This window comes from Ruegeria sp. AG1, assembly GCF_056541705.1.
Genome location: NZ_JBQFYU010000001.1, coordinates 57,672 through 114,544, shown reverse-complemented (window position 1 = coordinate 114,544; position 56,873 = coordinate 57,672). Strand labels below are relative to the sequence as shown.

Below are 56,873 nucleotides of genomic sequence, written 5' to 3'. Positions count from 1 at the left end.
GTTAGGCGTTCCTGCTTCCTCTCGCGTGGACAGGTTTTCGCTGTAGTCGTGGCGCCAGGGCGAGACGAAACTCACCGTCCCTCCGCCCGGCCAACTTGGACAACGACGCTTTACTACGTTCTGGTTCACGACCAGCACACCCGACGCCCCTGGTCCGCCCGGAAACTTGTGCGGCGATACCACAATCGCATCCTTGCGCGCATCCACAGGCCCCATGTCCATCGGCAGGTAAGGCCCGCCCCCGGCATAGTCCCAAACGGCCAAAGCCCCATACGACTTGAGCAAACGCGTCACCGGATCGGGATCGGTGATGATCCCCGTCACATTGGACGCAGCCGAAAATGACCCGATCAACAGATCCGCATCTGCATGCGTGTCCAGTGCCTCCTGCAGCGCGCGCAGATCAACGCCCCCTTCCGCCGCTTCCGGAATCTCAACCACCAGAGCCTTGCTCTCACGCCATGGCAAGATGTTCGAGTGATGCTCATAAGGACCGATTAGGACAACCGGTTGATCAGCTTCTGCCACCCCGAGCAGACTGACCAACCGGTTGAGCCCCGCCGTGGCACCGGACCCGGTAAAGATCACCGCGTCTTCTCCCCTCGCGCCAACAAGGCGGGCTATCTCGTCACGCGCTTCGCGACGCAGACGGGTCATGTAAGACCCGCAGAAGGAGGCCTCGGTGTGGCTGTTGGCATAAAATGGCAACACGTGATTGGCCACAAAGTCTTCGACCTGTCGCAACGCGCGACCCGAAGCAACGTAGTCCGCATAGACAAGCGGCACGTCCCCCTGCAGACCCGGGATCAGAACATTCTCTCCGATCAGCCCGTCGCGCAGGTGGGAATTGTGAGTGGTGGAACAAAGATCCGCACGAAATTTGGACAGGGTCATAGCATTGGCTCCTTACTGTAAGTCCAATGTGATCCATCCGAAGTGTGGAAACATTATCGTTCTTTGCGTAGAAATCATAAATTTTGTGTCATATGATTAGACATGAGCCAAAATTTAGATCAAATAGACACTCACATCCTGAGAGAGCTTCAAAAAGACGCCACCCTTTCGCAGCGCGAGCTGGCCGATCGGGTCGGGCTGTCCCAGAACGCGTGTTGGCGCAGGTTGAAAGCGCTGAACGAAAACGGGGTTCTGATCGGGTCAACTGCGCGCATCGCGCGCGAGACTTTGGGGTTGAACCTCGTGGTCTTCGTCATGCTGCGCACCCGACATCATTCAGCCGAGTGGCTGCAGGCGTTTCGCCGCCATGTTCTGACCATTCCCGAGGTTGTGGATTTCCATCGGATCGGCGGTGACTATGACTATCAACTGAAAGTCGTGACCCAGGATATGGCCTCATATGACAAAGTCTACCAACGCCTGATCGAGAAGGTCGAGCTGGACAGCGTGACCTCTTATTTTGCGATGGAAGCGATCGCCGAAGGGCGACCACTCCCGATATGAACTCAGGCCAAACCAAGCATCGCTTTCATGCCGCCGATAAAAGTTGCGTCGTCCAAAGCCTTGCGATTGTCGAGGTATTCAACAGCATCTTCCCCGGCACGATAGCGCAAAGTGTCAGTGTCGTCCGTCACCGCGGCCAAAATGACGTCAGCGACAACACTCGGCGGTGACGTTCGCGATGTCATTTCTTCCGAGCCCCACGTGCTGAACAAGGCCTGCACGACAGGTTGATACTCGGCCATGCTCTCGTCATTGACGAAATCAAACGAGCGGCCACCAAAATCGGTGGCAATCAGACCAGGCTCGACAATCTTGACCTTGATACCAGCCGCAGCAAGTTCGAAGTGCAGCGACTCTGACAAGCCTTCAACCGCGAATTTTGTGCCATGATAGAGCGCTCCAAGAGGGAAGGTAATTTGCCCGCCAATGGAAGAGATATTGACGATGCAGCCGGAACCATTTGCGCGCATATGCGGCAGAACAGCTTTCGTCACAGCCAACAGACCAATCACATTGGTATCGAATTGCCGCCGGATACGCTCCATCGGGAAAGCTTCGAGCGGGCCGTACGCGCCGTATCCCGCGTTGTTCAAAAGAACGTCAATCTGACCAAAGCGTTTAATCCCATCGGCAACTGCGGCTGCAATTGAACCCTCGTCGGTGACGTCAAGACGTGTGACCAGAACATTCTCGAATTGCGTAAGCTCAGCTTCCTTGCTGGGGTTGCGCATGGTGGCAATGACATTCCATCCCTGCCTATGAAACAGTTCGGCCGTAACTCTGCCAATACCAGATGAAGCGCCAGTTATTAGGATAGTCTGTGCCATGGTCATTCTCCGCAATTGTTAGCCTGACCACTAGATAGGTTAGAAAACTGCGATAAGCCTGCCGAATTCTCCTCAATATCTGCCTAATTCTCTGGCCGTCAGGATTCTGGCTAGCACTGACCTCTTGCGCAAAATATGCTGAATGAGGCCGTGGGGATACCATGACACAACATGATTTAGTTGAAAAAATCTGCGAAGCTGTGGGCGGACAGGCAGAAGATGCTGCTTTCTACCCCACTGCACTGGACGGTTTTGGCCTGCTTCATGATGTCAAAACGAAATCAATCGAAGCACAGGTGTATGAACCGGTTGTCTGCCTAGTTCTACAGGGGAAGAAAGAAACACGTATCGGCGATCGCCTTGTTCACTTCGGTGCAGGCGACTCTCTGATCGTCAGCCATTCCCTTCCGGTTTTGGCCGCCGTCACCGAAGCAAATCGGGAAAAGCCCTATGTCGGCCTCGTATTCTCGTTGGACTTGTCCATCTTACGCGGTCTCTACGACGCTGTCGGCTCAGAACCTACTGAAATCGAAACAGTCCAAAGCCTTGCCGCATCAAAAGCCTCGCCCGATCTGATTGACGCTATGACTCGCCTGTTTCACGCCAGTCAAAACCCTACGGATGCAAAAATTCTCGCACCGATGATCAGCCGTGAAATCCACTACCGACTCCTACAGGCAGATCACGGTGGCATGCTGCGGCAAATGCTATGGCGCGACAGTGCCGCCAGCCGTATCGCGCGCGCAATAGACATCATTCGCGCGGATTTTCGAACAGCCCTGCCCGTCTGCGATCTGGCACAAAGCGCTGGGATGAGCGTTTCTGCCTTTCACGCCCATTTCAAAACGGTAACAGCCACCTCACCACTGCAGTACCAAAAAAACCTCAGGCTGCTGGAAGCCCGCAGGCTATTGTCGCACGGTTCGCTCAGTGTGTCGCAGGCGGCTTTTGAGGTTGGCTATGAAAGCCCGACACAGTTTAGTCGGGAATACTCGCGCAAATTCGGAGTGCCACCTCGTCAGGACATCGGGTCAAAATGCATTGCTTAGAAACAAAAAAGGCCGCGCTGAAAGCACGGCCTTTGTAATCTCGAGTGGCAGCGAAGATTAGTTCTTCGCGTAGAATTCGACGACCAGGTTCGGTTCCATCATGACCGGGTAAGGCACATCGCTCAGGCCCGGTGCGCGTACGAAGGTCGCGGACATTTTCGAGTGGTCGGCGTCGATGTAGTCAGGAACATCACGCTCGGCCAGAGCAACAGCTTCCAGAACAACAGCAAGTTGCTTGGACTTGTCACGCACTTCGATCACGTCACCTTCTTTGACACGGTAGGACGGGATGTTGACCCGCTTGCCGTTCACTTTGACGTGGCCGTGGTTCACGAACTGACGTGCAGCAAAAACAGTCGGCACGAACTTGGCGCGGTAAACTACGGCGTCCAGACGGCGCTCCAGCAGACCGATCAGGTTTTCACCGGTGTCGCCTTTTACACGCTCAGCTTCGGCGTAGATGCGACGGAACTGCTTCTCGGTCAGGTCGCCATAGTAGCCTTTCAGCTTCTGCTTGGCGCGCAGCTGCAGACCGAAGTCCGACAGTTTGCCCTTGCGGCGCTGGCCGTGCTGGCCGGGGCCATATTCACGACGGTTGACCGGGGATTTCGGACGACCCCAGATGTTTTCGCCCATCCGGCGGTCGATTTTGTACTTGGCAGACGTGCGTTTGGTCACGGCTGATCTCCTTTAAAGTGGCATTTCAGCTTGATCCGAAAACCGGTTCCCACTTTTCGGGCCGAAATAGCGTCTCCGCTCGGACCGGGCAGTTCCAGTTCAGACCAGGCGTGGTGCCGGTATATAAAGGGCGTTGTCCTCTTGAGGTTTCCCCCATGACAGGCATCCCCTTGCGGGGGCCACCAACACCAATGAAGCCGCGCTTATATCTGCAGAACTGTCAGAGTCAACACGTCCCGACGGCCCTGCTCAAATTTCTTGAAGGGTTTTTAGGCCAGCGGGTTCAACGCCAGCCAGGTAACCAAACCTATGAAAAGTAACCCGGCGCGGATTTTCCTGGAAAGGCCACCACCTTTGCGGTTGGCTGCGGTACACTCTGCAGGTCGGCACCGGCATGTGTTACTTCGCTGATCCAGAAATCCTGATCCCGAGGCGGACAGCCAGTGTTGAACACCAGGGTCGGCCATTGTTCGTCATCTGCTACGATCAAATCTGCCGCAAAGCGTCGCGCCCCATTGGTCAATGTGACCGTACCGCAATACTCGCCCGAGATATCTTGCGGGGCTGAGAACGCGTCGCGGGTGCGCACAGCGGTCGCACCCATATGTCCCAGTTGCTCAAGATTTTGCTCTGCCACTTCGCCCAACACCAGCGCCTGACCACGCCAGGACCATGCGGACCCGACCGCCAAAAAGGCCAAAGGCGCTGCCTCAAGCCCATCAAGCTCGGTTTGATTCCATGAAATGGCTACACGACCGTTATATCCGGCTCTCATATACCTGCTCGCACTTATCAACACCCCACCCAGTACTCAACCCGCTTTATCAGGGGAGATTCCGGCGGAAAAGAGACAGAATTTGAGCAATCACATGAATGTTGCCGAATAGAATCAACTATCCGTGATCGAACCTGTGCTATCCAAACTTCCCGAAGCGCGTATTGGGGCGATAAGTATCTGAGATCAATGCAAATACTTAAAATTCTGAAACCGCAGGCGGCCGCAGCCGTCCTGCAGTTTCAGCATGAGACTTCCCGTTCACACTTCAACTTCGACCTTGCCGATCGGGTTTGAACAGCATGCCAGAATGTAGCCTGCTGCGATGTCATCCTCGGAGATACCGCCGTTGTGAACCATGTGCACCTCACCCGAGGTCTTTTTGACCTTGCAGGTGCCGCAAACGCCAAACGTACAGCCCGAGGCAATGCTCAACCCGACGGCACGTGCGGCGGCCAGAACCGTATCTGTCTCGGCGACTTTAGCAGTGACACCCGAGGTCGCAAACACGATCTCGGCGGCGTTGTCATCGTCAGGAACGATATCATCCAGATCGGGCTGATCCGCTTCGGTCTCAACCGGAGCTCCAAAGCTTTCCTGATGATAGTTGTCCATGTCAAAGCCAAGACCCGACAGAGCGTCCCGAACAGCTTGCATGAACGGCTCCGGACCGCAGCAATAGACCTCACGATCCAGATAGTCTGGGGCCATGAGGCCCAGCATCAGCTGGTTGAACTGACCCTGGTAGCCGGTCCAGGGGCTGTAACGATCCGCTTCCTCTACGACGAACTTCAGATCCAGACCCGGCGTCCGACTTGCCATCTGCTCCAACCGTTGGCGGAAGATGATCTCGGACGGGCGCTTGGCGCAATTGATGAAGACTACATCCAGATCGCGGCCTTCGTCCCACATGCAAGTTGTCATCGACATCATAGGCGTGATGCCCGACCCCGCCGAGACGAACAGATACTTGGCGGCGACGCTTTCAGCATTGGTGAACGGACCCGCCGGGCCAATTGCCCGCATCCGCATACCCGGCTTCAGATTGTCCAGCATCCAACGAGTACCGATGCTGTCCGGCTGCGCCTTGGCCGTGATCGTAATGGATCGCGGACGTGATGGGGATGACGAGATCGTATAGGTCCGATGCACAACGCCTCCCGGCTGCCCCGGTGCCGGAATCTCGAGCGTCAGGAACTGACCCGGATGGTAGGCAAACAAAGCCCCGGACGGGGCGCGGAACGTAAAGCTGGCGGTGTTTGGCGTCTCGGGCACGACCGAGACGCATTCCAGCCTCTCATCATCCTGCCAGATCGAGGCAACAGCGTTCAGGTCTTTCATCTCCGTCACTCCGCCGCCATCGTGTTGGGCGCAAAGTGACGCGCCAAAGCGCTGCAATACCAATCAGTGAATTGCAGAACACCGGATTCCTGGACCCCCGAATACGGCCCCGGCACATAGGCCGGACTGTTGATGCCCATCTGGTTGTCTTCCACCACGCGGCGATCTTCATCATTGGTGGCCATCCAGACCTCAGTCAGGCGCTTGACGTCATAATCGACCCCTTCGATCGCATCCTTGGTGACCAGCCACTTCGTGGTGACTTCGGTCTCGGTCGGGCTGACCGGAGTGACGCGGAAGACAATCGAGTGATCGGCCAGGAAGTGGTTCCATGTGCTGGGATAGTGGAACTTCAGCAACGTCCCCGCATCGGCAAAGGGCGCGCGGCCCAGAAAGCGGCGCACCGCAGATTTGCCGTCCAGAGTGTAGCTTTCCGCCCCTTCCTTAAGCGGCATCCGCGCCAGACGGTATTGCCCGTCATCATGCAGATAGAACTGCGACGGCATCCCTGCAGCCTCGCAACGGTCGAAGTGAGCTTGCATGAAGGCCGGGGTTTCACCCCCTTCAATACCGGTTACCGAGGGATCATCAGGGAAGGTCCGGCACAGCGAAGGGTGGTTGCCGCCGCAGTGATAGCACTCGCGGTTGTTTTCCCAAACAAGCTTCCAGTTGCCCTTTTCGATGATCGTGCTTTCAAAGGCGACCTTGGCGTTGTTCAAATCATGCGGCTCCAGATAGGGCCGTGCTTTATTGGCGAAGGTGTCGAAATCGGGGGCTACATCTGCAAGACAGATATAGACCAGCCCGGCCAGTTCCCGGCAGTGGACGGTTTTCAGCCCGTGTTGTTTGGGGTCGAAATCAGGCCCCATATCACGCGCCCACAGCAATGAGCCGTCAAGCTCATAGGTCCACTGGTGATAGGGGCAGACCAGTTTGGGCGAGTTCCCCTTGGCCGCTTTGCAGATGATCGACCCGCGATGGCGGCAGGTGTTGTGGAAGGCCCGGATCTGATTGTCCGCACCGCGCACGATGATCACGCGGTATGCGCCCACAGTGTAGGTTACATAGTCGCCTGTTTTCACCAGTTCACATGCCGGAATGGCAAATAGCCAGTCGCGGTAGTGGATGGCCTCAAGATCGGCCTGAAATACATCTGGATCTGTATAGAATGCCTGTTCAAGGGCATAGGCCGGGTTTCGACGCGCCAACAGGCTTTGAACGTTGCTCACTTCTGGCTCTCCTGCCGCGCCCCGCGGCTTAGCTTGGGCAGATGACATCAGAGGCCAGTCCGGAGCCGTGCGAGGATCACGTCCGAAACTTGTGCCCCCACCGCCACCCGCGGTTTGACATATATGCAAGGCTGGTTTCCGGACTTGAAAGGGGCTTACGCCCGGTTTCGACACCTTCCCGGGATCCTCGTCCCAGTGGTTACCTGTCGAACCTGACCTTCCTTACCGTTGCGGGGGCAGCGCCGGAATTGCACCGGCTTCCCAATTCTCTGCCGCCTGAGAACCAAACAGCAGCACCTCACACGCGCAACCTACTCGGGGATGGATTCGTGGCTGAAAGCCTTGCGACATTTCCAAAAACAAAACAGACATGGCCAGCAAAAACTGGCACCTGAGACAGAGAAGCATTTTCATCCCGGAATCAGACGCATGCCACGCCGCGCATTGCTGACGACCCTACCTTTTGATCCAGATCAGCGCAGACAACTTGATTCATGTTGCAATCTCGGAATGATACAAGTGGGCCTTTCCTTTGCTAAGGCTCTCACGCCGAAGGATTTCTGATCAAACATGGCCCTTCGGCGCGCATCGCAAAAAAGGGGAGGAGTCACATGGAAAGCTCCGTTTCTGATGAGGTGATGGCAAGGCTTCCGTTCTGGGTGACCCCTCCGGGAGAGACCGACGGCTTTCTAATCGTTGTCGGATTGTTTCTGGTCATGGTGCTGCTTGGGTTCGGCGCGCTGTATTTTACGGTGCAGGCCATTCCCGACCGAATGGCGGCAGGCGCGCACAAGGTTCAGATGCAGTTGGTCGGCGTTCTTGGATTGATTTCGCTATTCACTTTGAACAATGCTTTCTGGGTCGCAGCCATTTTGATCGCGGCCGTGCCTTTGCACGAAATACTTCCCCTAAATCCGGAAACGGACACCGCGGAGAGCTCCGATGCTTGAGCTGATATTCTCTGCGCTAATTACTGTCGTTCCGGACTACCTGTATCGTCGCTACAGGCAGGGCAAGCGATGGGGCCACGAAATCACCCTGTTCAATATATGGTATGAATTGCGGTGGGGCTTGACGGCCTGCGCGATTCTGGCGGTCACGCTGATCACGGTGATCTTCTATTTTCACCCCTCAACGCGGAATGTTTCTGCCGCATTTCGCACAATAACTATTCTTTCCGATCGCGCAGGGCGGGTTGCCGAAGTCTACGTTGCCAATAACGACAGAGTGAAAGCTGGCGAGGCTATTTTCCGACTGGATACCACCCGGCAGGAGGCTGCAGCACAAACAGCGCAGCGTCGAATCGCAGAGATTGAGGCCGCTTTGGGCCTAGCCGCAACAGACATTGCCAGCGCGACAGCGCGGGTTCAGGCCGCCGAGGCCGATCTTGCACAGGCCACGCGGGATTTGGAACGCCGGCTGGAGCTTGCGGAGCGAAACAACACCGTCGTCAGCGAACAAGAATTGGAACGTCTGGAAACGGCCATGTCGGCTGCCGAAAGTCAGCGCGCAGCCACACTTGCCGCTCTGGACGGGGCCAAACTGCGCCAGACCACGCTTTTGCCCGCGCAACTTGAAACCGCACGCGCCGCCTTGACAGAGGCAGAGACCGAGATCTCAAAGTCGACCGTGTTTGCCGAAGTCGATGGAACAGTCCTGCAATTCCTGCTCAAGCCCGGCGACGTCGTGAACCCCATTCTGCGGCCCGCCGGAATTCTGGTCCCCGACGTGACGGGTCAAGGGCGTTTCATCGCGGCCTTCGGTCAGATTTCAGCAAGCGTTCTGAAACCCGGCATGTTGGTCGAGATCACCTGCGCCTCCAAACCTCTTACGATTATTCCGATGATCGTTGATGACGTTCAGGGCGCGATTGCTGCAGGGCAATTCCGACCGGGTGATACCTTGCTTGATCAGCAGGATCGCGCCCGTCCCGGTACGGTGACCGCCTTCCTTGCACCGATTTTTCCAAAACATCTTGATGGCATTCCACCCGGAAGCTCCTGCGTTGGTGTGGCCTACACCAGCCGCGCGAAAGAGATTGATGCCGGTGAAATCAGGGGCTTTTCGGCCCTTGTGGCCCGGATCGTGGATGGCATGGGAATAGCAAACGCCATCGTTCTGCGCGCGCAGGCTATTCTGCTGCCAGTCAAAACGCTGGTTTTCAATTAACACCAGCCAGAGAGGGCAAATTCAGCCATGACATGCGAGGCCAGCTACATTTGTAGTTTTCTGTCCGTATTCTTCTGGGACCTGATTTATCTGTCACCGATCCTAGTGTTTTTGTTGGTCGTGATCTGCGTACTGGGGATATTAATGGGTCGGATCGAAGGCTGGCCCGCCGGACCTAGCCTCTACCATGCCTTCATTAATGCCACCACGGTCGGCTATGGCGACATCAGACCACATAAACCCGCTGGCAGGTTTCTCTCGGTCATCAACGCGCTCACTGGCTTGATCCTAATGGGGATCATTGTCGGTATTGGCGTCCATGCCGTCGAGGCTGCAATGTCGATAACACTGTCTGGCGCCCGCGGCGTTCCAGCGTTCACCTGACTCATCTGGCGACGTTTTGAGCTCAGGGTGACAAACAGCATTCACTCGTGCTGCGATGTGTCCCAAAGATGCGCATGCATGAAGGGGTCGATCGCAATCGCCTTGCCCCCCAGCTTTTCAACCGATCCTGCAGTGAGCTCAAGCACCATCCATGCCTCTGGGATCGTCAGAAGGTTCGGATATGGCGTCTCTTTGTCGGTCGGAACAAACCCGAATAAGGGGTAGAATGTCGGTACGCCCAACACAAAGACAGCGTCTGTTCCAATAGATCTCAAGTGGTTGATGCTGGTCTCCATCATCTCTCTGCCAACACCTAGGCCTTGATGTTCGGGTAAGACACCGCAGGGCGCCAGAAGATAGCAATTAACGTCCGGGTGGTCCTCGAAGACAAACGGGGTGAACATGACATTGCCCGCGATCTGCCCGTCACGCCTCAAACTGATTGAAATCGTTTCCGGATGCTCAAGGAGATCTTCGGCGAGTTGAGCGATTTCTTCACCTTCTGCTTCGCCAAAAGCCAGCCTATGCACATTCAAGATGGCATCGGTTTCTGAACGGTTCATGATCCATCCCTATCCTGAGCTAAACAGCTTGCGCCGCGTCATACGGCGCGAGATTACCCAAACGACGCCCCAGAGGTCGCATTGGGCGAGCTTCGGCAAGACGAACCGCTCAGGTCAATATGTTTCTTCGTACAATCGGCAGCGTGCGTCTGTGTCCAGATGTTCAGTTGTCGCGATCTCGGATTGCTTGTGAGCTTGGTACACCTCGGCAAAGCCTGCGGGGAACCAGCCGGTCACAACCGGGTTGGAAACGAACCGGTCGAGCGCATCTTCCAAAGTCTGAGGCAAGCGCACCAGCCCCCTTTGGTTCAGTTCTGCGACGTCCAACAGCGAAAGATCCTCTTCGGTTGGAACGGGAGCGGGTAGCCCCTCTTCGATCCCCTGCGTCCCGGCCATGACAACCGCCGCAAGCGCTAGATGAGGCGAAGCTGCCGCATCCGCCGCACGGTATTCGATGTTGAACTGCCCCGCGATCGAGGCCGGGTCTTTTGCAGTTACAGGACAAATCCGCAAGGAAGCCTCGCGATCGCGGAAACCCAGATTGTTGAAAGCAGCGGACCAACGATGCGGTGTCAGGCGCTCATACGAGATCACCGAAGGCGCAGTCAGGGCCAGGATTGCATCCAGATATTTCAAAACCCCAGCAGCGAAGGCACTCGTCAGGTCCGACATGCCGCAGGGCCCGTCTTCTGTGTAGGTCAGCGGCGCGCCACTATCGTCCACAAAGCTCATGTGGATATGGACCCCATTCCCAACGCTCGCGACATCGCGAATAGGGGTATAGGTGGCCCGCTCGCCATAGGCCTGTGCAGTCGCATAAGTCAGTTCGCGTACCATGATGGCCGCGTCCGCCGCGCGAACACCCAGCTCGGGACCGATGACGACCTCATATTGGTTTGGCCCATATTCCTTCATGATCGAATCCGGCTTGAGACCGACCTGAGAAATCGCGTTGATCAAGGTCTCGCACAGATCCCGCTGCAGGCCAAAGCCCCGGTGACCATAGGCTTCGTTGGTCTGGCTTGGCGGATCTTTCAGCTGGAACTCATGCTCGAATGCAGCCAGCAAATTTGCGCCTGAGACCTTGTGCAGCCGCTCCAGCGCCGCCCTCAACAAACTGCGCGTGCAGAAGTCCCAAGGGTCTCCGTCCAGAGTGACGATATCGCCCATAAGAAAATGCAGACCAGAGTCTTCGCCGAACTCGACCTTTGCCTCGGCCGTTGCGTCCGGGATCAGAAGAAGATCACCCAGCGCGCCAAACGGGCTTTCGGCAATTCCGTCAAAGCAGTTGATCTGAACATTCGTCGGTGTCCACCCGACCCCACGCTGCAACCGCTTGTTCAGTTGATCCGCCGGAAAGGCCTTGCCCCGTAATTTACCGGCAAGGTCAGAGGTGGCGACAAACATCAAGGGGGTTTTGGGCATCATGGGTTGGGGTCCTGATTGTGGGATCGCATGGCATCCCAGGCTTCGATGCGGGATTTCGTCTGGTCCCAGTTGTCTTCGGCGATACGCGTCACCAGCGCCTCGGTGACGGCAAGGGCCGCTGTGTACGTATCCCAGAGCGTGCCGCTTTCGATCGGAACTGGCAAGATTTCCGCCGCATGGCGGGATATGGGAGACAACCATTTGTCTGTCATGAGGACAACACGAACTCCTCGGTCCTGCACGGCTGTCGCGGCCAATCGCGCCAGCGCAGGTTGGTAGCGGCGAAAATCGACCAGAAACAGGATATCCGCAGGCTTCATCCGCAGCAGGTATTCCGGCCAGACCTCATTGTTGGCCGGAAGATGATACACGCCGCTGCGGGTTTGCCGTAGGTGAAAAGACAGATGCTGTGCGATGGTGTCACTGATCCGACCGCCCAATATATAGACATCGCTTTTTGGCTGGCTCAGTACCGAGCATATGCGCTGAAACTGCGCCTCGGTAATACCTTCTGCCGACAGCGCCATCTGGGACGAGGCTCGCGCGATGAAATCACGCAAGAACCCTCCATCAACACTTCGGCCCTCGCCGTGCAGATCGGTGGGCGAACGTTGGCCCTCTTTCAATTCCGACAAGAGAGCACGTTGGAATTCCTGATAGCCCCCCAGTCCGATCTTGGTGACGAACCGAGAGATCGACGGTGCCGAGACCTCGGCCCGCCGGGCGAGTTCCTGAATCGTGACCAAACCCGCATAGGGGTAGTCGCTGAGCAAGGCAGCGGCCAGCTTGCGCTCGCTCGCGGTCATGTTCTCCGCCTTCGCTTCAATTCTCTGCCTAACAAGCAAGCGGCACCTCCTGATCTGAATGGATCGCATGGAATAAAAATTTCAGTCAATCTATTTTTCATTGACTCTGAAAAAACTTGTTCTCTAACGTGGGCCACATGAACACATCAGCCGCAACCCAAGAACTGCTGGTCGCCGGGGATCCCGCCCCAGTGGAATGGGTCAATCGTGACAGTGATGCGAAGATCGCGCTGCTCTGCGAACACGCCGGGCGCGCGATCCCGCAAAAGCTGGGCGATCTGGGTGTCTCGGAAGAGGTGCAGGCCAGCCATCGCGGTTGGGACATCGGGGCCGAGGCCGTGGCCCGGCAATTGGCTGACTGGCTACGGGCACCTTTGATCTTGCAGCGCTATTCCCGCCTTGTGATTGATTGCAACCGCCCGATCGAGGCCCCGGATTCAATCCCTCCAAACAGCTTTGGAGAGCAGATCCCAGCCAATCTGAACTTGACCGCTGCGGATCGCGCAGCACGTCAGCGTGAGATCATGGCCCCTCTGAACGCAGCCATTGAACATATGCTGGACCGAGCACCGCGCGTGCTTGCGGTGTCGATCCACTCCTTCGCCGCACAGGTCGATGGTGAGGCGCGGCCTTGGCACGCTGGATTTCTAACCCGCGTTGACCCGAAAACGGGACAAGCCGCGATCGACCATATCTCGGCCCTACGTCCCGATCTGCACATGGCTTTGAACCAGCCCTATCAAATCGACAGTGAAAGCGACTGGTTTATACCTCGTTTCGCCGAACCTCGCGGACTGGCGCATTCGCTGGTCGAAATCCGCAATGACCTGATCCGCGATGCAAAAGGCGTCGAGGATTGGGCGCAGCTTCTCGCCGAAGCCTTTACCCGGATATTGGAGACCAAGACGTGAGTTTGACCCGCAATGTTCCACTTATCCCATCGCAATCTGCCCTGTTGTTCATTGACGTGCAGAACTATTCGGCACATCGCGACGGCGCCGAATTCAAGGACCTGCCCGAAGCTGAATTCAATGAGAAATACGGCTGGTTTTTCGATCAGCTGTACACCCGCGTGATCCCGAACATGCAAGCCATACAAGCCGCCTGCCGCACTGCCGGCGTCGAGGTCATGTACACCAATATCGAAAGCCTGACGCTCGACGGGCGGGACCGGTCACTGGACTACAAGATAACGGGTTTTCATGTTCCCAAGGGCAGCTGGGACGGAAAGGTCATTGACCAGATCGCGCCCCAAGGCGATGAGATCGTGCTGCCGAAGACGTCCTCTTCGGTGTTTGTGTCCACGCATGTTGACTACATCCTGCGCAACCTTGGCGTTCGCCAAATTGTTTTGTCCGGTCTTTTGACGGATCAATGCGTCGAAAGCGCCATCCGTGACGCGTGTGATCTGGGCTACCTTGTCACTCAGGTCGAAGATGCCTGCCTGACTCATACGCAGGACCGGCACGACAATTCTCTGCGCGCGATCAAAGGCTATTGTCGACAGGTCACCACAAAAGAACTGGTCGAGGAATTGGCCGGTGCTTGATCTGAACGGCATCACCAAGACCTTTGGCGGGGTCCACGCCGTCGAGGATGTGACCATGTCCGTCGCACCGGGCGAGGTGCGCGGTCTGATCGGCCCCAATGGCGCAGGCAAGACGACGCTGGTCAACCTGATCTCTGGGCTGTTAACCCACTCGGCGGGCAACATGTCGCTGGATGGCGAGCCGCTGGACAATCTACGCGCCCACGAACGCGCGGCGCGCGGTGTGGCGCGGACGTTTCAGAACCTGCGGGTCTTTCCAAGCCTCAGCGTCGCGCAAAACATCGACGTCGCCCGCTATTCCGGCCGCGGCGCCGAAATCGTCGACGCCGCGATCCCCGAGTTCGGTCTGTCGGACAAGCTCAACCAAAACGCCGGGTCGTTGGCATATGGGCAGCTTCGGCGGTTGGAGATCGTTCGCGCGCTGGCCCTGAACCCGCGTGTCCTGATGCTCGACGAACCCGCCGCTGGGATGAACGAACAGGAAACAGACGCTCTGGGTCGGTCGCTGACATGGGTGCGGACACATTCGGACTGCGCGATTTTGGTGATTGATCACGATCTTAAATTCATAATGTCGCTCTGCGACACGATCACCGTTTTGAACATGGGCGCCATCATTGCCGAAGGCGCACCCGAAGAAATAACCAAGAACCAAGAGGTTATCGACGCTTATCTTGGCGAAACCGATGAACGTGCCGCGTGACGCAGGCGGCTTTCAACAGGAGAATTAGTATGAAGAAGTTGACCCTTACGACTCTGACCGCCATGAGCCTCGCCCTACCCGCGGTCGCCGAAGATACGATAAAGATCGGACTGGGCGTACCGATGACTGGTGATCTGGCCATCTATTCCGAATACCTGGGCGCGCGCTGTATGGCCGATATGATCAATGCCGACGGTGGAGCTGGCGGCAAGAAGATCGAAGTTCTGGTTCAGGATTCCGCAGGTGATACGCAGGCGGCGATCTCACTGGCGCAGAAGTTTCTAGACGAAGGGGTTGTGATGCTGGGCACCACGCCGTTCTCGGACACGATGATCCCGGTGGCTCAGATCGCCCAACCTTACGGCGTTTCCATCTTCCAGCCGCAATCCACGCAGGTCGAGATGCATGCGGGCATCGTGGACAATTTCTTTACCGGCGTCTCGCCTGATCCGTTCACGGCAACGGCAGCTGCCAACCATGCGCTCAGCGAAGGGGTCAAGAACGTGGTTCTACTGACCTCAGACGAAGGCGGGTCGTGGTCCGCGCGTACCCCGCTGTGGTTCGGTCAAGTGATCGAAGAGGGCGGCGGCAAGGTGCTGGCCAAGATGAATTTCAGCTTTGGCACATCGGACTGGTCACCTCAGATCGCTGACATGAAAGCACTGGGGGAAGAGATCGACGCCGTTTATATTTCGTCGATCATGCCCGATATCGGTGTGCTGGTCCGACAGCTGCGCAGCGCTGGTATCGACGCCTGGGTGGTCGGCTCGGACGGGTTTGACGATCCATCCCTGGACGCCGTCGCGGCTGATGATCCTGCAATGCTCGACAAGGTGTTCTTTGCCACGCTGGCTCCCAGCCATGACGAAAGCGCCGTTGTCAAGTTCATGGCGGACTGCAAGGAGTTGGGTCACGATGTACCCGGCCTATTCCCAGCCACCGGTGCCGACACAGTCAAGGCCGTTGCCTGGGCGGTCGAAACCTCGGGCAGCAGCGACCCGGCTGAAATTGCGGAGACGATCCGTACAGCCGACTCGATCCCAGTGCTGACAGTCGACAGCATTTCGTTCAAAGACACGAAAACCTACGCCCAGCGCACGATCCCTGTGATTGGCTATAAAGATGGCAAGCGGGTTCTGATCTCGAACGAAATTCCCGAAAACACACCGAAAGACTGGAACTGAGCCAAAAGACGGGGGCGGTTCCAGCCCCCGTTTCCAAACCCATGCTGAATGTTGAAAACCTAATAGTTTCTCACGGTCCGATCGAGGCCGTGCACGGCATCTCTTTCGCCGTGGACAAGGGCCGCTGTGTGTCCTTGCTGGGCCCCAATGGCGCGGGCAAGACCTCTACCATCTCAGCGCTGATGGGTGTGGTCAAGTCCTCGGGCCGGATCACCTTTGACGGGGCCGATATCTCTGCGTTGCCTGTGGAAGCCCGCGTGCAGGCGGGTATGTCCGTGGCGCCCGAAGGGCGGCGGATCTTCTCGAACCTGAGCGTAGAGGAAAATCTGGTGCTCGGCGGAGCAACGCGTTCTGACCGCACTGCCAAGGAAGCCGATATCGCCCGTTGGCTTGAGACCTTTCCGATCCTTGGCGAACGCAGAGACCAACCCGCCGGCACCTTGTCGGGCGGCGAGCAGCAGATGCTGGCCATTTCCCGCGCCTTGATGACACGCCCCAAGATCCTGCTGCTGGACGAACCCAGCCTGGGTCTGGCCCCCAAGATCGTAAGCCAGATTTTCCAGATGATCGAACAGCTGAAGGCGCAGGGAATGACGATCCTGTTGGTCGAACAGAACGCAACGCAGGCGCTGCGCCTGTCGGACTACGCTTACCTTTTGAACAACGGTCGGGTCGTGGCCGAGGGCACCAAGGAAACACTGGGCCAAAGCAGCGCGCTTATGGCGGAACTGACGGGGATCGCCTGACATGGAATACGTGGCCCAGCAGATGATGAACGCGCTCGCCTTTGGTGCGGAATATGCGCTGATTGCACTCGGACTGGCGATTGTCTTTTCGATCATGGGGCTGGTGAACTTTGCCCATGGTGAGGTGATCGCGGTTGGTGGCTATACGATGGTGGCCTTTGCAGCACTGGCACTGAACAACCCATTCATCGTGATAGGCGGAGCGATCGCCGCTGCCATCCTGATGTCCCTTCTGCTTGAACGCGTGGCGTTCCGACCCGTGCGATACGCAGATCCAACAACGGGCCTGCTGACCGCCTTTGGTGTCTCAATCATTTTGCAGAACGTGTTCTTGCTTGCGGTCTCACCACGCCCGGTGGCTGTGACGTCTCTGTATTTCCTCGACTGGCCCGTGCAGCTTTTGGGTGTTCAGGTATCTTCCCTTCAAGTGTTTGAGGCGGTGACGACGGTGCTGGTGATCGTCGGACTGATTCTGTTTCTCAAACGCACAACACTGGGTCTGGCCATGCGCGCCGCCTCCTTGGATTTTGAGATGGTCCGGATGGTCGGCGTCAAATCCAACAGGGTGTTCGCGGTGGCCTTCATGGTTTCGGGCCTGCTGGCCGGGCTAGCTTGTATCTTCATCATGGCGCGGCGTGGATCGGTTGATCCGCATCTGGGGTTCAACCCGGTCCTTAAGGCCTTCGTAGCCTGCGTCGTCGGAGGGTTCGGCAGCCTACCCGGAGCCGTGCTGGGAGGCTTTCTTCTTGGCGCCATCGAGGTCGCCATGCTGGTCCTGTTACCGCAGGAATATGGCGGCATGAAAGACGCCTTTGTCTTTGGAATAATTGCCCTAGTATTAGTATGGAGGCCGGATGGCATCCTGTCGCCCCCGACTGAAAAGGGGGACAAGATATGATTCTGAACCCCAGTCAGAAACGCGGGCTGGTGGGCGCTGCGATCCTGGCCGCCGTATTGATCGCGATTGGGCTGATCGTGACCTATTTCGGCTCTCGCTATCAGCTTCGGCTGGTCTACAGCGCCTACGTGAACCTATTGGTCGTTCTGGCCATGCAGGTGTTCATGGGCAATGCGCGCCTGACCAACCTCAGCCATAGCGCCTTCATGGGGATCGGCGCCTATGTCGCCGCGATCTGCGTTACGCCAGTGACGGTCAAATCCATCTCTCTTCCGGATGCGCCTTGGGGGTTGAATGCCTTCTCGCTGGACCCGGTCAGTTCGGCGCTGCTTGCCATTGTGATCACCGCCTTTCTGGCCCTGATCGTCGGACTGTTTGTCGTGCGCCTGACAGGGTCTGGAGTGACCATCTTTTCCCTTGCCGTCCTGGTCATCGTGCACTCGGTATTCCTGTACCGCACCGACATTTTCAAAGGAAACCAGGCGTTTTTCGGCATTCCGCAGGTGTTTTCATTGACGTCTATCGTGATCTTGTCCGTTTTCGTTGTCTTCATCGTGCGCCTGTTTCGCGAAAGCCGTTGGGGCATCCAACTACGCGCCTGCGCCGATGATGAGGTCGGAGCGGCCGCAATGGGTGTAAACATTCGCCGGTTACGCCTGATTGCCTGGGTCTTGTCAGCCGTCCTGCTTGCGGTCGCCGGGATTGCTTACGCCTATTTCCTTGGCACGATCAGCGCACGGCCCTTCTATTTCAACCACGTCTTTCTGACACTCGCCATGCTGATCCTTGGGGGAATGAGAACGGTCACAGGTGCGGTTCTGGGCACGCTTCTGATCTCGTTCGGGTTGGAATGCGTGCGCTGGCTGGAAACCGGCCCGGTCCTGCTAGGAATCGACCTGCCCGAAGTGCTGGGCCTGTCGGGCATTGCGCTGGGAACGGTCATCGTGCTGACTATGGCCCTGCGCCCCGGAGGGATCATGGGTGATCAAGAAATCGAAGACCTGGTTCTGAAAAAACAGGAGTAAGTCATGGGTTGCAACCACACTATTCACAAACACAACCACCATTTCGGTTGGGACAACTCCATCGAACCCGTCCTGAGCGTCGACCCCGGCGAGACCGTTGAGGTCGAAACCATCGACAGTTCGGGCGGGCAGTTGAACGCTTCCTCGACCCTGGCCGATCTGGGCAAGCTGTCTTTCGACGCGGTCAATCCGGTCACAGGGCCGATCCACATCAACGGGGCCGAGCTCGGCGATACCGTTGCCGTGACCTTTCTGGATTTCAAACCCTCGGGCTGGGGTTGGACCGCCAACATCCCCGGTTTTGGCCTGCTGACCGATCAGTTTCCCGACGCGGCGCTTCATATCTGGAACTATGACGCCAATGCGATGACCCCTGCTCTATTCGGCCCGGGCGGGAAGGTACCGCTCAAGCCGTTCGTCGGCACAATCGGCCTGGCGCTGGCCGAGCCGGGCTTGCACTCCGTCGTCCCTCCGCGCCGTGTGGGCGGCAATCTGGACATCCGCGACAATTGCGTGGGGACAACGCTTTACCTTCCCGTCGAGGTGGCGGGCGGGATGCTGTCTCTGGGGGACACCCACGCGGCACAAGGCGATGGCGAGATTTGCGGCACCGCCATCGAAAGCCCTATGGACGTGGCCATCAAAATCGACCTTCTCAAAGGCGAAAACCTGCCCTACCCCCGGTTTGAAACCAACGGCCCCGTCACCCGCCATTTCGATACCTCCGGCTACAAGGCGACGACAGGCATCGGTGAGGATCTCATGCAGGCCGCCCGCGATGCAGTGGCGGGTATGGTCGACTGGATCTCGGCCACGACGGGGATGTCAGCGCTTGATGCTTACATGCTCTGCTCGGTCTGCGGCGATCTGCGCATCAGTGAGATCGTGGATATCCCGAACTGGACGGTCTCATTCTACTTTCCGAAGACCGTTCTGAACTGAAGAATGCTGCAACTCCTGAGTGTCGGAGCTATGCGGTCGATGTCGGAAGCCGTCAGCCGTTCAAAATACGTCCGCTCGTCAGCGATCTTTTCAGTAGGTGTTCTTCGGCCTCGATTGTTTCGCTATCGTGACGACTGCGTCAAGCGTCTGACGAGCGGTTCACTTGCCCATTTTGTAGTGCGCCATAAACATGGCGATGCAATCGTCCATTACGCCCTTGGTGGTCGGGTTCTCGCCCAGGAAAAACTCTGGCCAGAAAAAGAAGTTTTTGACGAGTGCCAAGAGCTGGTTAGTCGCGAAGACCGGATCGGCTTTTCGGATTACACCCGCGTCCATGGCTTCGCCGATCAACTGCGTCATCGGGTAGTCGAGCGTTTCTGTCTCCGTGAAGAATTTCCGAGAACGATCGAGGTCGCGGATCAGCTCTGAAAGGACCATGCGGTTTAGACCAATTGCTGTCTCTTCCGTTATGACCGCAATGTACCGCCACAGAGCGTCTTTCAGCTGCTCAACGAAGTCACGACTTGGGTCATAGGCAACCGGCTGCATACTCCTGTTCTGCTCCAACATGATTTCTGAGATTGCTTCGAAGAGGGCCTCTTTGCTTTCGAAGTGGTTGTAGAGCGTGCGACTCGAAACATTTGCTTTTTGGGCGATTGAGGTCGTCCTGGCCCCCAGAAATCCTTGTTCCCGAAACTCATCGATTGCTGCATCGATGATATCTTTTCTTTTCTTTTCAGTACGTTTCACGGATTTCGCCTCAAAAAGTAAAAAAGTGTGTTTACAAACTTCACCTCCTCAACATAAGTAAACAAAGCGATTTACTTTAGCAAGGTGCAATCCTGCTTGACCTCGAAAGGACCCAAACCATGACCCCCCAAACTTTCATCGCTGGCAAAAACGCAGTGACCTTTAAATCTTTTGGCGTGGATTTGGCCGGTGATCTCTACCTGCCCGAAGGTTTTGATGAGACCAAGACCTACAAGGCCATCGTGGGAGCCAGCCCGTTCCCGCAGGTCAAGGATCAAATACCTGCGACCTACGGCCCTGAAATGGCGGCACGTGGCTTCATCTATCTTGGCTTCGACTATCTGGGGATGGGCGATAGCCCCGCACTGCCCGGCGAATTCAAACAATCGCGCTACAATTTCCGCCTGATCGAAAACACCTGGGACGCGGTTTCGTACCTGGGTACGCTACCCTTCGTCGAAGAAATCTATGGCCTGGGCGTCTGTCAGGGCGGTCAGACCATCGCATCGGCAGCGGTGACAGACCACCGTATCAAGAAAATCGCCATGGTGTCGGGCATGATGGCCTCGGACGCGTTCCAGTGGACCGATCGCGATATGGCCAATCAGATGATCGACGCAGCAAATGCCTCGATGCAGAAGCAATATGAAACCGGCGAACCAGACTACGTTGCACCGTTCGGCTTGAACGACGAAATGTCTCGTGAAGAGTTCACGGAAGCGGCGGCCTACCCGGACATGGCTGGCGAAACCTATGACTATTACGGCCGTGATGGTGCTAAGGGGCCGGTTGCAGTTCCCAACTATACCAACATGCACATTGCTGATCAGCCCATGCAGTCTTTGTTCTCAATTTGTGAAGCCTATGCGGACAAAATCGTGCAGCCGTCGCTGACCATCTACGGCACAAATGCCTCCACAGCGATCTGCTCGACCGCATTTGTCGAAAAACTGACCAATGACCACAAAGAGTTGGCATTCGATGAATTCAGCCACGTAGACTTTTACTACAAGCCCGAGGCTGTGAATGCGTCGACAGATGCAGTGGCAGAGTTCTTCAACAATTAACGCGATGGAGTGCTTCGTTTGATTTGGTCCACCGTTCTGTTTGAGAAACGGTGGACCGCGAATGTCGAACAAGAGACACAAGCAAGAGGAAATAGTTCAGAAGCTGCCGCAAGTTGACGTGCTAGTCCGTCAGGGAATGATGCCTACAGATGCGATCCGGGCAGCTAGCCAATCTTCTATTGTTGTACAAAACTCGCGGGATTTCGGTGTGTACTTCCCAACTCGCACATAAAGGTCTCGGCGATCAAAGACCCGGCGCCATTTCTTCGCTAGAAACCCAAGAGTTTCGGATTGTGGGCGCAAATGACCTTGCGTATGGGCGACAATACTAACGAGATGGGTTCTTATTGCCTTGTGGTTCACAACGGGTTTCGCGCCCTCACCTCAGCCACATTTCGAATGACCGCAGCTTCTGCACGTCATGCAACCTTCGATCATCACCATGTCAAACTGCCCACAGGACGGGCACGCCTTACCACGTGGTACATCCATGTTGACCACCTGCGCCTGAGGGTCCGACTTCAGCCCCATCCCCTCTCCCTCCAGAAACCCTATGTTGACCATGTGCTGCTCGATCACCCCGCCAATCGCTGCCAGGATCGAGGGGATATACTTGCCCTTCACCCAGGCTCCACCGCGCGGATCGAACACGGCCTTGAGCTCTTCGACCACGAAGGACACATCCCCACCCCGCCGGAAAACGGCCGAGATCATGCGGGTCAGCGCCAGCGTCCAGGCGTAATGCTCCATGTTCTTCGAGTTGATGAACACCTCGAACGGACGGCGGCGGCCCCCGATGACAATATCGTTGATCGTCAGATAGATCGCATGCTCACTGTCGGGCCATTTCAGCTTGTAGGTCGACCCCTCTAGTGACTGCGGGCGGTCCAGCGGCTCGGACATGTAAACGACGTCACCGCCATCGACCTCATGCGGTGCAGCCGCGCTTTCACCCGGCGCCGTGTCCGCACTTTCCGATACGGTCAGAACCGAGCCGGTCACATCATTGGGGCGATAGGTCGTGCAGCCTTTGCAGCCCTGATCCCACGCCTGCATATAGACATCCTTGAAGGCATCAAAACTGATGTCTTCAGGGCAGTTGATCGTTTTCGAAATCGAACTGTCGATCCATTTCTGCGCCGCGGCCTGCATCTTGACGTGATCAGACGGAGACAGCGTCTGCGCATTCACGAAAAACTCCGGCAGGTCCTTTTCGCCAAACTTGTCGCGCCACATCTGCACGGCATAGTCCACCACCTCTTCTTCGGTGCGCGAGCCATCCTTTTGCAACACCTTGCGCGTGTAGGCATAGGCAAAGACCGGTTCGATCCCCGACGACACGTTCCCAGCATAGAGAGAGATCGTGCCCGTTGGAGCGATCGAGGTCAGCAAAGCGTTACGGATCCCATGCGCGCGGATTTCATCGCGCACATCGTCATCCATCTGCTGCATCGTGCCGCTGGTCAGGAACTTCTCGGCATCGAACAAGGGGAACGCCCCCTTCTCCTTCGCCAATTGCACCGAGGCCAGATACGCGGCGCGGGCGATCGCGTGCAACCAGCGCTCGGTTTGACGCGCCGCCTCGTCAGAGCCATAGCGCAGGCCCAACATCAAAAGCGCATCTGCCAGACCTGTCACACCCAGCCCGATTCGGCGCTTGGCCTGCGCCTCGGCCTCCTGTTCTGGCAGAGGGAATTTCGACGCGTCCACCACATTGTCCATCATGCGCACAGCAGTAGCGACCAGTTCTTTCAGAGCGTCCTCGTCCAGATGTGCCGCATCTTCGAAAGGCTCGGCCACCAACCGGGCAAGATTTATCGAGCCTAACAGGCACGCGCCGTAAGGAGGCAGAGGTTGCTCGCCACAAGGGTTGGTCGCGGCAATCGTTTCGACATAGCTTAGGTTGTTGGCCGCGTTGATGCGGTCGATGAAGATCACGCCCGGCTCGGCATAGTCATAGGTCGCCTGCATGATCTTGTTCCACAGGTCCCGCGCCTGAACGGTGTGATAGACTTTGCCACCGAACACCAGCTCCCACGGGCCATCGGCTTTGACGGCCTCCATGAACGGGTCAGTCACCAGCACCGACATGTTGAACATGCGTAGACGGGCCGGATCGGATTTGGCCGTGATGAACTGTTCAATATCGGGATGATCGCAGCGCATCGTCGCCATCATCGCCCCCCGGCGCGAGCCCGCGGACATGATCGTGCGGCACATTGCGTCCCAGACATCCATGAACGACAACGGCCCCGATGCATCCGCTGCCACCCCTTTCACATCCGCCCCACGCGGACGGATGGTTGAGAAATCATAGCCGATTCCCCCACCCTGCTGCATGGTCAGAGCGGCCTCTTTCAGCATATCGAAGATGCCGCCCATGCTGTCGGGCACGGTACCCATGACGAAGCAGTTGAACAGTGTCACCTGCCGCGCTGTGCCCGCGCCTGCAGTGATACGACCAGCGGGCAGGTATTTGAAATCCTCCAGCGCGGCGTAGAACTTTTCTTCCCAATGGGCGGGGTCCTTCTCGACCCGCGCCAGATCACGCGCGATACGTCGCCAGCTGTCCTCGACTGTCTGGTCGATGGGCGTGCCATCCGCCTGTTTAAAGCGGTATTTCATATCCCAGATCTGCTCAGCGATGGGGGCGGCAAAGCGGCTCATTGGTGATTCCTATTCAGCTGCGAGGCATACAAGATAGACCAAATCGGTCACTTAGCGCTACTATGACTTGATGCAATAGGCCGTTAACCCTACCTTCTTAACCAATTCCTTTGGGGCGACTCTGTGGGTAAACTGTGGATAAATTCGTAAACCTCGTCAAACTTTCGGTCGGGTCAGAGAGCGTCGACACGCTGGTGGCGTGGCAGGACAGCCGCAAGCCGCTTTACGCGGATGGCTGCCCGCGCCACGTGACGCGCATGTGGCCAAAGCGCGAGGCCGAGATCCTGAACGGAGGTTCGATCTATTGGGTGATCAAAGGCGTGATCCAATGCCGCCAGCGCATCCTCCGCCTTGATGAGGTACGCGGTGAGGACGGCATCCGCCGCTGCGCCATTGTTCTCGACCCGGAGGTGCATCGCACCCAGAACGCGTTGAAACGCCCCTTTCAAGGCTGGCGTTACTTGAAACCCGAAGACACCCCTGCCGATCTGCCAAAATCGCGTGAGCAGGACGACGCCCTGCCAGACGATCTGAACCGCGCTTTGGCAGAAATCGGCATATTGTAGTCAGCGCAGGCGATTCAAAAGCTCGGACAAAACCGCTTTGTCGCCCGCCTCGTAGCTCGCCACACGGCTGCGCCACAGGGTCGCTTGCGATTGCAGGATGAGACCGTCCGAGAGGATCTTCAGGTGATTGGCCCGCAGTGTTTCACCGGTCGAGGTGATATCGGCAACCGCCTCGGCGGTTTCGTTCATCACGGTGCCTTCAGTCGCGCCCTGGCTGTCAACCAGAGCATAGTCGGCCACCCCAGCATCGGTCAGAAACTCACGAACCAAACGGTGGTACTTGGTCGCAATCCGCAGCCGGTGACCATGTGTTCTGCGGAAAGCGGCGGCGGCTGCATCCAGATCGTCCAGCGTATCCACGTCGACCCAACAGGCAGGCGTGGCGATGATCAGGTCCGCCTTGCCAAAACCAAGCGCGGCAACCTCTTCAACCTGTTGCTCCCAGCGCGGCAGCTTTTCCTGCACAAGGTCAACGCCCGTAACACCAAGGTGGATACGACCAGCTGCCAGCTCACGCGGGATTTCCCCCGCCGACAGCAGGATCAGCGAGACATCATCGATCCCCTCAACCTTGCCCGCATATTCCCGGTCCGACCCGCTGCGGGACAGAGTGATGCCGCGCTTTTCGAACCACGAGAAGGTCTTTTCCATCAACCGGCCCTTCGAAGGCACGCCCAGTTTCAGGCTCATTGCGCGTCCTCCTCGATCTCGAGCATCAGGTCAGGGCGGATGACGCCACCAACAGCCGGAATTTCTTCGCCATTGCCAAGCTGCCGGGTCAGCGCATCATAGCGCCCACCGGTCGCGATCGGAGGCAGATCGGGGCGGCCTTCGGCGTAGAACCCAAAGACAAACCCGTCGTAATACTCCATCGAGGTCCGGCCATACGCAGCCTCGAAATCCAACCGCTCAACATCCACACCCCGCGCCTGCATCGCTGCGATCCGGGCTTCAAGCCGATCAAGCGCCTGCGTGATCTGAGGCAGGTCGACCGCAACATCGCGCAGCTGTTCCAGCGCAAATGGCATGGTCTCACGTACATTCAACAGCGTCTCCAACCCGGCCAGTTCATTGTCTGAGATGGGGGGCGTGTCGCGATCTTCGCGTAGGGCTTCGATCCGCGCCTCGATCTCGGAGGCACGGCGCTTACCGATCATCGGAATGTCGTTGTCCAAAGGGTCTGCGGCATTCAGCAACTCGTCGCGCCCTTCGGGGCCGGGTTTGCGGCCGGCAAACCGATCCAGAAGAATACGGAACCGGCGGGGGCGCCACAGATGTCGCATCAGGGCGGTCTTGCGACGCTCGGTCGTGCGAAGGCCCTCGACAGCTGCGGTCAAAATTCCGATATCCCCGGTCGCCGCCCGCAGAGGCAGGCCCCGCAACTGCAACGCAAACAGCGAGAACACCTCGGCATCCGCACTGGATGGGTCGTCGCGGTCAAAGACCTCATAACCCACCTGGATGTATTCATTCGATCGGTCCGGGTCATGCTCCTGACGGCGAAAGACCTCTCCGGAATAGGTATAGCGCGCGGGTTCTGCGCCTTCGCTCATGTGCATCTGTACCACGGGCAGAGTGAAATCCGGGCGCAGCATCTGCTCGCCACGCAGGGCGTCGGAAGTGACATAAGCACGCCCGCGGATGTCTTCGCCATAGAGGTCCAACAGTGTCTCGGCCGGTTGCAGCAGAGGCGTATCGACCACCTGCGCGCCTGCGGCCTCGAACCGGACGCGCATCATCGCGGCGCGGGCCTGTATCTGGGAACGGTTGGCCATGGCTCAGTCCTGACTGTCCAGAATTTCACGGACCTTGGCGACGAGATCGCCGCGCGGCACTTCGAACTGGCTGGGGCGTTCTTTCCATTCCTCCAGCGTGGCGCTTTCGGCGATTTTGGCACCTAGGATCAGATCTTTGATCTGAACGATCCCATTGGCCTTTTCGTCACCACCTTCAATCACCGCGATGGGAGAATTCCGTTTGTCCGCATATTTCAGCTGATTGCCGAAGTTCTTCGGATTGCCCAGGTAGACTTCGGCCCGGATACCGGCATTCCGCAGCTCAGCCACCATCGCCTGATAGTCAGCCATACGGTCGCGATCCATGACAGTGACGACCACAGGACCTGTTGCCTGCGCGCTGAGACGACCCTTTTCGCGAAGAGCGGCCAGAAGGCGATCGACGCCGATGGAGACACCAGTTGCAGGCACCTCCTGCCCGGTAAAGCGTTTGACCAGATCGTCGTAACGACCACCACCTGAGACGGAACCGAACTGACGCTTGCGGCCTTTTTCGTCGAAAATCTCAAAGGTTAGCTCGGCCTCGTAGACCGGACCGGTGTAGTAACCGAGACCACGTACAACCGACGGATCAATCTCGATCCGGTCCGAACCGTAGCCGCCCGCATCCAACAGCGAACCGATCTGTTCCAGTTCAGCAATGCCGTCGGCACCGATCTTGCTGTCGCCAACCGCCGCACGCAGGTTCGCGAGCGTTCCGGCGGTATCCGCAGCTTTGGAGGTCAGGAAGGCAAGCACAGGCTCGGCCTGATCATCGCTCAGCCCTACACCGTCGATAAACGCACCAGATGCATCCAGACGTCCCTTGGTCAACAGCTCTCGGACACCGGCCTCACCGACCTTGTCGAACTTGTCGATGGTGCGCAGTACGTTGTCGCGGGCGGCGGCGTCTTCGCCCAGTCCCATCGCCTCGAGCACACCATTCAGAACCTTGCGGTTGTTCACGCGCACAAGATAGTCGCCGCGCGGAATGCCAACCGTCTCCAGCGTGTCCGACAGCAACGCGCAGATCTCGGCATCCGCCGCCATCGAGGCGGTGCCAACCGTATCCGCATCGCACTGATAAAACTGACGATAGCGCCCCGGTCCCGGCTTCTCATTCCGCCAGACCGGGCCCATCGCATAACGGCGATAGGGCGTCGGCAGATCATTGCGGTGCTGCGCATAGACGCGGGCCAGAGGCGCGGTCAGGTCATAGCGCAAGGCCATCCAATCGCCGTTGCCGCCCTCGTCGAATTCCTGCCATGCGAAGACGCCTTCGTTCGGGCGATCCACGTCGGGCAGGAACTTGCCCAGCGCCTCGACGGTCTCGACCGCGCTGCTTTCCAAAGCGTCGAACCCATACCGATGATACACGCCCGCAATCGTCCGCAGCATCTCGGTGCGCTGCGTGACTTCCTCGCCGAAATAGTCACGGAACCCTTTCGGCGTTACGGCCTTGGGGCGGGGCTGTTTCTTGGGCTTGGCCATCGGGGGCGTCCTTCACGGGTCATGTTCCGCGCGCGGTCTATCCCATGGCCCGCATCGGGGCAAGGCGCGCTTTCGCTGGTCTTGGCTTTGCAGGCCCGCTATGACCGTCCCTGAAGGAGATCCCAATGCAGCATCTGGAAGAACAGATCGCCCATCTGACCCGCACGGTCGAAGAGTTGAACACCGTCGTCACACGCCAGCAATCCGAGATCGACCGCCTGATCCGCCGCGTCGAAATGCTACTGCAGCGCGAGGCCGAACGAGCGCAGGAAGGCTCGGGCGGGGTTGTGTTCGGAGACGAACGCCCGCCGCATTATTGAGAGGCTTCGGGATGGAGAGCCAAGGCATGGATGACCCCAGCGTGTGGATTGCCACGACGATGAACGGCATCAATACGCAAGCAGTCGTCCGCAAAGAGTTCATGCGAAGCTGGAGAGAAAAACGCTCAGCGGAAGATGTTGAGTGGTCCAATCGTATGGTTCAAGAATCGGACAAAGGCTGGAAACGTGGGGAACTCCTGACCAAAGAGCAGGTCGGATATGTCTGGTTCTACAATTCCAAAGCAGAATACCACACCGATCCGTTTATCAATGGCGGCGGCTATCCTCTTGTCTCAGAAACCACCAAATCTGTTCTGGAGCAGTTCGATCTGGAACATACAGTGTTTCACCCGTTGAAACTGTTGGACCCGACAGAAACGGTGCCGACAACGTCCGAACCTTACTATCTTCTCAACGTGTGCAACACGCGATCTATGGGAAACTATGAAGCTTTGGCACCAGAGGGAGACTTCTCTGCGCCTCTCAGGAACCTTGCTCAAGGCTTATTCTACATGCCCAATAGCTGGCGAGAAAACGAACTGGTAGTTGTTCCCGAAGCTCTGAACGGCCCGGATATCTGGCTTGACCCTAAGGTTCTCGAAATCCTCTTCCTCTCCGACGCCCTCGCCTCGGGCCTGAAAGCCGCCGGAGTGGACAAAGGTTGGAGGCTGGTTCGTGCGTCGGTTGGCACGCTCTAGCGCCAACTGCCGAGACCGCTTAGCTCACAAACCCAGCGACGATTTCACCGCATTGTCGACGACCCCGCCCAGAAGGGCGTTTTTATCCGCAGCACAGCCCTCGGACAGAGCGGCGATGAAGGCCTCGCGCAGTTGCGCTTTGTCTTCATCCGTCGCCGCGTGGTCCTCGATATTGACCTGACGATTATAGAGCGACAGGGCAGTCATCTTGCCCACGACATCGACAACAAAGGCCTCATCCCCGTCCGCCTCTTCGGCGATTGAGGCACAGGTGTAGTGCATGACAGGCAAGGCATCCTGCACCATCTGCTGAGCGGCTTCGTCGGCCAAAGCAAAGACCGGAGCCATCAAAAGTGATGCCAACACAACAGGCTTGAGAGTTTTCATCCGCATCGCAATCACTTCCAGTTATGTCCGATAATCGCACCGGCCACACCGCCGATTGCCGCGCCCTTGCCGTCACCGATCAGGGCCCCAACCCCGGCGCCGATCAATGCACCTTCGATTGTCTGTTTCTTCTTTTTGTCATCTGCAAATGCCGCAGTCGCCACAGAAAGCGAGATCGCCCCCGCCAATACCAGCGCTTTGGAGCCCATAGCTGAAAGTGCCAAACCCTAACCCTCCTGTTTCATTTGTCACAGAATGTGCAGTTACAGCCTAGCCGGGGGACATCGCTGTGGCAATAAAGCCGGGATCAGACCTCTTCCACTGACAGAACGCCATCCAGCGACTTGATCGCGCCCTTGATCTGCGGGTTGATCGGGAAGTCCTGCCCCAAATCCATCTCGACATCGCCCGGCAGGCTCGGGTCCATCAGGCACAGCTGGATTGGCCCCTTGGCAGCCCCTTTCGCAGCGCTGGCCGCGTCTGCCAGCACGGTTGCCACCGTGGGCAACACCTGCGGCTGATCGACGAAGATGCGCAGGCCGGTTGCGCCCGCCTCGGCCACAACCGAATCCACCGGACCAACCGAACGACCCAGGAGTTTCAGTTGATCGGCCTCCATCGTCGCCTCGGCGGTCAAAACCACCTGCGCGCCGGTCTCAAGATATTCGCGCGATTTCTCCAGCGTTTCCGAGAACAGCGTGACCTCATACGCTCCAGTCGGGTCCGAAAGCTGCGCAAAGGCAAAGCGATTGCCGCGGGCCGATTTCCGTTCCTGCCGGCCGGCAACAACCCCGGCCATCTTCGCGATGAACGGGCCAGAACGCGCCTTTTCCGTCACCTCATCCAGTGTCAGCACCTGTTTGCGTTTCAGCGCAGGCATGTAATCGTCCAGCGGGTGGCCCGACAGGTAGAAGCCGATGGCCTTGAACTCTTCGCTGAGGCGCTCGGCAGGCAACCAGTCCGGCGTCGGCGACAGGCGCGGTTCGGGCAGATCGTCCCCGGCCTCACCAAACAATGACACCTGGTTCGAGTTCTTCTGTTCGTGGATCGCCGCCGAATACTGCACAAGCGGATCGAGGCTTTCGAACACGCGGCGGCGGTTCTTGTCCAACTCGTCGAAGGCCCCGGCCCGTGCCAGCATCTCCAACGGGCGCTTGCCGACCTTTTTCAGATCAACCCGGCGCGCGAAGTCGAACAGGTTGACAAAGGGTTTGTCGCTCTCTTGATCCTGCGCGCCTCCGGCGCGACGCCCATCAACCACAAGGCTCATCGCCTCGACGCCGACGTTTTTCAACGCGCCCAGTGCATAAACCAGATGCCCGCTGTCCACATCAAACGTGGCCTGAGAGCGGTTCACACAAGGCGGGATGTAAGGCAGGTCCAGCCCCTTGCGGACCTCTTCGAAATAAACGGCCAGTTTATCGGTCAAATGGATATCGCAGTTCATGACCCCTGCCATGAACTCAACCGGGTGGTTCGCCTTCAGCCAGCCGGTCTGGTAACTGACCACCGCATAGGCGGCCGCGTGGGATTTGTTGAAGCCGTAGTTGGCGAATTTCTCCAGAAGGTCGAACACCTCAGAGGCTTTCTTGGCATCCACGCCATTTTCCGCCGCGCCCTTTTCGAATTTCGGGCGTTCGGCATCCATTGCCTCCTTGATCTTCTTACCCATCGCACGGCGCAGCAGGTCGGCACCACCAAGGCTGTACCCGGCCATCACCTGAGCGATCTGCATCACCTGTTCCTGATAGACGATGATGCCCTGCGTTTCCTCAAGGATGTAGTCGATAAGCGGATGCACGGATTCGATTTTCCGCAACCCGTTTTTGACCTCACAATAGGTCGGGATGTTCTCCATCGGGCCGGGTCGATACAGCGCCACGAGGGCCACGATATCCTCGATACAGGTCGGTTTCATGCGTTTGAGCGCATCCATCATGCCCGAGGATTCCACCTGGAACACCGCCACCGTCTTGGCCGCGGAATAGAGCTTATACGTCGCCTCATCATCCAGCGGGATGGCGTTGATCTGGTTCTCGGCCCCTTCGGCGGGTTCATAGAGCTCTGTCCCATCCGCCGCCACATGCAGGGGCCGCCCGGATTTGAAGATCAAATCCATCGCGTTCTGGATTACGGTCAGGGTTTTCAAACCGAGAAAGTCGAACTTTACCAACCCGGCCTGTTCGACCCATTTCATATTGAACTGGGTCGCAGGCATATCGGAGCGTGGATCCTGATAAAGCGGCACCAGCGCGTCCAACGGTCGGTCGCCAATCACAACCCCCGCCGCGTGGGTCGAGGCGTTCCGCAACAGCCCTTCAACCTGTTGGCCGTAGTTGAGCAACCGCTCCACCACCTCTTCATTCCGGGCCTCTTCGCGCAGGCGAGGTTCGTCCTTCAGGGCCTTTTCGATCGAGACCGGCTTAACGCCTTCAACCGGAATCATCTTGGACAGGCGGTCCACCTGCCCGTATGGCATCTGCAGCACGCGCCCGATATCGCGCACGGCAGCTTTCGACAGCAACGCACCAAAGGTGATGATCTGCCCCACTTTATCGCGGCCATATTTCTGCTGCACGTAGCGGATCACCTCTTCCCGGCGATCCATACAGAAGTCGATATCGAAGTCGGGCATCGAGACCCGCTCGGGGTTCAGGAACCGTTCGAACAGCAAGCTGTAGCGCAACGGGTCAAGGTCGGTGATCGTCAGCGCATAGGCCACCAAAGACCCCGCACCGGAACCCCGCCCCGGCCCCACCGGAATGTCATGATCCTTAGACCACTGAATAAAGTCCGCAACGATCAGGAAGTAGCCGGGGAACCCCATGCCTTCGATGATCCCAAGCTCGAAATCCAATCGTTCCTGATATTCCTCCGGCGTCACCGCATGAGGGATCACGGCCAGACGTTTCTGCAGACCCTCATTCGCAATGCGGCGCAGTTCGGCCACTTCATCATCGGCAAACTTGGGCAGAATGGGATCACGACGAAAGGCCATAAAGGCGCAACGGCGCGCGATCTCGACCGTGTTCTCGATGGCCTCAGGCAGATCTGCAAACAGGGTCACCATTTCATGCTGCGACTTGAAATAATGCTGCGCGGTCAGACGGCGGCGACCGGCTTGCTGATCGACATAGGCCCCCTCGGCGATACAGATCAGCGCATCATGGGCCTCATACATATCCGAGGTTGGAAAGTAGACATCATTGGTGGCGACCAGAGGCAGGTTCTTGGCATAGGCCATTTCGACATGACCACGCTCGGTCAGGCGCTCGGCCTCAGGCTGGCCGTCCTCGCCCGGATGGCGTTGCAGTTCGATATACAACCGATCCGGGAACATCCCCGCCAAACGGTCGACCAGAGCCTCAGCCGCCGGGCGCTGCCCTTGCTGCAGCAACATTCCCACCGGCCCCTCCGGCCCACCAGTCAAACAGATCAGACCCTCCGAACGATCCGCAAGCTCCTCCAACGTGACCTGCGGCAACTGCCCGCCCTTGTCCACATAGAGACAGGAACTCAGTTTCATGAGGTTCTCATACCCAACCTCGGACTGCGCCAGCAGCACCAAAGGCGCAGGCGCTTTCGGTTTCTCCCCGGGTTGCGGTTGCACATAGGTCAGATCAACCTGACACCCCATGATCGGCTGTATTCCAGCCCCGCTGGCGGTTACCGAAAACTCCAGCGCCGAGAACATCGAATTGGTGTCGGTCACCGCAACGGCGGGCATCTCTGCCTTCTCGCAAAGACCGGGCAGCTTTTTCAGCCGCACAGCGCCTTCCAGCAGGGAATATTCAGTGTGAACGCGAAGGTGAATGAATCGAGGGGTACTGCTCATACCCCGCACGCTATCCCAGTCAGCAGCGACGAAAAAGCGGGAACCGACTCTGTGGACTGCTTAAAAAATCAGCAGCGATTATTCTGATTTTTTAGAAGGTGCTTCGGGCCAGACTCGGCACCGCTTCAAAAATGGTCTTTATTTACAAGTGCCTGACTTCTAAACAACTGCAACATTCACAGGCCGTGCGGGTCCAATGGTGCATCATATAGGCAGTTTTTCTTGCCAGATAAGGTGCGCTGTTTCTAACATCTGACGGCAAGCACTTCGCCCGCCACTCTTTCTACGTCGCATCGAAGGAGGGCCCAACGGGCGCAACCGGGTAAGGCGACGGGTTTCACGAATGGACATCACGTTTCTTCTGAACGGAGAGACAGTGCAGCTGTCGGATGTCAGTCCGACGGTCACCCTGCTGGACTGGCTGCGCGAAGAGCGTGGCCTGACCGGCACCAAAGAAGGCTGCAACGAAGGCGATTGCGGCGCCTGCACCGTGATGGTCACCGAAGAGGGCAGCGCCAAGGCCCTGAACGCCTGCATCCTGTTCTTACCCCAACTGCATGGCAAAGCCGTCCGCACCGTCGAGGGCGCAAGCGGCCCAAACGATGAACCTCATCCAGTCCAGAGCGCAATGGTCGATCTGCACGGTTCGCAATGCGGCTTCTGCACCCCCGGCTTTGTGATGTCGATGGTTGCAAGTCACGTGAATGGCGCAACCGACCACGACACCCAACTGGCCGGCAACCTGTGCCGCTGCACCGGCTACGCCCCGATCATCCGCGCCGCGAAAGCCGCCGAACCGCAGCCCGTCCCGCAATGGATCACTGACGACCAGTCCTTCTCTTGTTCAAAAATACCTCGGGGGGAGGCCGCAGGCCGGGGGGCAGAGCCCCCCTTCCTTCCCACGTCATCCGACGAATTGGCGGAAGTCTATGCACGGCACCCCAACGCGACACTCATCGCCGGTGCAACCGATGTCGGCCTCTGGGTTACCAAGCAACTGCGTGAGCTTGACCCGGTGATCTTCCTCAGCGGCTGTGAAGATCTCAAACAGATCACAATCACCGACGACGAAATCCGCTTCGGGGCCATGGTCGACATGAACCAGATGGGCGAGGCTCTCGCCGACCTCCATCCCTCCTACGCCGAAATGATCCGTCGCTATGCCAGCGTCCAAGTGCGCCACGCAGCCACCGTCGGCGGCAACATCGCCAATGGCTCGCCCATCGGGGACAACCCGCCCGCGCTGATCGCTTTGGGTGCAACTCTACACCTTCGCAAAGGCGACGCCCGCCGGTCCCTTCCTTTGGAAGAGTTCTTCATCGACTATGGCAAACAAGACCGCGCGCCCGGCGAATTTGTCGAGGCCGTCAGTTTCCCGCGTCAGGCGGATCGACTGAAGGCTTACAAACTCAGCAAACGGTTCGATCAGGATATCTCGGCCGTTTGCGGCTGTTTCAATATCACCGTTACGGACGGCACCGTAACGCAGGCGCGCATCGCGTTTGGTGGCATGGCTGGTACTCCGAAACGGGCAACCCATGTCGAGGCCGCACTGATCGGCAAACCCTGGACGCGCGAGGTGATTGACGCCGCGCTGCCCAGCTTTGCCGAGGACTATTCACCACTCACGGACATGCGCGCCTCGGCAACCTATCGGTTGGAGACCGCCAAAGCGATGCTGGAACGGTATTTCCTGGAAGATCAGGGCGAAGTGACTGACGTGCTGAAGGTGACGGCATGAGCGTGACCAAACCCCTCCCCCATGACGCGGCCCCGCTGCATGTGGCCGGTGCCGCACGTTATGTGGACGACATCCCGACGCCGATGGGCACCCTCCATCTAGCCTTTGGTCTGAGTCCGATTGCCAAAGGAACGATCACCGCAATGGACCTGTCGGCGGTGAAATCTGCGGATGGCGTGGTGCAGGTGATGACGGCCGAAGATCTGCCTTTTGCCAACGATGTCTCGCCTTCGATCCATGATGAGCCACTGCTGTCGGACGGATCGGTTCATTATATCGGACAGCCCGTGTTTCTGGTCGTCGCCACCAGCCATCTCGCCGCCCGCAAGGCCGCGCGGTTGGGCAAGATCGACTATGCCGAGGACACCCCGATCCTGACCATCGAAGACGCTCTGGCCGCCAACAGCCGGTTCGAGGATGGCCCCCGCATCTACGCCAAGGGCGACGCGGATGCCGCGATCGCCAGTGCGCCCCATATCATCGAAGGAAGCTTCGAGCTTGGCGGGCAAGAGCATTTCTACCTCGAAGGTCAGGCGGCGCTTGCCGTGCCGAATGAAGGCACGGATATGCTGGTTCACAGTTCCACCCAGCACCCGACCGAAATCCAACACAAGGTGGCCGATGCGCTGGGCGTTCCCATGCACGCGGTCCGGGTCGAAACCCGCCGTATGGGCGGAGGGTTCGGCGGCAAGGAAAGCCAGGGCAACGCTCTAGCCGTGGCTTGTGCCATAGCCGCGCGCGCAACCGGCAAGGCCTGCAAGATGCGCTATGACCGCGACGATGACATGATCATCACCGGCAAGCGCCACGCCTTTCGGATTTCCTACAAGGCCGGGTTCGATGAGAACGGCCATATTCAGGGCGTCTCGTTCTTGCACCATGCGATCTGCGGCTGGGCACAGGACTTGTCTTTGCCCGTCGCGGACCGAGCGATGCTGCATTCCGACAACGCCTACCTGCTGCCCAATGCCCGGATCGAGAGCCACCGACTAAAGACCAATACACAATCCGCCACCGCCTATCGTGGGTTCGGAGGCCCTCAGGGTATGGTCGGGATCGAACGCGTGATGGACCACGCCGCGCATGAACTGGGTCTGGACCCGGTCGAGCTGCGCCGTCGCAACTACTATGAACCCGCCCACAAGGTTGCTGAAGCTGCACCGGCAGAGAAACCATTGGGACATCCCGATCCGCATGAAGACCTGACAAGTAGGGGTGCTGTTGAGATGGGCGAGGCGCCCGTGCGCCCTCTGCCCGCAGGCGGCAACACGACGCCCTACGGCATGGAGGTCAGCGATTTCGAACTGCATGGCATGACCGAAGCGCTGCTGAGATCCAGCGACTATGCCGCGCGCAAGGCTGCCATCGAAAAATGGAACGCAGAGAACAGCGTGATCAAGAAGGGCATTGCGTTCTCTCCGGTCAAGTTCGGGATTTCCTTTACGCTGACCCACCTCAATCAAGCAGGTGCGTTGGTGCATGTGTATCAGGACGGCTCGGTCCACCTGAACCATGGCGGCACCGAGATGGGGCAAGGCCTGTTCCAGAAGGTCGCGCAGGTCGCAGCGTCGCGCTTTGGCATTCCGCTGGAGATGGTCAAGATCACTGCCACCGACACGGCCAAAGTGCCGAACACCTCAGCCACGGCGGCGTCTTCGGGCAGTGATCTGAACGGCATGGCGGTCAAAGCGGCCTGCGACACGATCAGAGACAGGATGGCCGACTATCTGGCCGAGCGTCATCAGGCGGATCCTTCGACCGTTACTTTCTCGGACGGTCACGTCTCAGTGGGTGCGGAACGCTATACCTTCTCTGAGGCCGCCGCTTTGGCCTATCAAGGTCGCATCAGTCTGTCGGCAACCGGTTTCTACAAAACGCCCAAGATCGAATGGGACCGGATCGCAGGTCGGGGGCGTCCGTTCTTTTACTTTGCCTATGGGGCCTCGGTGACCGAGGTGGCCGTGGACACGCTGACCGGCGAGAACCGCATTCTGCGCACTGATATCCTGCATGATGCAGGCGCATCACTGAACCCGGCGCTCGATATCGGACAGGTCGAAGGCGGCTATGTTCAAGGCTCAGGCTGGCTGACGACCGAGGAACTGGTCTGGGACGGCAAGGGCAATTTGCGCACGCATGCGCCGTCGACCTACAAGATCCCCGCCTGCTCGGACCGGCCCGACATCTTCAACGTCGCGCTTTGGGATGGCGAGAACCGCGAGGATACGATCTATCGCTCGAAAGCGGTGGGTGAGCCGCCCTTCATGCTGGGCATATCGGCATGGCTGGCCCTGTCGAATGCAGTCGCAGCCTGTGGCGACAGCTATCCGGCGCTGGATGCACCCGCCACGGCTGAGGAAGTCTGGCGCGGTGTCCAGAGGATGAAGGGAGGCATCTGATGGGATTTGATCTGGAGGCTTTGAGGGAGGCGGTCAAAACCCACGGACAGGTGACTCGTGTGGTCATCGCCGCAATCAGGGGGTCGTCCCCGCGAGAGGTGGGCGCTTCGATGTTGGTCTGGCCGGATGGCCAGAGCGGAACGATCGGCGGCGGCACGTTGGAGTTTCAGGCCGCCGAAGCTGCGCGGTCCCAATCCCTCCCCGCCCGTCTAACCCATCACGCTCTTGGCCCCGAATTGGGCCAATGCTGCGGCGGTGCAGTTTCACTGTTCTGCGAGGTCTTTGATATGAAGACGGTTGAAGCACTCGACGATACGGTCATAGCGCGATCCGCTTCTGAAGACGAAACGCCTCTATCCGTGAAACGGTTGCTTGCAACTGCGCGCGGTCAGGGAATTGCCCCCGAACCTCAACTGATCGACGGCTGGATGGTTGAGCCGGTTCACAAGCCAACCCGAAACCTGTGGATTTGGGGTGCTGGCCATGTAGGCCGAGCACTGGTGGACGTGCTATCTCCCCTGCCCGACATCGCGATCACCTGGGTCGACACAGGACCCGAGCGCTTCCCGGCCTCGGTCCCAGCAGGTGTCACCACAGTTCCAGCGGCCAAACCGGCCGAGCTGGTTCGCCATGCACCGCCCAATGCCGAGCATCTTGTGCTTACTTATTCACACAATCTGGATTTAGAGCTTTGCAATCGGCTGCTTTCGCATGATTTCCGCTTTGCGGGGCTGATCGGCTCGGCTACGAAATGGGCGCGATTCCGGTCGCGGCTGGCAGCTCTTGGACATTCACCTGAACAGATCAGCCGGATCACCTGTCCAATCGGCGATCCCGCTCTGGGCAAACACCCGCAAATGATCGCCGTTGGCGTCGCCGCGCAGCTTCTGCGTCCGGCCCGACAGACTGAGTTGAAGAAGGACCTGAGCGCGTGACCACTCCACTCTTAAGCCTGCAAGGGCTGACCAAAGCCTATCCCGGCGTCGTGGCCAATGATCAGGTGTCGTTCGACATCGGCGAAGGCGAAGTACATGCGCTTTTGGGCGAAAACGGCGCGGGGAAATCCACGCTGGTCAAAATGATCTATGGGCTGGTGAAGCCAGATAGCGGCGCCATGATGCTGCGCGGCCAACCCTTCGCCCCCGCCGAACCCCGCGCGGCGCGGGCGGATGGGATTGCGATGGTGTTCCAGCACTTCTCGCTGTTTGATGCGCTGAACGTGGCTGAGAATATTGCTTTGGGGATGGAGAACCCACCGCCCATGGGCGATCTGGCCTCGCGGATCCGCGAAGTGTCAGAGACCTATGGCTTGCCTTTGGACCCGTACCGCACGGTCGGTGATCTGTCCGCGGGGGAACGTCAGCGGGTCGAGATCATCCGCTGCCTGCTGCAGGACCCCAAGCTGCTGATCATGGACGAACCAACCAGCGTGCTGACCCCGCAAGAGGTCGAAATCCTGTTCGAGACCCTGAACAAATTGCGCTCTGAGGGCACCTCGATCCTCTATATCTCGCATAAGCTCGAAGAGATCCGCACGCTGTGTGACCACGCCACGATCCTGCGTCTGGGCAAGAATGTGGGCGAGTGTATTCCGGCCGAAACGTCAGCACGCGACATGGCCGAGATGATGGTGGGATCAACGCTGCAAACGCCCGAACGCTCGGGCCGTGAGTTCGGCGAGGTTGCGTTGGATGTCAGCGGTCTATCGGTGCCGTCGCCTTCGGAGTTTGGAACGGCGCTGAAGAACGTCCATATGACCGTCCGCAAGGGTGAGGTTCTTGGCATCGGCGGTGTCGCTGGCAACGGTCAGGATGAGTTGCTAGGCGTGCTGTCCGGTGAGATTCAAACCCCTGCCGATGCGATCAAATTCAATGGTCAGCAGATCGGCAAACTCGGCCCGACCGCCCGCCGGAAACTGGGCGTGCTGACCGCGCCTGAGGAACGTTTGGGCCATGCCGCTGCGCCGGATATGAGCCTGACCGAGAACGCCCTCCTGACCGGGTCGGTGCGCGAAGGTTTGGAAAACAAAGGTTTCCTCAAATGGTCCGAGACCAAAAGCTTCGCCGAAAAGATTATTAGCGCGTTTGACGTCAGAACGCCCGGCCCTGAAAACGCGGCACGGTCGCTGTCAGGCGGGAACCTGCAGAAATTCGTGATTGGTCGAGAAGTCTTGCAGAACCCTGAGGTGCTGGTGGTGAACCAACCGACCTGGGGTGTGGATGCAGCAGCGGCTGCGTCGATCCGGCAGGCCATTCTGGATCTGGCTGCTAAAGGAACGGCAGTGATCTGCATCAGTCAGGATTTGGACGAGTTGATGGAGATCTCAGACAGTTTTGCGGCCTTGAACGAAGGGCGGCTAAGCGCACCTCGGGAAACAACAGGCCTGACCGTTGACGAGATCGGCCTGATGATGGGCGGTGCCCATGGCATGGAGGTGGCGCATGTGTGATCTATCGCGTCGCCTACGGCGAGAGTATTGGAAAAAGACGAAGACGGGCGGGGAATAAGTACATGATTGTGTTGGAGAAACGGCCGCAACCGTCGAAAGCGTGGTCCTATGCGACCCCCGTGGTGGCGGTGATTGCCACGATGGTCTTCGGCGGCATCTTGTTCGCCATTCTGGGCAAAAACCCGATTGAGGCCATCGGCACCATCTTTTGGGAGCCCTTGTTCGGCGAGTTCGCATTTTACTACCGCCCGCAACTGCTGGTGAAAGGCGCGCCATTGGTGCTGATTGCGATCGGCCTGGCGTTGGGTTTCCGCGCCGGCATCTGGAATATCGGGGCCGAAGGGCAGTACATCATGGGTGCCATCTTCGGGGCCGGGGCCGGGCTGGCCTTTTATCCTCTGGACGCCTTTTACATCTTTCCGATCATGGTGATCGCAGGGGCCTTTGGCGGCTGGCTTTGGGCGATGATCCCGGCCTTTCTGAAGGTTCGCTTTGGCACCAACGAAATCCTTGTCTCGCTTATGCTGGTCTATGTGGCCGAGCAAATGCTGGCCTCGGTGTCACTCGGCTTGCTGAAAAACCCCGAGGGGTTTGGCTTTCCCGGTTCGCGCAACCTGCAATCCTATGACAGCGCGCATAATGCCGAGCTGATCGCTGGATCGGGGATACACTGGGGCGTCGTGACGGCCCTTATTGCGGTGATCTTTTCCTATGTTCTTTTGAACCGGCACATGCTGGGCTTTCACATCCGTTTGACCGGTGAAGCTCCGCGTGCTGCAAAGTTTGCTGGTGTGAAACCTGCCCGTCTGATCCTGTTTTGTCTGGGCCTGTCGGGGGCTCTAGCTGGTCTGGCGGGGATGTTCGAAGTTTCCGGTCCTTCGGGTGTGGTCAGCATTGACTTTAACGTAGGCTACGGTTTCACCGCGATCATTGTGGCCTTCCTTGGCCGCCTGCATCCGGTGGGCATCCTGCTGGCAGGTGGCTTGATGGCTTTGACTTATATCGGCGGTGAAATCGCGCAGTCTCAGCTGGGCCTGCCTGCCGCTGCCATTCAGGTATTCCAGGGGATGCTCCTGTTCTTCCTGCTGGCCTTCGATCTTCTGACAAACTACCGCATCCGTGCGGCCCGTAGCGAGGTAGCGTAATGGACCTTGGTGAAATCAATCCCGTCCTTCTGGTCGCCTCGCTGATGGTGGCTGCAACCCCCCTGCTTTTGGCTGCGATCGGAGAATTGGTCGTCGAAAAAGCAGGCGTTCTAAACCTCGGCGTTGAGGGCATGATGATCGTCGGCGCCATCAGCGGTTTCGCGATCTCGGTGGAAACCGGCTCGCCATGGCTGGGTTTTATCGCGTCAGCTATTGGCGGTGCGGTGCTGTCATTACTGTTCGTGTTGCTGACACAGGTCGCTCTGGCCAATCAGGTGGCCAGTGGCCTTGCGCTGACATTGTTCGGCCTCGGTTTCAGTGCCCTTCTGGGCCAAAGCTATGTGGGGATCAAACCCCCCAGCATGGAGGATATTCATATCCCCCTGATCAGCGATATCCCCGTCATCGGGCCGATCTTTTTCCAGCATGACCCGATCCTCTACGTCGGCATCGCTTTGACGGCGGGTGTCTGGGCCACACTGAAATACACGCGTGTCGGTCTGATCCTGCGCGCGGTGGGTGAAAACCACGATGCGGCGCATGCGTTGGGCTACAAAGTCATCAAAATTCGCATCATGGCGATCCTATTCGGTGGGGCCTGCGCTGGGCTGGGCGGCGCCTATATTAGCCTGATCCGTGTCCCTCAGTGGACCGAGGGCATGACCGCCGGTGTCGGCTGGATCGCTCTGGCGCTAGTGGTGTTCGCCAGCTGGAAGCCATGGCGTGCCTTGCTGGGTGCCTATTTGTTTGGCGGCATCACCGTGTTGCAGCTTAATTTGCAGGCAGCGGGCGTTGCCATTCCTGTCGAGTATCTGGCAATGTCGCCCTACATCATCACGATCCTTGTGCTTGTGATCCTTTCGGCCGACAAGAGCAGCGCACCTGCCTCACTGGGCCGGATTTTCCACGCCTCGCACTAGGGGCCAACTGAACCAACTTGGGGAGTAACACATGAAATTCACGACACTTCTGGCAAGCGCCGCCATGGCGCTGGGTCTGGCCTCGGGGGCCATGGCTGCCGACGACAAGACCAAGGTCGGCTTCGTCTATGTCGGCCCGGTGGGCGACGGCGGCTGGACCTATGAACACAACAAAGGCCGCCTGGCGGTTGAGGAAGAGTTCGGCGACAAGGTTGAAACCGTCTTTGTCGAATCCGTTCCCGAAGGCCCGGATGCCGAGCGCGTCATGACGCAAATGGCGCTGGAAGGCGCTGACCTGATCTTCACCACCTCGTTCGGCTATATGGATCCGACCATCAACGTGGCGAAGAAATTCCCGAATGTGAAATTCGAGCACGCCACCGGCTACAAAACCGCCGACAACGTCGCGGTCTACTCGGCCCGTTTCTATGAAGGTCGTGCCGTTCAGGGCCATATCGCGGGTAAGATGACCAAGTCGAACATCATCGGCTATATCGGGTCCTATCCGATCCCTGAGGTTATCCGTGGCATCAACTCGGCCTATCTGCACGCAAAGAAGGTGAACCCGGATGTCGAGTTCAAGATCGTTTGGGCTTACACTTGGTTCGATCCCGCGAAAGAAGCTGACGCTGCCACTGTTTTGATCGAACAGGGCGCGGACGTGATCCTGCAGCACACCGACTCGACCGCGCCTCAAGCGGCTGCGCAGGAGGCTGGCAATGTCGTGACCTTCGGTCAGGCCTCGGACATGAGCGAGTACGCCCCGTTCCCGCGCGTATCTTCGATCATCGATGACTGGGCGCCCTACTACATCGCACGGACCAAGGCTGTCATGGACGGCACGTGGGAAAGCGCCAACACATGGGACGGTATCCGCGAAGGCATGGTCGCAATCGGCGAGATCTCAGACGCGGTTCCAGCAGATGTCAAAGAAGAGGCTCTGGCGCTGAAAGCAGCCATGGCTGCAGGTGAATACCACCCCTTCACCGGCCCGATCAAAAAGCAGGATGGCAGCGACTGGCTGGCCGAAGGTGAGGTCGCAGATGACGGTACGCTGGCCGGTATGAACTTCTACATCGAAGGTCTGGAAGGCGAGATCCCGCAATAAGCTGCAGGGCGTATCGAAAAACCAAAGGCCCGCATTTTGCGGGCCTTTTTTGTTGGGGCTAAATTGCCCAGATCAAGTTCTGAACCGTCAGTGCCCCGTCAGCACCAAGGTGTTCACCGGCATCAGGATCAGACGTAACCGAAGGCCGGCCGCATGAACCACTCCAATCGTGTCGACCACATGCAGGAACGCCTTGTTCCAGAATCCAAGGCTTTCATCCTCTAGCTTGTGGTGGTTGTCGGTATAGACATTGGCCAGACAGTTGCTGCCCGGAGGGATGTCATCCGCCATGCCTTTATACAGCGGCTCCATATACACCAGAATCGAACCCGGCACTTTGTTGTGCTGGACGTCCCGCAACTCGTCTGTTGGACGAATCTGACCTGAGGGTATGACGTCCTGCACCTCGACCACAACCATCGGGATCACAGTGAAGGGTTTGGTCATGCAACCCAGCTCTCCAATCATGCCCGGTTTGATGACCTGAGCAGACATCTGGTTGAACGCAGCCTGAAAACGATCATGGCCCGAGTGCGAAGGCACCAGAATGCCAGCCGGGCGCAACAGCGGGCTGACATAGTCACCAACCTGCAGACCGAACTGTTCGATCCGACCGGTAACACCCGCGCTGATCACAGTCTTGTCCAGCTCGGTCAGGGCTGCATCCAGCTGCGCATTGGCGCTGGCCAGTTGGGCCGGGATCAGTTCTTCGATCTGCTGCACCACGGCGGCGCGTTGTGACTGGGCGGCGGTGACCTGCGCTTCGCGCTCAGCCACCAGATTCTCCAACCGCTCAATCTCGGCCAGACGCACCGCGCTGGAGCCTTCGTCGCGCAGTGTGGTGTTACGCTCTAGGTCTTCGACAGATTGTGCCAAGGCGGCGCGCGCACCAGCGATCCCGGCATCCGCCTGCGCCAGGTCCGTCTCGGCCACTTTCAATGAAGCCTGGACCTGCGCGATCTGTGCATGGGCCGCCTGAACCTGCGCCTGCTGGGTGAAATCCTCGATCCGGAAAATCGGCTGGCCCGCGGTCACCGTATCGTTGTTGCCGACATAGACCTCAGACACCCGCCCGCCCAGTTGCGGCAGGATCGTGACCGTCCGGAAATACGAGGCCGCAGTGCTGGAGGCCGGGTGGAAGTAGAACAGCGTGGTGATCACGGACAGCGCCAGAATGGCACAGGTGGTCAGGCCCCAGCGTAGCTCGTACCACATGGTGAAAAGGGTGATCTCATGCCCGATCCGCTTGCCTTGGACAAAGCGTCGGAACAGGAAATCCGGCAGCACCGTAATCAGGGCGCATAGCATCGTTTCGATCATGACTTACTGCTCCGACGTCGTAGAGGTTTGCGGTGCCGTAGGGGTCGGTTCAGCAGGTTCCTGAGGCGCAAGAGACTGTCCAAGTGAGCGAATGGCATCCGCTATGTTTCGCATCGGCGTTGCAAAATCGGGGAATTGGAACCCGGCAACCAGAACGGCTGCGATCCAGAAAATGCCGTTATGTGTAAACAGCGCCAGCAGCGCCAAAATGCCCACCAACTGGAACTGAGGGTGATTATTCTCATGCGCCATTTTCTCGGGCACCGAATGCAGCGTCAGATATCCGACACCAATCAACACAACCAGAACGACAAAAAACACAACCATTGCCGAAAAGAGGTAGTCGCTCCCATCGGCTGCGACGACATATTTTGGGATATGTCCCGTGGCCATAGGATGGAGGTCCGCTACAGTCACCTTAATCTCCTTCTTTTCTATGATGCGTCTTTGGCCGGGTTGATCGCCAAATTCAAGCCTGCTTATAGTCTCCCGAAATCCAAGCATATTCTTATCACAAGCACCAAGAGCCTTATGACATCTGCTTCATCACAATCTTTCCCGGTCACCCTGCGATGATCGACTTTCTAATCATCGGCGGCGGCATCGCGGGCCTCAGCGCGGGCGCGCGTTTGTCTGCTCATGGCTCTGTCACTGTTCTCGAGACCGAGGCCGCTCTGGGCTATCATTCATCTGGCCGCTCAGCCGCGATGTTCGAGGAAAACTACGGCCCGCCCTCGGTGGTTGCGCTCAATCAGGCCGGGGTCGATTACCTGCGATCAGCGAACGGAGGCTACCTGACCCCCCGAGGCCTCATGCTGGTTGCAGGCCACGATCAGGCCGACCTGTTTACCAAAGACGTCGTAGAGCTGAACGTACGCTCCATTTCGCCGCAGCAAGCCATCGACAAAATCCCGATCCTGAACCCGGACGTTCTGGCCCACGCCGCCATCAGTGTGGACGCCTTCGACATCGATACCGACCGCCTGATGCAGGACTTCGCGCGCGTGATCCGAAGCAATGGCGGCGCGGTCCTGACCCGCCAGGCTGTCACCGATATCCGCAAAAGCGACCATTGGGTCATTCAGGCAGGCGACGTGTTCGAGGCCCGGAACCTAGTCAATGCAGCTGGCGCTTGGGTGGATGAGGTCGCCGCGATGGCTGGTCTGCCGCCCATTGGCATCGTGCCGAAGCGCCGCTCCATGGCGCGTATTCCCGCACCCGGAGGGCATGACGTATCCAACTGGCCCATGCTGATGGGGCCGGGAGAAGGTTGGTACGCCAAGCCTGATGCGGGGAAGTATCTGGTCTCACCCTCCGAAGCTGAACCGACAATACCTCATGACGCCTATACCGATGATATGGTTCTTGCAGAAGGTCTGGCGCGGTATGAGGCTATGGTGACAACCCCAGTCACACGGCTCGAGGCGAACTGGGCCGGGCTGCGTAGCTTCGTGGCGGATGGCACGTTGGTGCTGGGGCCAGATCCACAGGACCGCTCGTTCATCTGGTGCGCGGGTCAAGGTGGGTACGGGTTCCAGACATCGCCAGCTGCATCGTCCCATCTCGCCAGCCTTGTGACAGGGGCGCCGTCTGAACTGCCTCGGGACATAGTCAATCAGTTGCATGTGGAAAGGTTGCGATCATGACCAAACGCGTTCTGCCTTCGAATGCCAGCATCGCGACGCAAGGCAATGGGGCTCGAATGATCGCTCCAGCCGCCAGCCGCAACTCGGACGCGCTATGCGTCTTGCTGGCCAAGATGGCCCCTGCCTCTGGTCGCGCACTGGAAATCGCAAGCGGCACTGGCCAGCATGTTGCCGCCTTTGCGCAGACACTGCCCAACTTGGTCTGGCAACCCACAGAAATCGACCCTGAACGCCGCGCCAGCATCGACGCCTATGCGACGGGCGTCTCCAACATCCTTCCCGCCACCGATCTGGATGCAACCTCCGCAGGCTGGCATGAGGCATTCCAAGAGCAGGACCTGATCGTTCTGATCAACCTGCTGCACCTGATCTCATGGACAGAAGCTGACACGTTTCTCAGCGAGGCCTCACGGGCGCTGCGTCCGGCAGGCAGCCTCATCATCTACGGCCCCTTCATGCGAGACGGTGTCTTAACCAGCCCTGGGGATGAAAAGTTTCACGAAGCCCTGGTCTCACAGGATCCAGAGATCGGGTACAAGAACGACAATGAGGTCAAAGCGCGTTTACAGTATTGCGGCTTGCAGCTGGTCCAGTTGGTGGAAATGCCTGCCAATAATCTGGCATTTGTTGCTCAAAGGCCGAAAACCTGATCAGTTGTTTTGCCGATCAAAGCCTGCTGGCGCAGGCTTGCCTCCGGCGGAGGTATTTTTGAACAGAAGAAGTAACGGACGGTTAACTCTGATTTGAGACTGTGAATCTGCGGAACAGGCGGAGGCGCCGATGACCGCAACAGGAGAAGGCCCCCCTTGCCAAAAGCAGGGGGGGGCTGGATCTTGTACCAGCCCCGCTTCTTCTGTTTGAAAATACCTCCGCCGGAGGCATGTGTCGCCGCAGGCGGCGCATTTACTCGCGCCACCGCAGTTCTCCAGGATTTCAGCCGTCCTTGCGGATGGTTTCGTTTTTCGGGTCGTAGGGGCTGTCGCATGTGACAACGGCATCCCACAGCTTGTCCTGAATCTTGACCTTCAGATTGGTGCCTTCAACCGCGAGATCAGGCGTCACATAGCCCATGCCGATGGATTTCTCGAACGCCACCGAGTAACCGCCCGAGGTCAGACGACCCACGCGTGCGCCTTCCGTTGTGTACAGCGCCTCGCGGCCCCACGGGTCGGCATCGTCTGGTCCGTCGATTAAAAGGGTGCAGCACTTGAAGCGCACACCAGTCTCTTCCAGCTTGGCCTTGCCGTGGAAGTCTTTCGACAGGTCGACAAAGCGCGGCAGGTCTGCTTCCAGCGGGGTCGCGTCGCGGCCCAGTTCGGTGCCGAAGGCGCGATAGGATTTCTCCTGACGCAGCCAGTTCTGGGCGCGGGCACCGACCAGCTTCATACCGTGCTTCTCACCGGCTTTCTCCAGCAGGTCGAATAGGTAGTTCTGCATCTCGATCGGGTGGTGCAGCTCCCAACCCAGCTCACCGGTATAAGCCACACGGATCGCGTTGACCGGGCACATGCCCAGTTCGATCTGGCGGGCTGACAGCCAGGGGAAGCGCTTGTTGGACAGAGCGGTTTCTGGATCGGTGTCTTTGATGACCTCTTTCAGAACGTCACGCGATTTCGGTCCGGCGATGGCGAAAACGCCCCACTGAGTAGTCACGTCTTGGATCTCGATGTAGCCGAACTCCTCCATCTTATCCTCGGCCGCCTTGCGCAGATAGTCGGCGTCGTACTCGGTCCAAGCACCGGCAGAGACGATGTAGTAGTTGTTCTCGCCGTTGCGAACGATGGTGTATTCGGTGCGGGTGGTGCCATGCGAGGTCAGCGCGTAGGTCAGGTTGATGCGACCGACCTTGGGTAGCTTGTTGCAGGTGAACCAATCCAGGAACTGAGTCGCTCCGGGGCCTTTGACGACGTGCTTTGTAAAGGCCGACGCGTCGATTAGGCCCACGCCTTCACGGACCGCTTTGGCTTCTTCGACTGCATATTGCCACCAGCCACCGCGACGGAACGAACGGCTTTCCTTGTCGAAATTGTCCGGTGCATCAACAGGGCCGAAATAGTTCGGACGTTCCCAACCGTTCACCCAACCGAACTGAGCGCCACGCGCTTTCTGGCGTTCATAGGCCGGAACAGTCCGCAGCGGACGGCAGGCTTCACGCTCTTCATCCGGGTGGTGCAGGATGTAAACGTGCTCATAGCACTCTTCGTTCTTGCGGGCCGCAAACTCGGTGGTCATCCAATTGCTGCTGTAGCGCTTGGGGTCCAGCGAGGCCATATCGATCTCGGCTTCGCCATCGACCATCATCTGCGCCAGATAGTAGCCGGTGCCGCCCGCGGCGGTGATCCCGAACGAGAAGCCTTCGGCCAGCCACATATTGCGCAGCCCCGGTGCGGGGCCGACCAGCGGGTTGCCGTCGGGGGTGTAGCAGATCGGGCCGTTGAAATCGTCTTTCAGGCCAGATTCGGCGCAGGAGGGCACGCGCTCAGCCATCGCCATGTACTGGTCTGCGATCCGGTCGATATCCAGCGGGAACAGGTCAGCCCGGAAGCTGTCCGGCACGCCATGTTCAAAGCGTGCTGGCGCGCCGTGTTCATAGATACCCAGAATCCAGCCACCGCGTTCTTCACGCGCATAGGATTCGTTGTCGGCATCACGCACAACGGGGTGCTCGGGGTTACCGGCTTCACGCCATTTGACCAGCTCAGGGTCTTTGTCCATGACGATGAACGTGTGCTCGACCGGGATCGCGGGCATCTTGATGCCCAGCATCTTGGCGGTGCGCTGCGCGTGGTTGCCCGATGCGGTCACGACATGCTCGGCGGTGATCACCACCTGCTCGTCGGAGGGAACAAGGTTGCCGCCCTGCTCGATCATCTTGGTGCAGGTGACTTCCCAATGAGTGCCGTTCCAATGGAAGGCATCCGCCTGCATCTTGCGAACGATGTCGACGCCGCGCTGACGGGCACCTTTGGCCATCGCTTGGGTCACGTCAGCCGGGTTAATATAGCCATCTTCGGTGTGATAGATCGCACCTTTCAGGTCGCCGGTTTCGATCAATGGCCAGCGTTCCTTGATCTGCTCGGGTGTCAGCCATTCGTAAGCGACGTCACAGGTCTCAGCTGTAGACGCATAGAGCATGTATTCGTCCATACGCTCTTGCGTCTGCGCCATGCGCAGGTTGCCGACCACGGCGAAGCCCGCGTTGAGGCCGGTCTCTTCTTCGAGCTGCTTGTAGAAGTCGACCGAGTACTTGTGGATGTGGGTTGTCGCGTAAGACATGTTGAACAGCGGCAGCAGGCCAGCCGCGTGCCAGGTCGAGCCCGAGGTCAGCTCGTCCCGCTCGATCAACATCACATCATCCCAGCCCGCTTTGGCCAGGTGATAGGCAATCGAGGTTCCGACGGCGCCGCCGCCAACGACCAGTGCTTTGACTTGGGTTTTCATAACCGGGTGTCTCCCCTTGGAATCTGTTGCCACCATATGGCTTGATTCCGAATTCAATCGCGGAAGCCATCCGACCAGTGATATAAGAAAAACGACCCGCACGGGAGATGCAGGTCGTTAAATGGCGACTTACGATCCAGCCATCAGCCTTCGGAGCGACACCGTTTGGTGTTTCCAACGGTCTTGCAGACCAGCTTGCCGGGCGGTTCAGTGGATTCGGGTTCCTGAGCTTTCGGTGTGCTGTCAACGCTTGCGGGTTCATCCTCGGACCCGCCAGTGAAGGCTGCGATATAGTCGCTTGCACTTAGCCCGTCACCCGAGGCTTTGGCTTTCTGGTAGTAGTCCAGCCCCGCGACCGCCAGCCCGGCCACCGCGACAAAGCCAGCCAGATATTTTGCACTCATGTCGATCACCTGTTCGTCTTTCGCCGTAAGACACCACATCACCTAGACGTTTTGTGGGCACAAAGCGGACAAGATCGCGGAAACTGCTAGGTGTGATCGGCCAGTATCTTTCCCGGATTCATGATGTTGTCGGGGTCCAGCGCGGCCTTGATCGCGGCCATGTAGTGTGTTGCCTGACCCAGTTCTTTTTCAAGATAGGGGCGCTTGCCCTGCCCGATGCCATGCTCGCCCGTGCAGGTGCCCTCCATCGAGATGGCCAGATCGTTTAGCCATCCGACAAATTCATCGGCCCGGCGGACTTCTTCGGCGTCGTCCATGTCGATCAGGGGCAGCGTGTGAAAGTTCCCGTCGCCGACATGCCCTACAATAGGCGCAAGCAAGTCAAGCTCAGCCGCTTTGTCCTGAGCGGCCCCTACGGCCTCGGCCAGACGGGAAATCGGCACGCAGACATCGGTCGAGATCCCTTTGGCGCCCGGTCGCAACTGAAGGCTGGCCCAGTACATGTCGTGTCGCGCTTGCCAGAGCTTATTGCGTTCCTCGGTGGTCGAGGTTGCAGCAAAGTCTGTGCCGCCAAACTCTTCTGCGATCTGACCAAAGGTCTCGGCCTGTTCGGCTGCGCTTGCGTCCGAGCCGTGGAACTCCAACAGCAGCAGAGGCGTTTCGGGCAAGGTCAAGCTGGAATAAGCATTGGCGGCTTTGACGGATAGTTCATCCAGCAATTCGATCCGCGCGACAGGTACGCCGTATTGGATCGTCATCATCACCGCCCGGCAGGCGGAATCGACGGTTGGGAAAGAGCAGCGGGCGGAACTGATCGCCTCGGGGATACCATGCAGGCGTAGGGTCAATTCGGTGATGATGCCCAGCGTGCCTTCGGCCCCGATCAATAGCCGCGCCAAATCGTACCCCGCCGAGGATTTCTTGGCGCGATTTCCGGTACGGATGATCTGCCCATCCGGCATGACCGCCTCGAGGCTCAGTACGTTGTCCCGCATGGTGCCATAGCGCACCGCATTGGTCCCGGAGGCACGGGTTGCAGCCATCCCGCCAAGCGAGGCGTTGGCACCGGGATCAATCGGAAAGAACAGGCCCTGATCGCGCAGATGGGTGTTCAGGTCTTCACGCGTGACACCGGGTTGCACGACGCAATCAAGATCCTCGGCATGTACCGCCAACACTTTGTTCATCTGGGTCAGATCGACCGACACCCCACCAGCAGGCGCGTTCACATGCCCCTCAAGAGAGGTGCCCGTGCCAAATGCAATCACCGGCACCTTATGCGCGGCACAGGTTTTGACGATCTCAGAGACCTCCTGCGTGGTGTGGGGAAACACCACCGCGTCGGGGCTTTGATTGGTGATCCAGGTCGTGGTGTGGCCATGCTGTTCGCGGATGGCCGCACCGGTTTGGAGACGATCCCCAAACTGTTGCTTCAAGATGCCGAGCGCCGTTCCAATCCCAGCCTCATTTCTCGGCAGAGCCGTCGCCTGCACCATGATACCCCTCTCCTGCCCGCCAGTTGCACGGGCCTTTCCCAATATGTCGAAAAGGCCCGCCCGAGCCGGGCAAGACCCAGATTTTATTCGCCCAGCGCGATCCCTTCACGCCGATGGTCAGCCCCACCGCTGAGAGTTTCGCCGATCTCAATCGCATGCAGGCCCGAGGTCAGATCGCGAGGGATCACCTCGAACCCGATCTCGATCAACGCATCTGCGTAGCCTTCGGCCGCAGTGTCCACCTCTACATCATAGGTCCCGAACCGATTGACCAGATGCGGCAGCGAGATCGCCTGCTGCACATCCATATCCCAATCCGCCCACGCGATGATTGATTTGGCAACGTAGCCAATGATACGGCTGCCTCCTGGAGACCCGATGGCTAGAACCGGCGCGCCGTCCTGCATGACGATGGTCGGGCTCATGGACGAACGCGGGCGCTTGCCGGGTTCCAGACGGTTCGCGATGGGCACGCCGTCACGATGAGTGCGGAACGAAAAATCAGTCAGTTCGTTGTTCAGCAAAAACCCGTTCGTCATCAGGCGCGAGCCAAAGCCGTTTTCAATCGTCGTCGTCATCGACAAGACGTTGCCGTAACTGTCCACGATCGAGATATGCGACGTCGAAGGCAGCTCCAATGACTCGTCATCAGCCCAGTTCATCGCATGATCAAACTCGGGATTGCCCGGGGAGACCTCGGTCAGTGCGCCCTCTGCGTTGAGAAGCTCCGCGCGCTGCGCCAGATAGTCCGGGTCGACCAGCCCGGTGGTCGGCATCGGCACGAAATCACTATCGGCCATGTACCGCCCACGATCCGCAAAGGCGAGGCGTGAGGCTTCGCCGATCAGGCGCCATGCCTCCATGCTCTCAGGCCCCATCGCGGCCAGATCATAGCTGTTCAGCATACCCAGAATCTGCCCAACCGTCAGCGCCCCGGACGACGGCGGCCCCATCCCACAGACCTCATAGGCGCGGTAGGCGGCGCAAACCGGATCGCGTTCAATGACCTGATACAAGGCCAAATCGGTGCCAGATAATGCGCCGGGATTGCCCTGCGCGGTGCGGACGGTCCGCACGATATCTGATGCGATTTGCCCGCCGTAGAACCCGGCGGCACCGTCCTCGGCCAGAGCGCGCAGTGTATCCGCATAGGCCGGGTTCATCAGGCGTTGACCCTGTTGCAGTGGCTCACCTTCAGGCAGGAAATATGCGGCCGTTGCAGGGAATCGCGACAGGCGCTCGGCGTCGTTGGTGACCAAACTGGCCAGACGAGGCGAGACCAAAAACCCGTCATCCGCCAGCCGGATACCATCGGTGAACAGGCCAGGCCAAGGCGAACGCCCCCAACGGCGATGCGCCTCTTCCAGCAAGGCAGGCGTTCCGGGCGTGCCAACGGACAACCCTCCGACAACGGCATCAAAGAATTGCAAGGGCTCGCCGTTTTCATCCTGAAAGAGGGTCAGCGTCGCGTTCAATGGGGCGGTTTCACGCCCGTCCAGTGTTGTAAGCTGTCCGGTAGTGGCGTCGTACCAGACCAGAAACGCCCCACCCCCAAGGCCCGAGGATTGCGGCTCGACCAGGCCCAGAACAACCTGCACCGCGACCATGGCATCCGCTGCCGATCCACCGGCGCGCAGGATTTTTGCCCCGGCCTCAACCGCCAGAGGGTTGGCCGCAGCGACCATCCAATTCTCGGACTGTACAGGAACGCCGCTTGTTTTGGCCTCAAGCGCCGCGATCAACTCGTCGGTCAGAGCCTGCACCTGACCTTCGCTCGCGCCTTCAGGGGCCACGGAGTCCGCTGTTTCCTGGGCAAAGCCCGGGCCGGTAAGGGCCATGACAGACAGAAGTAATCCTGAAATCCGGTTGATACGCATAATATGCTCCTGAGAAAAGGTTACAGCATGGATGGGACCACCTGATCCGGAGGTCTGTGCCCATCCTCGAACGTCTTGATATTGATGATCACTTTCTCACCCATCTCGATCCGCCCCTCCAGCGTGGCCGATCCCATATGGGGCAGCAGCACCACGTTGGGCAGCTTGCGAAGGCGTGGGTTCACCTGCGTGCCGTGTTCATACACATCCAGCCCGGCACCCGCGATATCGCCGGACCGGATCAGCCGCGTCAGCGCGTTCTCGTCGATCACCTCACCCCGCGACGTGTTGACGACCACAGCCGAGGGCTTCAGCAGCTTCAATCGCCGCGCGTTCAGCAGGTGGAACGTTGAAGGGGTCGAGGGGCAATGAACCGAGATCACATCCATCCGTGCCACCATCTGATCGAGGCTTTCCCAGTAGGTGGCCTCAAGATCCTGTTCAATCTCGGGGCGCAACCGACGACGGTTGTTGTAGTGGACCTGCATCCCGAACGCGCTGGCCCGGCGCGCGACGGCCTGACCGATCCGGCCCATGCCCAGAATACCCAGACGTCGCCCTCCGATCCGGCCGCCAAGCAAAGCCGTCGGAGCCCAACCGGACCAATCGCCCTGCTGCATCAGCGCGACGCCTTCGGGGAAACGACGCGTCACCGCCAGGATCAACGCCATGGTCATGTCGGCCGTATCGTCTGTCAGAACACCCGGAGTGTTCGAGACCAGAATGCCACGCTGACGTGCGGTTGAGACGTCGATATTGTCGACCCCCGCCCCGTAATTGGCAATCAAGCGCAGTTTCTCACCAGCTTGCCCCAACAGACCACCGTCGATTGTGTCGGTCACCGTAGGCACCAGCACGTCGGCCTCTTGCATAGCGGCGACCAGTTCCTCACGGGTCATGGGGGTGTCATCGTCGCGAAGGCGAACATCAAACAGCTCACTCAGTCGCGTTTCCACTACTTCTGGCAACCGTCGCGTAACAACAACACTCAGACGTTCTCTTGGCACTTCCGCCCTCCCACTGCTTTGCAAACGCGCTTGCGTCATGGCATCGTGGCGCAGGATAAGGCGGGGCACAAGAACCCCAAAGGCATTGAGTCGACCTTTTTTCGAAAGCAGATCAACAGGCACAAGAGCAGGCAGTCAGTGAGTGGTCTTCTACCGGTGAAACGCCTTTGTTTGGCGATCCTATCCGCGTATCTTATTGCGTTCGGCTCTGCGCCGGTCGCAGCCCAAGACGTGCGCGGCCCGGTCACCAATCTGCCCCTTCCGCGCTATGTTTCGATGAAAGCTGCCGAAGGCAATGTGCGCCGTGGTCCGTCCCTGACCCACAGAATCGACTGGGTCTTCAAGCGGCGCGGCATGCCATTGCAGATCACCGCGGAATACGGCAACTGGCGCAAGGTGCAGGATCGCGACGGGGCCGGAGGCTGGGTTCACTACGCCCTGCTGTCCGGCGTGCGCACGGTGCTGATCGAATCCGAGATGCTGCCGGTTTACGCCCGCCCCGACCCGAACTCGACCGTCAACGCGCATTTCGAAACCGGAGTGGTCGCCCGTCTTGGCGCTTGCTCGCTGGACTGGTGTCGCATTTCGGCGGGTGGCTACAAGGGGTGGACGCTGAAGGCCAACCTCTGGGGCGTCGATCCGTCAGAAATCCGAGAGTAGCCCCGTTTCCTAATCGGTTCGCAAAGCAGATATTTCGTCAAGCGCGCTGATGATGTCCTCTGCGTGATCCGGATCTGCAAACAAAGTCCGAAACAGCGCCGCCAGAGGGTAGCCGGGCCAGGCTTCGTCCAACAACAAAATTGTGGCCCGCGCGCGCTCATCGTCGCCGAGCCGTTGATAGCTTGCCGCCAGATAACCGATCGAGATCGCGCTGACCGGATCACCCAGCCTGACCGCCTCGTTGAACTGATCTACCGACGCCTGATAGTCCCCCAAGTGATAGCTGGATGAAGCCAACACGCTACGATAAGGAAATCTTCCGTTGGTCGTATTAGCGTCCTGCGCCCGATTGGCGGACGCTATTGCGCGCTGAAAATCCCCGCCAAACAAAGCGAACAGAGCATCAAAGTTTGTGACGTGGATATCATCAGGGGCAAGCCGCGTTGCGCGCATGGACTGTGCAAGCGCTGCTTCGTGCTCGCGCGAGCAAAATGAAGCCAGGGCAAGGGCAGAATGGCTCCAGCCTTCATCCGGTGCCAGTTCCAACGCTTGGTAGGCGCGGTTTTTGGCGAGGGCCAAAAGCGCCTGTTTTTCAGCTCCGGGCGGGGTTGTTAAGGCAAGGATGCTGATCGCCTGCGCCGAACCGGCGTAGCCGCCGAAATACGTCTCATCCAGTGCCATGGCGCGTTCGAACATACCGCGCACGGCTTGAACCCTGTCGCGATCCAGAACCGGAAACATCAGCAGGCGCGCCTCAGTGGCCAGATTAACGGCTTGTAGCTTACTCGGGTTTGTCGAGAACAGCGCCTCTCTGACAGCTTGTTCCTGGTTGGCATTTGCAGAGATCGTGACCGGGCTTGGCAGTGACTGGGGCGTGCGAGAAAAGAGCTTCACGCCGCCCGCGACCGCCAACGCGCCCAAAACCGCCACTGAGACCCAGACCATCTTTGAGGGACGCGCTCGGTCTGACGGTATGTCTAGGTCCAAAACCTCAAACCGGGGGACATAGCCGCCCGGATCTACGTGGATGCGCAGCCTCTGATCCTTGCCGGAGTTCGAATAGAAGCTCGCCAATCGCCGACGCATGCGCCCCGCATCAACCCGCACAACAGCCATAGGGTCACCCCCGGAATCCAGCGCCCTCCCATAGACATCCTCGGCGATCGACTTGGCGCGTATATCCTCGGACTGGCCCGCCAGCAGTTTGTCGACTACGTAGCTGAGGAAAGACTGCAGCCGCTCAGCCCCATCGAATTCCGGGCTGTCCAGGACCGCCTTCAGTGCCCGCTGAATGTCTTCATCCGAGAGCGTTTTTTGGGTCGGATCTGACTTTGCACTGGCGTCTGACATCGCTTTCGTTAACCGCTGGCTGGCTTCAAGCCTTTGAAAAATAACATGTTACCCCGTAACATACGTTAAGATACCTGAATGTGTAAATGAATTTCAGACAGAATGATCAGCAAAGGAGGGGAACGGACCTCATCGCAGGGGCGCAACTGGGTTCAGACACCGTGAGGCTTATGATGACTTGCTTGTCGATACACTTTCCTGATCAGGCGAATGACATCCGGCGCCTGCGAAGCTCAGACACGGTCTTTGCGCAAATCTGCGCTGACTTTGAAAGCCTGGCTGCTCTTCTTCCCTGCGATGCAAGTGACCCAAGAAATTCTGATCTTATCGACAGCCTCCGAGGGCTTGAGGACGAAATCAAAACTTACCTTTCGTCCCATTCGACCCCACCCGAGGGCTAATCAAGACGCAAAAAGGCGATTCAAATGTTGGCCAATCTTCTCTTCTACGTCGGGCTCCTCGTGTCGTTGACCATCGGGTTCATGTATTTCCGTGATCTCGGTGACGTCAGCCAGATGGTGCTGAAGGTCAAGCGCAATAACATGATCCGCTTTATCCGGAATGAGAACACCTATCTTGCCGCCGGATTCGCTGGGCTTG

Annotated in this window: 53 protein-coding genes and 1 riboswitch (2 of these 54 cut by a window edge); of the genes, 28 read left to right on the top strand and 25 right to left on the bottom strand. The window is 58.4% G+C overall.

Going from position 1 to position 56,873, the window contains the following annotated elements:
* Positions 1-894 carry the 5' portion of an aminotransferase class V-fold PLP-dependent enzyme gene (locus ACR0B5_RS00510; protein WP_480537695.1) on the bottom strand. Its footprint begins 522 nt before the window's first position, so 894 of the gene's 1,416 nt are visible here — the first part of the coding sequence; the start codon lies at positions 892-894; its stop codon lies beyond the left edge, outside the window.
* 102 nt (positions 895-996) lie between these two features.
* On the opposite strand from ACR0B5_RS00510, the gene ACR0B5_RS00505 reads away from it, so the two are divergent.
* Positions 997-1,458, top strand: a complete 462-nt coding sequence (locus ACR0B5_RS00505) for an Lrp/AsnC family transcriptional regulator (RefSeq protein WP_170374590.1) — start codon at positions 997-999, stop codon at positions 1,456-1,458.
* A 2-nt stretch (positions 1,459-1,460) separates the two neighbouring features.
* Here ACR0B5_RS00505 and ACR0B5_RS00500 read toward each other — a convergent pair whose 3' ends face one another.
* Positions 1,461-2,285 (bottom strand): SDR family oxidoreductase, encoded by an 825-nt coding sequence (locus ACR0B5_RS00500; protein ID WP_480537693.1) that lies wholly within the window; start codon positions 2,283-2,285, stop codon positions 1,461-1,463.
* 161 nt (positions 2,286-2,446) lie between these two features.
* On the opposite strand from ACR0B5_RS00500, the gene ACR0B5_RS00495 reads away from it, so the two are divergent.
* Entirely contained in the window at positions 2,447-3,334 is an 888-nt protein-coding gene (locus ACR0B5_RS00495) for an AraC family transcriptional regulator (protein ID WP_480537691.1), read from the top strand.
* Positions 3,335-3,391: 57 nt separating this feature from the next.
* Here ACR0B5_RS00495 and rpsD read toward each other — a convergent pair whose 3' ends face one another.
* The 4 genes from rpsD to ACR0B5_RS00475 form a co-directional block, all read right to left on the bottom strand.
* Positions 3,392-4,012, bottom strand: a complete 621-nt coding sequence (rpsD, locus tag ACR0B5_RS00490) for a 30S ribosomal protein S4 (protein ID WP_480537689.1) — start codon at positions 4,010-4,012, stop codon at positions 3,392-3,394.
* 307 nt (positions 4,013-4,319) lie between these two features.
* The gene (locus tag ACR0B5_RS00485; protein ID WP_480537687.1) at positions 4,320-4,787 is read right to left on the bottom strand and encodes a hypothetical protein; all 468 of its coding nucleotides are present in this window, start codon (positions 4,785-4,787) and stop codon (positions 4,320-4,322) included.
* A 261-nt stretch (positions 4,788-5,048) separates the two neighbouring features.
* Positions 5,049-6,128, bottom strand: a complete 1,080-nt coding sequence (locus ACR0B5_RS00480) for an FAD-binding oxidoreductase (RefSeq protein ID WP_480537685.1) — start codon at positions 6,126-6,128, stop codon at positions 5,049-5,051.
* A 5-nt stretch (positions 6,129-6,133) separates the two neighbouring features.
* On the bottom strand, positions 6,134-7,405 hold the full coding sequence (locus ACR0B5_RS00475; RefSeq protein ID WP_480537683.1) for an aromatic ring-hydroxylating oxygenase subunit alpha: 1,272 nt from the start codon (positions 7,403-7,405) through the stop codon (positions 6,134-6,136).
* 64 nt (positions 7,406-7,469) lie between these two features.
* A riboswitch (cobalamin riboswitch) is annotated at positions 7,470-7,673 on the bottom strand.
* A 295-nt stretch (positions 7,674-7,968) separates the two neighbouring features.
* Here ACR0B5_RS00475 and ACR0B5_RS00470 point away from each other — a divergent pair.
* From ACR0B5_RS00470 to ACR0B5_RS00460, 3 genes are read left to right on the top strand one after another with little or no spacing between them, the layout of a single operon-like run.
* Entirely contained in the window at positions 7,969-8,307 is a 339-nt protein-coding gene (locus tag ACR0B5_RS00470) for a hypothetical protein (RefSeq protein ID WP_480537681.1), read from the top strand.
* Positions 8,300-9,526, top strand: a complete 1,227-nt coding sequence (locus tag ACR0B5_RS00465) for an HlyD family secretion protein (RefSeq protein WP_480537679.1) — start codon at positions 8,300-8,302, stop codon at positions 9,524-9,526. The genes ACR0B5_RS00470 and ACR0B5_RS00465 overlap by 8 nt, the downstream gene beginning before the upstream one ends.
* Before the next feature lie 27 nt (positions 9,527-9,553).
* On the top strand, positions 9,554-9,910 hold the full coding sequence (locus tag ACR0B5_RS00460; protein WP_480537677.1) for a potassium channel family protein: 357 nt from the start codon (positions 9,554-9,556) through the stop codon (positions 9,908-9,910).
* Between the two features lie 41 nt (positions 9,911-9,951).
* On the opposite strand, the gene ACR0B5_RS00455 is transcribed toward ACR0B5_RS00460, so the two are convergent.
* The 3 genes from ACR0B5_RS00455 to ACR0B5_RS00445 form a co-directional block, all read right to left on the bottom strand.
* On the bottom strand, positions 9,952-10,473 hold the full coding sequence (locus ACR0B5_RS00455; protein ID WP_480537675.1) for a GNAT family N-acetyltransferase: 522 nt from the start codon (positions 10,471-10,473) through the stop codon (positions 9,952-9,954).
* A gap of 114 nt (positions 10,474-10,587) precedes the next feature.
* A complete protein-coding gene (locus ACR0B5_RS00450) occupies positions 10,588-11,898 on the bottom strand; it encodes a type I glutamate--ammonia ligase (protein WP_480538148.1) in 1,311 nt (436 codons plus the stop codon).
* Positions 11,898-12,776, bottom strand: a complete 879-nt coding sequence (locus ACR0B5_RS00445; RefSeq protein WP_480537673.1) for a MurR/RpiR family transcriptional regulator — start codon at positions 12,774-12,776, stop codon at positions 11,898-11,900. Before ACR0B5_RS00445 ends, ACR0B5_RS00450 begins: the two co-directional genes overlap by 1 nt.
* Positions 12,777-12,844: 68 nt before the next feature.
* On the opposite strand from ACR0B5_RS00445, the gene ACR0B5_RS00440 reads away from it, so the two are divergent.
* From ACR0B5_RS00440 to ACR0B5_RS00405, 8 genes are read left to right on the top strand one after another with little or no spacing between them, the layout of a single operon-like run.
* Entirely contained in the window at positions 12,845-13,618 is a 774-nt protein-coding gene (locus tag ACR0B5_RS00440) for an N-formylglutamate amidohydrolase (RefSeq protein ID WP_480537671.1), read from the top strand.
* Positions 13,615-14,256 carry a cysteine hydrolase family protein gene (locus ACR0B5_RS00435; RefSeq protein ID WP_480537669.1) on the top strand — a complete coding sequence of 214 codons (642 nt, stop codon included), beginning with the start codon at positions 13,615-13,617 and terminating at the stop codon, positions 14,254-14,256. Before ACR0B5_RS00440 ends, ACR0B5_RS00435 begins: the two co-directional genes overlap by 4 nt.
* Entirely contained in the window at positions 14,249-14,959 is a 711-nt protein-coding gene (locus ACR0B5_RS00430) for an ABC transporter ATP-binding protein (RefSeq protein WP_480537667.1), read from the top strand. The genes ACR0B5_RS00435 and ACR0B5_RS00430 overlap by 8 nt, the downstream gene beginning before the upstream one ends.
* 29 nt (positions 14,960-14,988) lie before the next feature.
* Positions 14,989-16,143 carry an ABC transporter substrate-binding protein gene (locus ACR0B5_RS00425; protein ID WP_480537665.1) on the top strand — a complete coding sequence of 385 codons (1,155 nt, stop codon included), beginning with the start codon at positions 14,989-14,991 and terminating at the stop codon, positions 16,141-16,143.
* Between the two features lie 41 nt (positions 16,144-16,184).
* Complete coding sequence (locus tag ACR0B5_RS00420; protein ID WP_480537663.1) at positions 16,185-16,889, top strand: ABC transporter ATP-binding protein; 705 nt, start codon at positions 16,185-16,187, stop codon at positions 16,887-16,889.
* Position 16,890: 1 nt separating this feature from the next.
* The gene (locus tag ACR0B5_RS00415; protein WP_480537661.1) at positions 16,891-17,787 is read left to right on the top strand and encodes a branched-chain amino acid ABC transporter permease; all 897 of its coding nucleotides are present in this window, start codon (positions 16,891-16,893) and stop codon (positions 17,785-17,787) included.
* Positions 17,784-18,812, top strand: coding sequence for a branched-chain amino acid ABC transporter permease (locus ACR0B5_RS00410; RefSeq protein ID WP_480537659.1), 1,029 nt, complete (start codon positions 17,784-17,786; stop codon positions 18,810-18,812). Before ACR0B5_RS00415 ends, ACR0B5_RS00410 begins: the two co-directional genes overlap by 4 nt.
* A gap of 3 nt (positions 18,813-18,815) precedes the next feature.
* Complete coding sequence (locus ACR0B5_RS00405) at positions 18,816-19,754, top strand: acetamidase/formamidase family protein (protein ID WP_480537657.1); 939 nt, start codon at positions 18,816-18,818, stop codon at positions 19,752-19,754.
* Between the two features lie 159 nt (positions 19,755-19,913).
* Here the strand turns inward: ACR0B5_RS00405 and ACR0B5_RS00400 are convergent, their stop codons facing one another.
* A complete protein-coding gene (locus ACR0B5_RS00400; RefSeq protein WP_480537655.1) occupies positions 19,914-20,504 on the bottom strand; it encodes a TetR/AcrR family transcriptional regulator in 591 nt (196 codons plus the stop codon).
* Positions 20,505-20,623: 119 nt separating this feature from the next.
* Between ACR0B5_RS00400 and ACR0B5_RS00395 the strand changes: the two genes are divergently transcribed.
* A complete protein-coding gene (locus ACR0B5_RS00395; RefSeq protein WP_170689220.1) occupies positions 20,624-21,571 on the top strand; it encodes an alpha/beta hydrolase in 948 nt (315 codons plus the stop codon).
* Positions 21,572-21,955: 384 nt separating this feature from the next.
* On the opposite strand, the gene ACR0B5_RS00390 is transcribed toward ACR0B5_RS00395, so the two are convergent.
* Positions 21,956-24,238: an adenosylcobalamin-dependent ribonucleoside-diphosphate reductase gene (locus ACR0B5_RS00390; RefSeq protein ID WP_480537653.1), complete on the bottom strand. Its 2,283-nt coding sequence runs from the start codon at positions 24,236-24,238 to the stop codon at positions 21,956-21,958.
* Between the two features lie 134 nt (positions 24,239-24,372).
* Here ACR0B5_RS00390 and ACR0B5_RS00385 point away from each other — a divergent pair, with 134 nt between their 5' ends.
* Positions 24,373-24,804: a DUF1489 family protein gene (locus ACR0B5_RS00385; protein ID WP_170468402.1), complete on the top strand. Its 432-nt coding sequence runs from the start codon at positions 24,373-24,375 to the stop codon at positions 24,802-24,804.
* Here the strand turns inward: ACR0B5_RS00385 and hisG are convergent, their stop codons facing one another.
* From hisG to hisS, 3 genes are read right to left on the bottom strand one after another with little or no spacing between them, the layout of a single operon-like run.
* On the bottom strand, positions 24,805-25,494 hold the full coding sequence (gene hisG / locus ACR0B5_RS00380) for an ATP phosphoribosyltransferase (protein ID WP_480537651.1): 690 nt from the start codon (positions 25,492-25,494) through the stop codon (positions 24,805-24,807).
* A complete protein-coding gene (locus tag ACR0B5_RS00375; protein WP_480537649.1) occupies positions 25,491-26,579 on the bottom strand; it encodes an ATP phosphoribosyltransferase regulatory subunit in 1,089 nt (362 codons plus the stop codon). The genes hisG and ACR0B5_RS00375 overlap by 4 nt, the downstream gene beginning before the upstream one ends.
* Positions 26,580-26,582: 3 nt before the next feature.
* Positions 26,583-28,070, bottom strand: coding sequence for a histidine--tRNA ligase (gene hisS, locus ACR0B5_RS00370; protein ID WP_480537647.1), 1,488 nt, complete (start codon positions 28,068-28,070; stop codon positions 26,583-26,585).
* A gap of 125 nt (positions 28,071-28,195) precedes the next feature.
* Between hisS and ACR0B5_RS00365 the strand changes: the two genes are divergently transcribed.
* Both ACR0B5_RS00365 and ACR0B5_RS00360 read left to right on the top strand, forming a co-directional pair.
* Complete coding sequence (locus ACR0B5_RS00365) at positions 28,196-28,390, top strand: SlyX family protein (RefSeq protein WP_480537645.1); 195 nt, start codon at positions 28,196-28,198, stop codon at positions 28,388-28,390.
* A 26-nt stretch (positions 28,391-28,416) separates the two neighbouring features.
* Entirely contained in the window at positions 28,417-29,088 is a 672-nt protein-coding gene (locus tag ACR0B5_RS00360; protein WP_480537643.1) for an imm11 family protein, read from the top strand.
* A 24-nt stretch (positions 29,089-29,112) separates the two neighbouring features.
* Here the strand turns inward: ACR0B5_RS00360 and ACR0B5_RS00355 are convergent, their stop codons facing one another.
* The 3 genes from ACR0B5_RS00355 to dnaE form a co-directional block, all read right to left on the bottom strand.
* Complete coding sequence (locus ACR0B5_RS00355; RefSeq protein WP_475216369.1) at positions 29,113-29,475, bottom strand: hypothetical protein; 363 nt, start codon at positions 29,473-29,475, stop codon at positions 29,113-29,115.
* A gap of 11 nt (positions 29,476-29,486) precedes the next feature.
* Positions 29,487-29,699, bottom strand: coding sequence for a YMGG-like glycine zipper-containing protein (locus ACR0B5_RS00350; RefSeq protein WP_419738497.1), 213 nt, complete (start codon positions 29,697-29,699; stop codon positions 29,487-29,489).
* Positions 29,700-29,782: 83 nt separating this feature from the next.
* A complete protein-coding gene (gene dnaE, locus ACR0B5_RS00345) occupies positions 29,783-33,310 on the bottom strand; it encodes a DNA polymerase III subunit alpha (protein WP_480537641.1) in 3,528 nt (1,175 codons plus the stop codon).
* A gap of 343 nt (positions 33,311-33,653) precedes the next feature.
* Between dnaE and xdhA the strand changes: the two genes are divergently transcribed.
* The 7 genes from xdhA to ACR0B5_RS00310 all read left to right on the top strand — a co-directional run bounded on the left by xdhA (position 33,654) and on the right by ACR0B5_RS00310 (position 43,072).
* On the top strand, positions 33,654-35,051 hold the full coding sequence (xdhA, locus tag ACR0B5_RS00340; RefSeq protein WP_480537639.1) for a xanthine dehydrogenase small subunit: 1,398 nt from the start codon (positions 33,654-33,656) through the stop codon (positions 35,049-35,051).
* Positions 35,048-37,450, top strand: coding sequence for a xanthine dehydrogenase molybdopterin binding subunit (gene xdhB / locus ACR0B5_RS00335; protein WP_480537637.1), 2,403 nt, complete (start codon positions 35,048-35,050; stop codon positions 37,448-37,450). Before xdhA ends, xdhB begins: the two co-directional genes overlap by 4 nt.
* Positions 37,450-38,385: a xanthine dehydrogenase accessory protein XdhC gene (xdhC, locus tag ACR0B5_RS00330; RefSeq protein WP_480537635.1), complete on the top strand. Its 936-nt coding sequence runs from the start codon at positions 37,450-37,452 to the stop codon at positions 38,383-38,385. The genes xdhB and xdhC overlap by 1 nt, the downstream gene beginning before the upstream one ends.
* Positions 38,382-39,899 (top strand): ABC transporter ATP-binding protein, encoded by a 1,518-nt coding sequence (locus tag ACR0B5_RS00325; RefSeq protein ID WP_480537633.1) that lies wholly within the window; start codon positions 38,382-38,384, stop codon positions 39,897-39,899. The genes xdhC and ACR0B5_RS00325 overlap by 4 nt, the downstream gene beginning before the upstream one ends.
* A 62-nt stretch (positions 39,900-39,961) precedes the next feature.
* Entirely contained in the window at positions 39,962-41,044 is a 1,083-nt protein-coding gene (locus tag ACR0B5_RS00320) for an ABC transporter permease (RefSeq protein ID WP_480537631.1), read from the top strand.
* A complete protein-coding gene (locus tag ACR0B5_RS00315) occupies positions 41,044-41,964 on the top strand; it encodes an ABC transporter permease (RefSeq protein ID WP_170468428.1) in 921 nt (306 codons plus the stop codon). The genes ACR0B5_RS00320 and ACR0B5_RS00315 overlap by 1 nt, the downstream gene beginning before the upstream one ends.
* A 31-nt stretch (positions 41,965-41,995) precedes the next feature.
* Positions 41,996-43,072 (top strand): BMP family ABC transporter substrate-binding protein, encoded by a 1,077-nt coding sequence (locus tag ACR0B5_RS00310; RefSeq protein WP_170374472.1) that lies wholly within the window; start codon positions 41,996-41,998, stop codon positions 43,070-43,072.
* 87 nt (positions 43,073-43,159) lie between these two features.
* Here ACR0B5_RS00310 and ACR0B5_RS00305 read toward each other — a convergent pair whose 3' ends face one another.
* Together ACR0B5_RS00305 and ACR0B5_RS00300 are read right to left on the bottom strand one after the other, a co-directional pair.
* Positions 43,160-44,392, bottom strand: a complete 1,233-nt coding sequence (locus tag ACR0B5_RS00305; RefSeq protein WP_480537629.1) for an HlyD family secretion protein — start codon at positions 44,390-44,392, stop codon at positions 43,160-43,162.
* A gap of 3 nt (positions 44,393-44,395) precedes the next feature.
* Positions 44,396-44,785, bottom strand: a complete 390-nt coding sequence (locus ACR0B5_RS00300; RefSeq protein WP_480538146.1) for a hypothetical protein — start codon at positions 44,783-44,785, stop codon at positions 44,396-44,398.
* Between the two features lie 179 nt (positions 44,786-44,964).
* On the opposite strand from ACR0B5_RS00300, the gene ACR0B5_RS00295 reads away from it, so the two are divergent.
* Together ACR0B5_RS00295 and ACR0B5_RS00290 are read left to right on the top strand one after the other, a co-directional pair.
* Complete coding sequence (locus ACR0B5_RS00295; protein ID WP_480537627.1) at positions 44,965-46,038, top strand: NAD(P)/FAD-dependent oxidoreductase; 1,074 nt, start codon at positions 44,965-44,967, stop codon at positions 46,036-46,038.
* Positions 46,035-46,688 (top strand): DUF938 domain-containing protein, encoded by a 654-nt coding sequence (locus tag ACR0B5_RS00290; protein WP_480537625.1) that lies wholly within the window; start codon positions 46,035-46,037, stop codon positions 46,686-46,688. The genes ACR0B5_RS00295 and ACR0B5_RS00290 overlap by 4 nt, the downstream gene beginning before the upstream one ends.
* A gap of 283 nt (positions 46,689-46,971) precedes the next feature.
* Here ACR0B5_RS00290 and ACR0B5_RS00285 read toward each other — a convergent pair whose 3' ends face one another.
* The 5 genes from ACR0B5_RS00285 to ACR0B5_RS00265 all read right to left on the bottom strand — a co-directional run bounded on the left by ACR0B5_RS00285 (position 46,972) and on the right by ACR0B5_RS00265 (position 54,263).
* Entirely contained in the window at positions 46,972-49,479 is a 2,508-nt protein-coding gene (locus tag ACR0B5_RS00285; RefSeq protein WP_480537623.1) for a GcvT family protein, read from the bottom strand.
* Positions 49,480-49,622: 143 nt separating this feature from the next.
* On the bottom strand, positions 49,623-49,883 hold the full coding sequence (locus tag ACR0B5_RS00280; RefSeq protein ID WP_480537621.1) for a hypothetical protein: 261 nt from the start codon (positions 49,881-49,883) through the stop codon (positions 49,623-49,625).
* Between the two features lie 86 nt (positions 49,884-49,969).
* The gene (locus tag ACR0B5_RS00275; RefSeq protein WP_480537619.1) at positions 49,970-51,379 is read right to left on the bottom strand and encodes an FAD-binding oxidoreductase; all 1,410 of its coding nucleotides are present in this window, start codon (positions 51,377-51,379) and stop codon (positions 49,970-49,972) included.
* 83 nt (positions 51,380-51,462) lie between these two features.
* Positions 51,463-53,256 carry a gamma-glutamyltransferase gene (ggt, locus tag ACR0B5_RS00270; protein ID WP_480537617.1) on the bottom strand — a complete coding sequence of 598 codons (1,794 nt, stop codon included), beginning with the start codon at positions 53,254-53,256 and terminating at the stop codon, positions 51,463-51,465.
* Between the two features lie 20 nt (positions 53,257-53,276).
* Positions 53,277-54,263, bottom strand: a complete 987-nt coding sequence (locus ACR0B5_RS00265) for a 2-hydroxyacid dehydrogenase (protein ID WP_480537615.1) — start codon at positions 54,261-54,263, stop codon at positions 53,277-53,279.
* 171 nt (positions 54,264-54,434) lie between these two features.
* Here ACR0B5_RS00265 and ACR0B5_RS00260 point away from each other — a divergent pair, with 171 nt between their 5' ends.
* On the top strand, positions 54,435-54,923 hold the full coding sequence (locus tag ACR0B5_RS00260; RefSeq protein ID WP_425085188.1) for an SH3 domain-containing protein: 489 nt from the start codon (positions 54,435-54,437) through the stop codon (positions 54,921-54,923).
* A gap of 9 nt (positions 54,924-54,932) precedes the next feature.
* Here ACR0B5_RS00260 and ACR0B5_RS00255 read toward each other — a convergent pair whose 3' ends face one another.
* Positions 54,933-56,273, bottom strand: coding sequence for a tetratricopeptide repeat protein (locus ACR0B5_RS00255; RefSeq protein WP_480537613.1), 1,341 nt, complete (start codon positions 56,271-56,273; stop codon positions 54,933-54,935).
* 425 nt (positions 56,274-56,698) lie between these two features.
* Between ACR0B5_RS00255 and ACR0B5_RS00250 the strand changes: the two genes are divergently transcribed.
* A protein-coding gene (locus tag ACR0B5_RS00250) for a DUF3179 domain-containing (seleno)protein (protein ID WP_480537611.1) crosses the window boundary here: on the top strand, positions 56,699-56,873 show its 5' portion. The gene runs 1,061 nt beyond the window's last position; only the first 175 of its 1,236 coding nucleotides appear in the window; it begins with the start codon at positions 56,699-56,701; the stop codon falls past the right edge of the window.

Bases quoted from the DNA above. Each gene is read 5' to 3' on its own strand.
- ACR0B5_RS00505 (WP_170374590.1), top strand. From the start codon at position 997: ATGAGCCAAAATTTAGATCAAATAGACACTCACATCCTGAGAGAGCTT.
- ACR0B5_RS00500 (WP_480537693.1), bottom strand. From the start codon at position 2,285: ATGGCACAGACTATCCTAATAACTGGCGCTTCATCTGGTATTGGCAGA.
- ACR0B5_RS00495 (WP_480537691.1), top strand. From the start codon at position 2,447: ATGACACAACATGATTTAGTTGAAAAAATCTGCGAAGCTGTGGGCGGA.
- ACR0B5_RS00485 (WP_480537687.1), bottom strand. From the start codon at position 4,787: ATGAGAGCCGGATATAACGGTCGTGTAGCCATTTCATGGAATCAAACC.
- ACR0B5_RS00480 (WP_480537685.1), bottom strand. From the start codon at position 6,128: ATGAAAGACCTGAACGCTGTTGCCTCGATCTGGCAGGATGATGAGAGG.
- ACR0B5_RS00475 (WP_480537683.1), bottom strand. From the start codon at position 7,405: ATGTCATCTGCCCAAGCTAAGCCGCGGGGCGCGGCAGGAGAGCCAGAA.
- ACR0B5_RS00470 (WP_480537681.1), top strand. From the start codon at position 7,969: ATGGAAAGCTCCGTTTCTGATGAGGTGATGGCAAGGCTTCCGTTCTGG.
- ACR0B5_RS00465 (WP_480537679.1), top strand. From the start codon at position 8,300: ATGCTTGAGCTGATATTCTCTGCGCTAATTACTGTCGTTCCGGACTAC.
- ACR0B5_RS00460 (WP_480537677.1), top strand. From the start codon at position 9,554: ATGACATGCGAGGCCAGCTACATTTGTAGTTTTCTGTCCGTATTCTTC.
- ACR0B5_RS00455 (WP_480537675.1), bottom strand. From the start codon at position 10,473: ATGAACCGTTCAGAAACCGATGCCATCTTGAATGTGCATAGGCTGGCT.
- ACR0B5_RS00450 (WP_480538148.1), bottom strand. From the start codon at position 11,898: ATGCCCAAAACCCCCTTGATGTTTGTCGCCACCTCTGACCTTGCCGGT.
- ACR0B5_RS00445 (WP_480537673.1), bottom strand. From the start codon at position 12,776: ATGCGATCCATTCAGATCAGGAGGTGCCGCTTGCTTGTTAGGCAGAGA.
- ACR0B5_RS00440 (WP_480537671.1), top strand. From the start codon at position 12,845: ATGAACACATCAGCCGCAACCCAAGAACTGCTGGTCGCCGGGGATCCC.
- ACR0B5_RS00425 (WP_480537665.1), top strand. From the start codon at position 14,989: ATGAAGAAGTTGACCCTTACGACTCTGACCGCCATGAGCCTCGCCCTA.
- ACR0B5_RS00420 (WP_480537663.1), top strand. From the start codon at position 16,185: ATGCTGAATGTTGAAAACCTAATAGTTTCTCACGGTCCGATCGAGGCC.
- ACR0B5_RS00415 (WP_480537661.1), top strand. From the start codon at position 16,891: ATGGAATACGTGGCCCAGCAGATGATGAACGCGCTCGCCTTTGGTGCG.
- ACR0B5_RS00410 (WP_480537659.1), top strand. From the start codon at position 17,784: ATGATTCTGAACCCCAGTCAGAAACGCGGGCTGGTGGGCGCTGCGATC.
- ACR0B5_RS00405 (WP_480537657.1), top strand. From the start codon at position 18,816: ATGGGTTGCAACCACACTATTCACAAACACAACCACCATTTCGGTTGG.
- ACR0B5_RS00395 (WP_170689220.1), top strand. From the start codon at position 20,624: ATGACCCCCCAAACTTTCATCGCTGGCAAAAACGCAGTGACCTTTAAA.
- ACR0B5_RS00390 (WP_480537653.1), bottom strand. From the start codon at position 24,238: ATGAGCCGCTTTGCCGCCCCCATCGCTGAGCAGATCTGGGATATGAAA.
- hisG (WP_480537651.1), bottom strand. From the start codon at position 25,494: ATGAGCCTGAAACTGGGCGTGCCTTCGAAGGGCCGGTTGATGGAAAAG.
- ACR0B5_RS00375 (WP_480537649.1), bottom strand. From the start codon at position 26,579: ATGGCCAACCGTTCCCAGATACAGGCCCGCGCCGCGATGATGCGCGTC.
- hisS (WP_480537647.1), bottom strand. From the start codon at position 28,070: ATGGCCAAGCCCAAGAAACAGCCCCGCCCCAAGGCCGTAACGCCGAAA.
- ACR0B5_RS00365 (WP_480537645.1), top strand. From the start codon at position 28,196: ATGCAGCATCTGGAAGAACAGATCGCCCATCTGACCCGCACGGTCGAA.
- ACR0B5_RS00360 (WP_480537643.1), top strand. From the start codon at position 28,417: ATGGATGACCCCAGCGTGTGGATTGCCACGACGATGAACGGCATCAAT.
- ACR0B5_RS00355 (WP_475216369.1), bottom strand. From the start codon at position 29,475: ATGAAAACTCTCAAGCCTGTTGTGTTGGCATCACTTTTGATGGCTCCG.
- dnaE (WP_480537641.1), bottom strand. From the start codon at position 33,310: ATGAGCAGTACCCCTCGATTCATTCACCTTCGCGTTCACACTGAATAT.
- xdhA (WP_480537639.1), top strand. From the start codon at position 33,654: ATGGACATCACGTTTCTTCTGAACGGAGAGACAGTGCAGCTGTCGGAT.
- xdhB (WP_480537637.1), top strand. From the start codon at position 35,048: ATGAGCGTGACCAAACCCCTCCCCCATGACGCGGCCCCGCTGCATGTG.
- xdhC (WP_480537635.1), top strand. From the start codon at position 37,450: ATGGGATTTGATCTGGAGGCTTTGAGGGAGGCGGTCAAAACCCACGGA.
- ACR0B5_RS00320 (WP_480537631.1), top strand. From the start codon at position 39,962: ATGATTGTGTTGGAGAAACGGCCGCAACCGTCGAAAGCGTGGTCCTAT.
- ACR0B5_RS00315 (WP_170468428.1), top strand. From the start codon at position 41,044: ATGGACCTTGGTGAAATCAATCCCGTCCTTCTGGTCGCCTCGCTGATG.
- ACR0B5_RS00310 (WP_170374472.1), top strand. From the start codon at position 41,996: ATGAAATTCACGACACTTCTGGCAAGCGCCGCCATGGCGCTGGGTCTG.
- ACR0B5_RS00305 (WP_480537629.1), bottom strand. From the start codon at position 44,392: ATGATCGAAACGATGCTATGCGCCCTGATTACGGTGCTGCCGGATTTC.
- ACR0B5_RS00300 (WP_480538146.1), bottom strand. From the start codon at position 44,785: ATGGCCACGGGACATATCCCAAAATATGTCGTCGCAGCCGATGGGAGC.
- ACR0B5_RS00295 (WP_480537627.1), top strand. From the start codon at position 44,965: ATGATCGACTTTCTAATCATCGGCGGCGGCATCGCGGGCCTCAGCGCG.
- ACR0B5_RS00290 (WP_480537625.1), top strand. From the start codon at position 46,035: ATGACCAAACGCGTTCTGCCTTCGAATGCCAGCATCGCGACGCAAGGC.
- ACR0B5_RS00285 (WP_480537623.1), bottom strand. From the start codon at position 49,479: ATGAAAACCCAAGTCAAAGCACTGGTCGTTGGCGGCGGCGCCGTCGGA.
- ACR0B5_RS00280 (WP_480537621.1), bottom strand. From the start codon at position 49,883: ATGAGTGCAAAATATCTGGCTGGCTTTGTCGCGGTGGCCGGGCTGGCG.
- ACR0B5_RS00275 (WP_480537619.1), bottom strand. From the start codon at position 51,379: ATGGTGCAGGCGACGGCTCTGCCGAGAAATGAGGCTGGGATTGGAACG.
- ggt (WP_480537617.1), bottom strand. From the start codon at position 53,256: ATGCGTATCAACCGGATTTCAGGATTACTTCTGTCTGTCATGGCCCTT.
- ACR0B5_RS00255 (WP_480537613.1), bottom strand. From the start codon at position 56,273: ATGTCAGACGCCAGTGCAAAGTCAGATCCGACCCAAAAAACGCTCTCG.